At 65.0% G+C, this 57,671-nt stretch carries 46 protein-coding genes (1 of these 46 running past the window's edge); 34 read left to right on the forward strand and 12 right to left on the reverse strand.

Annotated elements, in window-relative coordinates:
- The first annotated feature begins 406 nt into the window (after positions 1 to 406).
- From KF886_22770 to thiF, 3 genes are all read left to right on the forward strand, one after another.
- Positions 407 to 1,405 (forward strand): DUF1080 domain-containing protein, encoded by a 999-nt coding sequence (locus KF886_22770; GenBank protein ID MBX3180182.1) that lies wholly within the window; start codon positions 407 to 409, stop codon positions 1,403 to 1,405.
- A gap of 87 nt (positions 1,406 to 1,492) precedes the next feature.
- Positions 1,493 to 2,263, forward strand: a complete 771-nt coding sequence (locus KF886_22775; protein MBX3180183.1) for a glycosyltransferase family 2 protein — start codon at positions 1,493 to 1,495, stop codon at positions 2,261 to 2,263.
- 10 nt (positions 2,264 to 2,273) lie between these two features.
- Positions 2,274 to 3,095: a sulfur carrier protein ThiS adenylyltransferase ThiF gene (gene thiF / locus KF886_22780; protein MBX3180184.1), complete on the forward strand. Its 822-nt coding sequence runs from the start codon at positions 2,274 to 2,276 to the stop codon at positions 3,093 to 3,095.
- Between the two features lie 10 nt (positions 3,096 to 3,105).
- Here the strand turns inward: thiF and KF886_22785 are convergent, their stop codons facing one another.
- Together KF886_22785 and KF886_22790 are read right to left on the reverse strand one after the other, a co-directional pair.
- Entirely contained in the window at positions 3,106 to 4,119 is a 1,014-nt protein-coding gene (locus tag KF886_22785) for a hypothetical protein (protein ID MBX3180185.1), read from the reverse strand.
- Positions 4,119 to 4,718, reverse strand: coding sequence for an RNA polymerase sigma factor (locus tag KF886_22790; protein MBX3180186.1), 600 nt, complete (start codon positions 4,716 to 4,718; stop codon positions 4,119 to 4,121). Before KF886_22790 ends, KF886_22785 begins: the two co-directional genes overlap by 1 nt.
- A 320-nt stretch (positions 4,719 to 5,038) precedes the next feature.
- On the opposite strand from KF886_22790, the gene KF886_22795 reads away from it, so the two are divergent.
- From KF886_22795 to queG, 4 genes are read left to right on the forward strand one after another with little or no spacing between them, the layout of a single operon-like run.
- Entirely contained in the window at positions 5,039 to 6,490 is a 1,452-nt protein-coding gene (locus KF886_22795; protein ID MBX3180187.1) for a DUF342 domain-containing protein, read from the forward strand.
- Between the two features lie 10 nt (positions 6,491 to 6,500).
- On the forward strand, positions 6,501 to 7,931 hold the full coding sequence (locus KF886_22800; GenBank protein ID MBX3180188.1) for a dicarboxylate/amino acid:cation symporter: 1,431 nt from the start codon (positions 6,501 to 6,503) through the stop codon (positions 7,929 to 7,931).
- Positions 7,932 to 7,944: 13 nt separating this feature from the next.
- Positions 7,945 to 8,673 (forward strand): SIS domain-containing protein, encoded by a 729-nt coding sequence (locus tag KF886_22805; protein ID MBX3180189.1) that lies wholly within the window; start codon positions 7,945 to 7,947, stop codon positions 8,671 to 8,673.
- Positions 8,670 to 9,611 (forward strand): tRNA epoxyqueuosine(34) reductase QueG, encoded by a 942-nt coding sequence (gene queG / locus KF886_22810; protein MBX3180190.1) that lies wholly within the window; start codon positions 8,670 to 8,672, stop codon positions 9,609 to 9,611. Before KF886_22805 ends, queG begins: the two co-directional genes overlap by 4 nt.
- Positions 9,612 to 9,633: 22 nt before the next feature.
- On the opposite strand, the gene KF886_22815 is transcribed toward queG, so the two are convergent.
- Positions 9,634 to 10,131 (reverse strand): hypothetical protein, encoded by a 498-nt coding sequence (locus tag KF886_22815; GenBank protein MBX3180191.1) that lies wholly within the window; start codon positions 10,129 to 10,131, stop codon positions 9,634 to 9,636.
- Positions 10,132 to 10,393: 262 nt separating this feature from the next.
- Here KF886_22815 and raiA point away from each other — a divergent pair, with 262 nt between their 5' ends.
- From raiA to KF886_22895, 16 genes are all read left to right on the forward strand, one after another.
- Positions 10,394 to 10,966 carry a ribosome-associated translation inhibitor RaiA gene (raiA, locus tag KF886_22820; protein MBX3180192.1) on the forward strand — a complete coding sequence of 191 codons (573 nt, stop codon included), beginning with the start codon at positions 10,394 to 10,396 and terminating at the stop codon, positions 10,964 to 10,966.
- A gap of 144 nt (positions 10,967 to 11,110) precedes the next feature.
- A complete protein-coding gene (gene hprK, locus KF886_22825) occupies positions 11,111 to 12,013 on the forward strand; it encodes an HPr(Ser) kinase/phosphatase (GenBank protein ID MBX3180193.1) in 903 nt (300 codons plus the stop codon).
- Between the two features lie 89 nt (positions 12,014 to 12,102).
- A complete protein-coding gene (locus KF886_22830) occupies positions 12,103 to 14,241 on the forward strand; it encodes a DUF1926 domain-containing protein (GenBank protein ID MBX3180194.1) in 2,139 nt (712 codons plus the stop codon).
- 61 nt (positions 14,242 to 14,302) lie between these two features.
- Positions 14,303 to 14,575: an HPr family phosphocarrier protein gene (locus KF886_22835; protein ID MBX3180195.1), complete on the forward strand. Its 273-nt coding sequence runs from the start codon at positions 14,303 to 14,305 to the stop codon at positions 14,573 to 14,575.
- A gap of 11 nt (positions 14,576 to 14,586) precedes the next feature.
- On the forward strand, positions 14,587 to 16,368 hold the full coding sequence (ptsP, locus tag KF886_22840; GenBank protein MBX3180196.1) for a phosphoenolpyruvate--protein phosphotransferase: 1,782 nt from the start codon (positions 14,587 to 14,589) through the stop codon (positions 16,366 to 16,368).
- Between the two features lie 2 nt (positions 16,369 to 16,370).
- A complete protein-coding gene (locus KF886_22845; protein MBX3180197.1) occupies positions 16,371 to 17,534 on the forward strand; it encodes a 1-deoxy-D-xylulose-5-phosphate reductoisomerase in 1,164 nt (387 codons plus the stop codon).
- Positions 17,535 to 17,538: 4 nt separating this feature from the next.
- The gene (gene rseP, locus KF886_22850) at positions 17,539 to 19,236 is read left to right on the forward strand and encodes an RIP metalloprotease RseP (GenBank protein MBX3180198.1); all 1,698 of its coding nucleotides are present in this window, start codon (positions 17,539 to 17,541) and stop codon (positions 19,234 to 19,236) included.
- Positions 19,237 to 19,333: 97 nt separating this feature from the next.
- Positions 19,334 to 20,644 (forward strand): aspartate kinase, encoded by a 1,311-nt coding sequence (locus tag KF886_22855; protein ID MBX3180199.1) that lies wholly within the window; start codon positions 19,334 to 19,336, stop codon positions 20,642 to 20,644.
- 3 nt (positions 20,645 to 20,647) lie between these two features.
- Positions 20,648 to 22,159, forward strand: a complete 1,512-nt coding sequence (gene pyk / locus KF886_22860; protein MBX3180200.1) for a pyruvate kinase — start codon at positions 20,648 to 20,650, stop codon at positions 22,157 to 22,159.
- A gap of 91 nt (positions 22,160 to 22,250) precedes the next feature.
- Entirely contained in the window at positions 22,251 to 23,000 is a 750-nt protein-coding gene (locus KF886_22865) for a class I SAM-dependent methyltransferase (GenBank protein MBX3180201.1), read from the forward strand.
- 2 nt (positions 23,001 to 23,002) lie between these two features.
- Entirely contained in the window at positions 23,003 to 24,562 is a 1,560-nt protein-coding gene (gene bshC / locus KF886_22870) for a bacillithiol biosynthesis cysteine-adding enzyme BshC (protein MBX3180202.1), read from the forward strand.
- A complete protein-coding gene (bshB1, locus tag KF886_22875) occupies positions 24,559 to 25,275 on the forward strand; it encodes a bacillithiol biosynthesis deacetylase BshB1 (GenBank protein ID MBX3180203.1) in 717 nt (238 codons plus the stop codon). The genes bshC and bshB1 overlap by 4 nt, the downstream gene beginning before the upstream one ends.
- The gene (bshA, locus tag KF886_22880) at positions 25,272 to 26,423 is read left to right on the forward strand and encodes an N-acetyl-alpha-D-glucosaminyl L-malate synthase BshA (GenBank protein ID MBX3180204.1); all 1,152 of its coding nucleotides are present in this window, start codon (positions 25,272 to 25,274) and stop codon (positions 26,421 to 26,423) included. The genes bshB1 and bshA overlap by 4 nt, the downstream gene beginning before the upstream one ends.
- Positions 26,424 to 26,469: 46 nt before the next feature.
- Positions 26,470 to 28,143, forward strand: a complete 1,674-nt coding sequence (locus tag KF886_22885) for a hypothetical protein (protein MBX3180205.1) — start codon at positions 26,470 to 26,472, stop codon at positions 28,141 to 28,143.
- Between the two features lie 6 nt (positions 28,144 to 28,149).
- Positions 28,150 to 29,742 carry a sulfatase gene (locus KF886_22890; protein ID MBX3180206.1) on the forward strand — a complete coding sequence of 531 codons (1,593 nt, stop codon included), beginning with the start codon at positions 28,150 to 28,152 and terminating at the stop codon, positions 29,740 to 29,742.
- Positions 29,743 to 30,203: 461 nt separating this feature from the next.
- Positions 30,204 to 31,565 (forward strand): HAD family phosphatase, encoded by a 1,362-nt coding sequence (locus tag KF886_22895; GenBank protein MBX3180207.1) that lies wholly within the window; start codon positions 30,204 to 30,206, stop codon positions 31,563 to 31,565.
- A 27-nt stretch (positions 31,566 to 31,592) separates the two neighbouring features.
- Here KF886_22895 and KF886_22900 read toward each other — a convergent pair whose 3' ends face one another.
- Positions 31,593 to 33,320 (reverse strand): right-handed parallel beta-helix repeat-containing protein, encoded by a 1,728-nt coding sequence (locus KF886_22900; GenBank protein MBX3180208.1) that lies wholly within the window; start codon positions 33,318 to 33,320, stop codon positions 31,593 to 31,595.
- A 169-nt stretch (positions 33,321 to 33,489) separates the two neighbouring features.
- Between KF886_22900 and KF886_22905 the strand changes: the two genes are divergently transcribed.
- The 3 genes from KF886_22905 (at position 33,490) to KF886_22915 (ending at position 36,928) form a co-directional block, all read left to right on the forward strand.
- On the forward strand, positions 33,490 to 34,866 hold the full coding sequence (locus KF886_22905; protein MBX3180209.1) for a glycoside hydrolase family 88 protein: 1,377 nt from the start codon (positions 33,490 to 33,492) through the stop codon (positions 34,864 to 34,866).
- A gap of 37 nt (positions 34,867 to 34,903) precedes the next feature.
- A complete protein-coding gene (locus tag KF886_22910; GenBank protein MBX3180210.1) occupies positions 34,904 to 36,049 on the forward strand; it encodes a Gfo/Idh/MocA family oxidoreductase in 1,146 nt (381 codons plus the stop codon).
- A 93-nt stretch (positions 36,050 to 36,142) separates the two neighbouring features.
- Complete coding sequence (locus KF886_22915; protein ID MBX3180211.1) at positions 36,143 to 36,928, forward strand: 3-ketoacyl-ACP reductase; 786 nt, start codon at positions 36,143 to 36,145, stop codon at positions 36,926 to 36,928.
- A gap of 54 nt (positions 36,929 to 36,982) precedes the next feature.
- Here KF886_22915 and KF886_22920 read toward each other — a convergent pair whose 3' ends face one another.
- The 8 genes from KF886_22920 to KF886_22955 all read right to left on the reverse strand — a co-directional run bounded on the left by KF886_22920 (position 36,983) and on the right by KF886_22955 (position 47,975).
- On the reverse strand, positions 36,983 to 39,226 hold the full coding sequence (locus tag KF886_22920) for a glycosyltransferase family 39 protein (GenBank protein ID MBX3180212.1): 2,244 nt from the start codon (positions 39,224 to 39,226) through the stop codon (positions 36,983 to 36,985).
- 50 nt (positions 39,227 to 39,276) lie between these two features.
- Entirely contained in the window at positions 39,277 to 40,278 is a 1,002-nt protein-coding gene (locus tag KF886_22925; protein ID MBX3180213.1) for a flippase-like domain-containing protein, read from the reverse strand.
- Positions 40,271 to 41,110, reverse strand: coding sequence for a sulfotransferase domain-containing protein (locus KF886_22930; GenBank protein ID MBX3180214.1), 840 nt, complete (start codon positions 41,108 to 41,110; stop codon positions 40,271 to 40,273). Before KF886_22930 ends, KF886_22925 begins: the two co-directional genes overlap by 8 nt.
- A gap of 5 nt (positions 41,111 to 41,115) precedes the next feature.
- Entirely contained in the window at positions 41,116 to 41,985 is an 870-nt protein-coding gene (locus tag KF886_22935; protein MBX3180215.1) for a class I SAM-dependent methyltransferase, read from the reverse strand.
- Positions 41,986 to 42,032: 47 nt separating this feature from the next.
- Positions 42,033 to 43,208 carry a glycosyltransferase gene (locus KF886_22940; GenBank protein MBX3180216.1) on the reverse strand — a complete coding sequence of 392 codons (1,176 nt, stop codon included), beginning with the start codon at positions 43,206 to 43,208 and terminating at the stop codon, positions 42,033 to 42,035.
- Between the two features lies 1 nt (position 43,209).
- Positions 43,210 to 44,463 carry a glycosyltransferase family 2 protein gene (locus tag KF886_22945; protein ID MBX3180217.1) on the reverse strand — a complete coding sequence of 418 codons (1,254 nt, stop codon included), beginning with the start codon at positions 44,461 to 44,463 and terminating at the stop codon, positions 43,210 to 43,212.
- A gap of 24 nt (positions 44,464 to 44,487) precedes the next feature.
- Positions 44,488 to 47,307, reverse strand: a complete 2,820-nt coding sequence (locus KF886_22950) for an ankyrin repeat domain-containing protein (GenBank protein MBX3180218.1) — start codon at positions 47,305 to 47,307, stop codon at positions 44,488 to 44,490.
- A gap of 107 nt (positions 47,308 to 47,414) precedes the next feature.
- Positions 47,415 to 47,975 (reverse strand): TlpA family protein disulfide reductase, encoded by a 561-nt coding sequence (locus KF886_22955; GenBank protein ID MBX3180219.1) that lies wholly within the window; start codon positions 47,973 to 47,975, stop codon positions 47,415 to 47,417.
- 805 nt (positions 47,976 to 48,780) lie between these two features.
- On the opposite strand from KF886_22955, the gene KF886_22960 reads away from it, so the two are divergent.
- From KF886_22960 to KF886_22995, 8 genes are all read left to right on the forward strand, one after another.
- A complete protein-coding gene (locus tag KF886_22960; GenBank protein MBX3180220.1) occupies positions 48,781 to 49,983 on the forward strand; it encodes a metallophosphoesterase family protein in 1,203 nt (400 codons plus the stop codon).
- 6 nt (positions 49,984 to 49,989) lie between these two features.
- Entirely contained in the window at positions 49,990 to 50,670 is a 681-nt protein-coding gene (gene yaaA / locus KF886_22965) for a peroxide stress protein YaaA (protein ID MBX3180221.1), read from the forward strand.
- Positions 50,671 to 50,822: 152 nt separating this feature from the next.
- Complete coding sequence (gene rplM / locus KF886_22970; protein ID MBX3180222.1) at positions 50,823 to 51,254, forward strand: 50S ribosomal protein L13; 432 nt, start codon at positions 50,823 to 50,825, stop codon at positions 51,252 to 51,254.
- 18 nt (positions 51,255 to 51,272) lie between these two features.
- Positions 51,273 to 51,674 carry a 30S ribosomal protein S9 gene (rpsI, locus tag KF886_22975; GenBank protein ID MBX3180223.1) on the forward strand — a complete coding sequence of 134 codons (402 nt, stop codon included), beginning with the start codon at positions 51,273 to 51,275 and terminating at the stop codon, positions 51,672 to 51,674.
- 289 nt (positions 51,675 to 51,963) lie between these two features.
- On the forward strand, positions 51,964 to 53,823 hold the full coding sequence (locus tag KF886_22980; protein MBX3180224.1) for a carboxypeptidase regulatory-like domain-containing protein: 1,860 nt from the start codon (positions 51,964 to 51,966) through the stop codon (positions 53,821 to 53,823).
- Positions 53,824 to 54,153: 330 nt separating this feature from the next.
- Positions 54,154 to 55,590 carry a hypothetical protein gene (locus KF886_22985; protein MBX3180225.1) on the forward strand — a complete coding sequence of 479 codons (1,437 nt, stop codon included), beginning with the start codon at positions 54,154 to 54,156 and terminating at the stop codon, positions 55,588 to 55,590.
- A gap of 31 nt (positions 55,591 to 55,621) precedes the next feature.
- On the forward strand, positions 55,622 to 56,710 hold the full coding sequence (locus tag KF886_22990) for an exo-alpha-sialidase (protein ID MBX3180226.1): 1,089 nt from the start codon (positions 55,622 to 55,624) through the stop codon (positions 56,708 to 56,710).
- A gap of 46 nt (positions 56,711 to 56,756) precedes the next feature.
- A protein-coding gene (locus KF886_22995; protein MBX3180227.1) for an exo-alpha-sialidase crosses the window boundary here: on the forward strand, positions 56,757 to 57,671 show its 5' portion. Its footprint extends 171 nt past the window's final position; only the first 915 of its 1,086 coding nucleotides appear in the window; its start codon is at positions 56,757 to 56,759; its stop codon lies beyond the right edge, outside the window.

Genomic DNA, 57,671 nt, shown 5'->3' on the forward strand with positions numbered 1-57,671 from the left:
TCCCCGTCAATCACCTACTTATAGGGATGGGGCGTTGCAGTTTTTGGGGAGGCTGGAGGCTTTAGGCTGGAGGCTTTAGGGCACGGTCAAGCTACCGCGCGGCTGGGGCCGCGCCGCTTGGCCGTGGCACCCGGAGGGGGGGGTAGTTGAGAGTTGAGAGTTGAGAGTTGACAGTTGACGGTTGACGGTTGACAGTTGACGGTTGACAGGGGGCTGGGGGCTGGGGGCAGCTGGGAGGGCAGGGACGGCAGGGGCTGCAAGCGTAGCGGGGGGATGTCGGGGAAAGCGATAGTGGCTTGCTTGCCCAACCCTGCAATTCCCAGTCACGATATGCCATACTTCCACCGAACCCGCCCACATGGGTGTGGGACGCGTTTCTTGGACCGTTTTCATGGGAGAACCCGAAATGAAGAAGACCGTTTTGTCATTGGCATTGGCCCTGGGCCTGGCGATGCCCGCCTTGGCCGCGAGCCAGGTGGAAATCGAACTTCAGGGCAACTTTGAGGGATCGGCGAAGTCGCCCTCGGGCGAGGTGATGCCGCTGGCGGCGCAGATTGTGGCGCTGGGCAGTGGAAAACATGTCGCGAAGATTCTGGTGGGCGACGCCAAGGTCGAAATCGAGGGCCGGAGCCGGGGCAAAATCGAAGACGGTATCATCGATTACAGCGGAACCATCGACCTGGGCAACGACCTCGGCGGCGAATACGCGATCACGGCCACCGTTCAGAACAAGGTGTTCTCGGGCGAGGCGAAGTCCGCCGAAGGCGTGCACACCTTTTCCTTGAACCGGGTCCAGAAGCCCTCCCCCACGCTCGGCCAGGCCCCTCCGGAGGGCGCGGTGGTGCTGATGGACGGCACGAGCATGGACGCGTGGGTGGTCAAGCCGCTGTGGCAGCTCATCGGCGACGGCGCGATGGGCATGCGGCGCGGTTCGATCACCACGAAGGAGGAATTCGGCAGCGCGCATTACCACGTGGAATTCAAGACCCCGTTGATGCCGCGCGAAGAGCCCGGCAGCCAGGGCCGCGGCAACAGCGGCGTCTACGTGATGGGCCGCTACGAGGTGCAGGTGCTCGACAGCTTCACGGACGAGGTGAAGGACAACCGCTGCGGCGGCATCTACCAGAAGGCGGTGCCGCGGGTGAACGCGAGCCTGCCGCCGGAAGAGTGGCAGACCTACGACATTACGATGCGCGCGCCGGAGTTTGACGCGAGCGGCAATAAGACGAAGGACGCCGTCATTACGGTGGTGCACAATGGGATCACGATCCACGACAACGTGGTGCTGCCGAGCGCCACGCCGGGCGGCGTAAGCGGCGAGGAGACCGCGAAGGGCGTGCTGATGCTCCAGGATCACGGCGACGACGTGAATTACCGAAACGTCTGGGTCAATCCACTCGACTAACGCATTCGAAGCGGGCCGCGCCAGCGCTGGCGGCGCGGCCCGCCTTTTTTCCCTGTCCGCCCGGCCAGCGCCCGCCCGGAGTTTCGCATGACGACCCGCACCCCCGCGAATACGCCGCCCGACCCGCACCCGCGCCTTTCCGTGGTCATTCCGGCGTATAACGAGGCCATGCGCATTGAGGCGACGCTGGTTCACCTCCAACGCTATCTGGATAAGCAGGATTATTCGTCTGAAATAATCGTGGTGGACGATGGCAGCACGGACGCCACCTTCGGCATCGTGCGGAACATGCGCACGCCGAGCCGGATCCCCGTCCGGATCCATCAGCTGCCGGAGAACCGGGGCAAAGGCGCGGCGGTGAAGGCCGGGATGGCCGGCCTGGCGCGGGGCGCGGTCCGGCTGTTCTACGACGCCGACGCCTCGACGCCCATTGAAGAGCTGGAAAAGGTGTGGCCGGCGCTCGAAGCGGGCGCGGATGTCGTGATCGGCTCGCGCGCCCTGCCCGACTCCCGCGTGGAGCTTCACCAGGCGCCCTACCGCGAATTCCTGGGCCGCGTGTTTAACCGGCTCCTGAAGCTGCTCCGCCTGACCGCTTTTCTCGATACGCAATGCGGATTCAAGGCCTTCACGGCGGAGGCGGCGGAGCAGGTGTTCCCCCGCCAGACCCTCGAGGGTTTCAGTTTCGATGTGGAGCTGTTGTTTATCGCCGCCCGCGCCGGACTGGACATCCGCGAGGTTCCCGTGCGCTGGATCAACAGCCCGGCCTCCCGCGTCAACCCGGTGACCGACTCAGCCCGTATGTTTCGGGACGTTTTCCTGATACACTACCGGAACTGGCAGGGGCGCTACAGCCAATAGAAGGATGCCAATGCCCGACACGATTACCATCACGCTGTCCGAACAAACGGTCCACGTGCCCGCCGGGATGACCCTGCACGATCTGCGCGAGGAGCACAAGCCCGGCGCGGACGTAGTCATTCTCAACGGGGCGCCGGCCGCGGAGGATAGCGTCCTGCGGGAGGGCGACGCGGTCGTGTTCATCCGCCGCGGCGAGGTTCCCCGCAAGCAGGAGCTCGAAGCGCTGATGGCGGCGCGGCACACCCCCGGGGTCCACGCGAGATTGAAGGCGGCCTCGGTTGGCATTGCGGGTGTGGGCGGCCTCGGTTCTTCCGTGGCGATCGCGCTCGCGCGGATCGGTATCGGGCGCCTGATCCTGGTCGACTTCGACGTCGTGGAACCGAGTAACCTGAACCGGCAGCAGTTTTTCGTGGATCAGATTGGCCTTCCCAAAGTGGATGCGATGTGCTTCAATCTCCAGCGCATCAATCCCTACGTCGACGTGCGGCCCCACCAGGTCCGGCTCGAGCCGGACAACATCGGCCAGTATTTCGCCGATGTGGATGTGCTGGTGGAAGCTTTCGACCGTGCGGACCAGAAGGCCATGCTCGCCGAGAGCTATGGGCGGCAGTTTCCGGGCAAGCCGCTTGTGGCCGCGAGCGGACTGGCGGGGCATATGCCCGCGAACACCGTCCAGACGCGCCGCATCGGGCGCGCGCTCATCCTCGTGGGCGACGGCGTAACGGCGGCGCAGCCCGGCACCGGGCTCATGGCGCCGCGCGTGGGCATTGCCGCCCACCACCAGGCCAATGCCGTGCTCCGGATCCTCCTGGGGGAAGACCCGGCGGGCTGAGGGGCGCGCCCTACTCCGGCGCGACCGTCTGAATTCCGCTCAGCGCGTCCAGGATCGCCGGCAGCACGGGAAACGTCCCGTAGGGCACAAACGCCACGTGGCCGTCCATGTACGATACGCTGGCGCCGTCATAGGAGGCAACCGAGTGCTTGTGCTTCCAACTCGCAATCTCCACCAGAACCGGGATCGTGGACTGTGCGGTCGCGGAAGCGCCGGGGTTGTTGATATCGGTGATGAGGAAGCGCTCGACCCCTTCGCGGAGGGGCGCAATCGCTTTGGCCAGTCCGGGCACGGCCAGCGATTCCGACCCATCCCCGAGCAGGCCGCCGTCACGCGCTTTCCGAAGCGCATCGAATTCCGCTTCGTTGCTCACGGTATATCCGAGGTAGCCGTAGCTCTCCCCCATCAGGCGCTCCACCTCGGAGAAATCGGATTCGGCATGGCGCCACGCCCGCTCGAGCTCTCTACGGAGCCTCGCCACGTCTGGATGTTGTTCCGACAGGAGCGGTTCCGGATTGACAAACCCAACCGCCCGCAAGGCGCCCAGATCCGGCGCCCACGCGTCCTCGTGCGGGGCCAGGCGCGGCCAACTCGACGACCCGCTCTGGTCCGCGTACATCTTGAACATCAGCGCGAGCTGCTTCATGTTGCCCTGGGTCGAAGCGCGCCGGGCGGATTCTTCGTAACGGCGCCAGATGGGCATAAGCACCGCAATCGCCACGACGGCAACCAGGAACGACGCAAACACAGGTCGAACCCACGGACGCCCGCTCCCGGCAAAAGGCGCGCGCGCGGCCTCGCGGAGCCGCGCCAGGGTACGATCGGCGAGGCCCGGCGGCGCGGCTTCCGGGGGAAGAACGTGGAGTTTGGCCATTCGAGCCCGGGTCTGCTCCAGGGCCTCGCGGCAGGCGGTGCACTCGCGCAAGTGCCTCTGGAGGCGCGCGCGGTGACGCTCGTCTATCGTGTCAAGGAGCAATTCCTCAAAGTGGCTCCGGGCCTGTTCGCAGTGGATTGGTCTGGCCATCACTCTATCGACTCCAGCGCGGCCATGAGCTGGCTCACGGCCTTGTTCATGCGCGATTTCACGGTACCCGCCGGAATACGCAACACCCGCGCTATCTCGGCATACGTAAGGCCCTCCTGATGGGCCATGAGAAAAACCGCGCGGTGTTTTAAACTGAGCGCCCCAAGCGCCTCCCGCATGCGCCGGCCGCGCTCCTCTCCCTCGGCGGCGGCGTCGGGCGCGATTCCCGCCGCCGGGGCCCGCGCGATCGGATCAAGCAACCCATCATCGGCCTCCGGCTGTATCTCGCGTCGCCGCGCACGGTAGCGCAACCGGTCTCTGCAGAGATTCGTCGCAATCCGGTAAAGCCACGGCCTGAACGGCGCGCCGCTCCAGAAGCGATTCCGGTGCAGAAAAACGCGCAGGAAGGCCTCCTGGAACACATCCTCGGCGTCCGCCGCGTTGCCCAGCATGCGGCGGGCGTACTGGAACAGCGGCTGTTCGTACCGGCGCACCAATAGCTCCAGGGCCCCGTCGTCACCGGACTTCACCCGGGCCATGAGGTCCTCGTCCGCTGGGTCGCTCTTTCCTTCCGGCGTATACGTCGAAGCGTCGTCCATGGTTCACCCCCTCCGCCACAACCATGGTAGCGAAAGGGAGCGCGCCGAATCCATGTGCGCGCTTCAAGTGCGGAAAGCCGGTCCACCGAACAGGTTCAACGTTCGTTAGAATACCGTCAGGGGATTGGAATCATTCCGGCGCCGGATGCTACGCTGTCGTTGCGCGCATTCCGCAGCAGGAATGCGCGGACATCACCCGCAGCGCCACCGCCGGAGGGGAGCCGGGGTCGTGCTGTTGTACAATGGCGACGCTGGTCGCGGAAACGCGGGTACGGGCAACGGCCCGGATCGCGTAACACGGCATGCGCGGGGATCAGGGAATGAGCCAGACAAACGAACCAGCCGCCGGCGCCCGGGCGCCCTCCGGACCGAAATTCGAACTCGGGCCGGCGGACGACTACATGGCGATTGTCCTCAGTTGCACGGTCCCCCCGCGCGACCCGGAATTGTTGACGCCGCGCATCCGGAACGAACTGGCGCGGATGGGCGTGGAGCAAGACGAACGCCTGGATGAGGCCGTCCGGCGCTACCGCGAAGCCGTACAGACACTGGGCAATCATCTGGAGGGCGTGGTGTTGCTGGAAGGTACGCCGCCGCTCCCGCCCGTGGACGAGTCGATCCGCTGGAACGGCAATTTTCACGCGAAGGGCTTCCAGGTCGACCCGGAAACCGGGCGGGCGGACTACCGGCGGCGTTTGGCGGACGTTTCGGTGGAGGAAAACCAGCTTCTGGCCGAAGTCCTGCCCGGACAGCTCGGGCAAAACGGCCAGGACGTGTTCGGGCGCGTGGTGCCGCCGCGCCCGCCGCGCCCCGCCCGGATCCGGGAGGGCCGCAACGTGCGGCACAATCCGGCGGAGCGCGCGTACTACGCCGAGACCAGCGGCCGTTTCCGCTTCGTGGCGGGTGTACTCGCCGTGGACGACGTGTTCCGGGTGGAGGGCGATGCCGGTCTCCGTACGGGCAATATCAACCACCCCGGCGCGCTGGTCGTCACGCGCGATATTCAGAGCGGCGCCGAGGTCATCGCCCAGGGGGATATCGACGTGGGCGAGAATATCGAAGACGCCACGGTGGAGTCGGGCGGCAGCGTGACGGTTCAGGGGGGCATTTCCTGCAAGGAACGCGGTTCGATCCGCGCGGCGGGGAACGTGCACGCGCGGTATCTTAGAAATGTGGATATTGAGGCCGGAGGCGATGTCTATGTCGACCGCGAGATCAACCAGTGCACGATTCGCACCCGGGGCGCGGTCATCGTCAAGCAGGGCCGGATCGTTGGCGGTTCGATAATCGCGCTGCGCGGCGTGGAAACGGGCGATCTGGGCAGCGACGCGTGCATTCCGTCCGAGATCGTGGCCGGCAAGGATTATACGAAGGAAAGCGTGCTGGCGGAGAAGCGGGCGGCGTTGGAGAATGCCCGCCAGCTCGTGATGCGGCTGCGCGAAAGCGTTGCGCCCTTGCGCGCGAAGCAGCACGCGCTGACCCCGGAGCTGAAGCTGCGCCTGGCGTCCTTGACCGGGGAATTGCAGAAGCGCGAGACCGTGTTCCAGGATGCCGAGCGCGATTTGAACGACCTGTTGCGGGCGGCGGCGGAAACGGCCAACTACCAGATCTATGTCCACGGCAAGATTTACCCGGACAATCTCGTCCAGGTGGGCGCGCAGATCAAGCGCATTCCGGAGCCGCTGGATGGCCCGTTGCGAATCGGGCTGAAAGATGGCAAACTGGCCTTTTTCCGGCTCAAGGGCAACGAAAGCCTGCAAGGTACGCTGTGACGGGGAGACCATGAAGAAGATCAGCCTGCACAACCAGATTTTCATCGCCATGATCATTGGCCTGCTCGCCGGCTTCGCATTGAATCTCGGGGCATCTCCCAAATCCGCCCTTTTCACGCACAGCGTATGGTGGATGGACCTGATCGGACGGGATCTATTCATCGGCGCCCTTAAAATGATCATCGCGCCGCTCATCCTGGCATCGATTATCACCGGCATCACCACGCTGCCCCGCGCGGAAGCTCTCGGCCAGATCGGCGGCAAGATCGCCCTCTACTACGCCGGCACGACCTGCGTGGCCGTCTTCATCGGCGTCACGCTCATTTCCCTTATCCAGCCGGGGCACACGGCGGCCTCCCGGGAAGTCCGCGCGGGCCGCGAGGCCGAACTCGCGCAATACAGAGCCGAGTTCGCACGAAATTCGGGCCGCGACCCGGTGTCGGAGGAACACCGCGGCGAGTACCTGGCCTTCCTGGCGGAGAAAGACGGGGCCGCGGCCGCCACGGGATCCTTCGGAGCAAGCTACCAGAACATGCGGGCGGCGGAAGACATTGGACCGCTGGACCTGATCCGGATGCAGCTCCTCTCCCCCATGCTGACCAATCCCTTCGAGTCGCTGGCGCGCGCAAACACGCTCGGAATCATCTTTTTCTCGGTACTGATCGGCCTGGCCTGCCTGGTGCTCGGGGAAACCGCCGCGCCGGTCGTGCGGCTCTTTTCGGCGATGAACGACATCATCATGAAAATCACCTTGTGGATCATGGAGTTTTCCCCCCTGGCGATCGGGTGCCTCATGGGATCCACCATGGCGACACTCGGATTCGACGCCCTCCAGAGCCTGGCCTGGTATTCCCTCACCATCGTCCTTGCGCTGGCCCTGCATTCCGTGTTCATTGTGGGTATCGTCTCGTACCTGGCCAGAATACGCCCGGCGTTCTTCCTCCGCGGCATCCGAGACGCGTGGATGGTGGCCTTTTCCACCGCGTCGTCCGCGGCCACGCTCCCCGTGACCATCCAATGCGTGACGAAGGAACTCGAAGTCTCCGAGGAAGTCGCGGACTTCACGCTTCCCGTCGGCGCGACCCTCAACATGGACGGTTCCGCCCTGCATGAGGCGGTGGCGATCATGTTCCTGCTGCAAGTCTACGGCGGCGTGGACGACGTGCCGGTGGTGTTGACGTGGGCCAACACGTTCGTCATCGCGATCACGGCGGTAATCGCCTCGGCGGGCGTGGCCGCGATCCCCAGCGCGGGACTCGTGGCCCTGGCCATCATCGCGCACGCGGTGGGCCTGCCCCTGCATTACATCTTCCTGGTGCTGGCCGTGGACCGGATCCTGGACATGTGCCGGACCGCCACCAACGTCATGGGCGACATGGCGGGCGCGACCGTCGTAAACTACTGGGAGAAGAAGCGGCGCGCCGCCGCCGCGGCGCCCTGAGGAGTAGTACGCCATGACCAGTTTTTTCGAAGCAGCCCGGCGCGTTCTTGACGCGGTGGAAACCAGCCAGCAGGAAAGCATCGCCCTCGCCACGCGCCTCATTGCGGACAGCCTGCTTTCCGGGGGCGTGTGGCACCTGTGCGGCACGGGCCACTCGCACATCATCAGCGAGGAAGTCTACTACCGCGCGGGAGGCCTGGCCCCGGTCAACGCGATTCTCTTTCCCGCCCTGATGCAGCACGAGGGCCCCGCAAGCAGCACGAAGCTGGAGCGGCTCTGCGGCCTCGCCAGGATCATCCTCGAGAAGCAGGACATGCGCCCGGGCGAAGTGCTGACCATCATTTCCAACAGCGGCAAGAACGCGGTTCCCATTGAAATGGCGCACCTGGCCCATGGCCACGGATTGAAGACCGTCGCCCTGACTTCGCTGGCGCAATCGAAAGCCGCGGAATTTGGCAAGGGCCAGGACCAAAAGCTCTTCGAGGTCTGCGATGTCGTCATCGACAACTGCGGAACGCCGGGAGACGCCGCGCTGCGCGTGCCCGGCGCCGACCTGTACACCGGCCCGACCTCGACGCTGGCGAATGTGGCGATCATCCAACAGATTGTCTACGGCGTCGCCTGCGCGTTTCACGAGGCCGGGCAGGAGCCGCCGCTGTTCAAGTCCGCCAACCTGCCGGGCGGCGACGCGTGGAACCAGGCGCTGATTGAACGCTACGGGGCGCGGGTAAACTTGCGATGACGGAGCTCCCGGGGGGCCGCGCGCGGGCCGTGAAAGCACGCGCCGCCGAGCTCGGTTTCGACGCGTGCGGGATTGCGGAGGCCGGGCCAGTGGACCCGGAGGACCGGCTGGGCCAGTGGCTTCGCGCGGGGTACCACGCCGACATGGACTGGATGGCCCGGACCCGCAACGTGCGGCAGGATCCCCGACACAAGATGCCCGGAGCGCGTTCGATCGTGGTTGTGGCGCGCAACTATTACCAGCCCGGGCCCGATCCCGCCCCCGGACGCGGCAAGGTCGCCCGATACGCCTGGGGCCGCGACTACCACAAGGTGCTGCGCAAGCCGCTTATCGCGCTGGCGCGTTTTCTCGACGCCTTTGGCGTCGAGACGCCCAGCTATGCCTCCGTGGACAGCGGGCCGGTGATGGAGCGCGCGTGGGCCGAGCGCGCGGGCGTCGGGTGGGTCGGGAAAAACAGCCTGGTCCTGCGGAGGGACATCGGATCGTGGTTTTTCCTGGGGACGGTCGTCACGGAAGTCTCCCTTGCGCCCGACGCGCCCGTGACGGAACACTGCGGGACCTGCCGCGCGTGCCTGGATGCGTGCCCGACGGGGGCGATTGTGGCCGACGGGGTGGTGGATTCGAACCGATGCATCTCCTACCAAACCATCGAAAACCGGGAAGAGATCCCATCGCAACTCCACAGCCAGCTGGCCGGCTGGGTGTTCGGTTGCGACATCTGCCAGGACGTATGCCCCTGGAACCGATTCGCCCGCCCCACCACGGAGCCCGGTTTTGCGGCCCGGTCAGGCCAGACCAGCCCGGATCTGGATGAACTCCTCAAGCTGGATGAGCGGCGGTTCGACGCGCGTTTCGCGGGGACGGCGATCCGGCGCGCAAAATGGCGCGGGATGGTACGAAATGCGCGCATAGCTCTGCGAAACGCCGGAAAGACCTGAACCTGCCGCCGTACGACCGGCCTTATTCGTCCGCGCCGTCCACCTCAGGCAGGCGCGGCATCTGCGACATGGCGCTCGTCAGGATGTCGATGATCAGCTGGGTCTGGGTCGTCTTTTCAGCGCGGGCCGCGAATTTCAACGCTTCGAGCAAATCATTTGGCAGCTTTAACGTAATTTTCGTGCTTTCGAAGAGGTCTTGGTGGTGCAGAAGGCTCTCCGGCACGCGCGGGGCCGACGGGTTCTCGTAAAAAAGATCGCACTGGCTCGGGGGCAGGACCGCGATATGTTCCAGTTCCTCGTCTGGATAGGCGCTCTGGAGAATGGTCCAGTTGTCGTTCCCGGCCTTGATCAGTTCCACGATTTGCCCTTTGCCTCCAAGTTTGCGCAGCAACCGGGCTACCCCGGCCACGGTGACGGCGAATCCGCTCTGGCGAACGAAGTCGACGGCGTCCTCGCCTTCGAGGCCCTGCCGTACGGCCTCGACGATGCGTTCCTGTTTCTGTTGAGCCTGGGTCGCCACGGAATTGGCATCCTCTCCTTCGGGGTAACAACCCACGCTGGGGCGCGTGCCTGCAGTATAGTAAATTCTTGACTAAATCACAAGAATTATCTTTTATCGCCCGGCACGGACCGTGCCCAATTCGCGCTCCGGGGCGGCGTATCACCCTGAAATACAGTATCTTGGAACGAATGCCCGCCCCACTTCTGTTTTGACAGGCTTTCGGCGGCAGTGCTATGATCAACCCATGCTTGGTAGTAGAGCGATGGAGGAAAACTACACAATGAACGTAACGGTGACCGGACGGCATATGGAAATGACCGATGCCTTGAAGGCCTATATTCAGAACGGGCTGGAAAAGGTGGCGTCACACTTCGACAAGACGTTCGATGCCGATGTGGTGCTGGATGTCGAGAAGCACCGACATATCGCCGAAGTCAATGTTCACGCGAACGGCGTGCGAATCCACAGCAAGGAAGCTTCGAATGACATGTACGCGTCGGTGGATGCGGCCATGGCGAAGCTTGAGAAGCAAATCCGGAAATTCAAGGACCGGATCAACCGGCACCAGCCGCGCACCGCGCGGGAGGCCCGGGATTATCACCACGCCATCCTCTCGGCGGCTCCGGACGGCCACGAGACCGAGCCCCAGCCGGAGGAAACCCACGATACCCACCGTGTTGTGCTTCGGGAGAAGCTCTCGATGAAGCCGATGAGCATCGACGAGGCGATGATGCAGCTCGAGCTGGTGGAAGACCAGCCCTTCCTCGTCTTTTCGAATGCGGACACGTCGGAAGTCAATGTACTTTATTCGCGCAATGACGGAACGTACGGATTGATTGAGCCGAAGTTCTAGCGGCCAGGTCGCGGGCCAGTGCCGTTGCATTGGCCCGTTTTTTTGTTTCAGCGCGCCCTGATACCCGGAAGGTTCTCCATGGACACACAGGATCTGCCACTCAACCGGAAGCGCAGCATCCCGGTGGCGCGTATCCTGGACCGGATGACCGACGACCTGGACATTGAGGTCATCGCGGGATACCAGGGAATCGGGCGTCCAGTATTCACCTCGGACATCAACCGGCCCGGCCTGGCGCTGAGCGGTTACCTGGAGTATTTCGCGAACGACCGCGTCCAGCTCCTGGGCAACACCGAGATCCATTTTATGGAAAAGCTGCCGCCGGCGCTGCTTCAACGGCGCCTGGCGGCAATGTTTTCTTTTGAAATCCCCATTTTCGTGCTTTCACGAAACCTTACGCCGCAGAATGTGTTCCTCGATCTCTGCAACCAGCGGGGGGTCCCGGTCCTCCGGACCTCCCGGTCGACGGACGAAGTCATCAGCCGCATCATCCTCTTCCTGGCGGAGGAATTCTCCCCGGAGACGGTGGTGCACGGGACCGCGGTGGACTGTTACGGGGTGGGCTGCCTCATCGTGGGGTCGCCCGGGGTGGGCAAGAGTGAAACCGCGCTGGAACTGGTCGAGCGCGGCCACCGCCTGATCGCGGACGATGTAGTCGCCCTCAAGCGGCTCCGCGAGGACAATTTGTACGCCGAGACCAATCCGGTCATCGAGCATCACATGGAAATCCGCGGGGTCGGCATCATCGATGTGAAAGCGGTGTTCGGCGTGGGTTGCGTGCGCAATATCAAGCGCATCGGCCTGATCGTGGAGTTGGAGGAATGGGATCAGTCCGCGGCCTATGACCGGACAGGCCTGGTGGAGGAGCATGTGGACATCCTGGGCGTGCGCATCCCGCATTTGCGCATCCCGGTGCGGCCGGGCCGGAACATGGCCATCATCATCGAGGTGGCGGCGCTGAACCACCGCCTCAAGGAGCTGGGCATGAACCCGGCCGAGCAGTTCAACAACCGCATTCTGGGTATCATCAACGATCGCAGCAGCTGAGGGGGCGCCGTGCGTTACGGCGGAACGAAGCAGTGCGGCCGGCGCGGGGACAAGCACCCGAGCAACCCTGTAACCGAAACGGGAACGTCATGAAGCGCATCAACCTGATTCTGGGCTGCCATTCACACCAGCCCGTGGGCAACTTCGATTTTGTGTTCCAGGACGCCTACGACATGGCCTATCTGCCCTTCGTAAATGTCCTGGAGCATTTTCCGGATGTGCGCGTCACGCTGCACTACACCGGCCCCCTCTGGGACTGGTTCCTGGCGCACCAGCCGGAGTATGTGACGCGCCTGCGGGGACTGGTGGAGCGCGGCCAGGTAGAGATCATGGGCGGGGCCTACTACGAGCCCATGCTTTGCGCGATTCCCGAGCGGGACGCGCTCGCCCAGATCGGGCGGATGCAGGCCTTCTGCCGCGAGCATTTCGGGACGGAACCCGAGGGTATGTGGCTGGCGGAACGGGTCTGGGAGCCGCATATGGCGCGTGTGCTGGCAGAGGCCGGGGTCAAGTATGCGGCATTGGACGACTCCCATTTTCTGTGTTCGGGGCTGGAGCCCGAGGACATGTACGGCTGCTACATGACCGAGGAGGAAGGCGCGGCCATCCGGGTCTTTCCCATTCTGGAACGCCTGCGATATCTGGTCCCCTTCCACCCGGTGGAGGAAACGATTGAATACCTCCGCGAGCGGGCGACGGAGGACGGATCGCGCTGCGCGGTGCTGCACGACGACGGGGAAAAATTCGGGACATGGCCGGGGACGCACCACAGCGTGTACGAGGAGGGCTGGCTGGAAGAGTTTTTCACGGCGCTGACGGAAAACAAGGAGTGGATCCAGAGCGTCACGTACTCGGAGTACATCAAGAAACACCGTCCGCTCGGACGCACCTACCTCACGTGCGCCTCCTACCAGGAAATGATGACGTGGGCCCTGCCCGCCTACCGGCAGCGCGGCCTGAAGACGGCGCGCGAATCCCTCGCCCGGATGCCCGAGCTGGACGCGCAGTGCGGCCCTTTCCTCCGGGGCGGTTTCTGGCGGAATTTCCTGACGAAGTACCCCGAGGCCAATACGATGCAGAAGCGCATGCTTCGGGTGAGCCGCCGCCTTTACGCGCTCCAGGGCAGCCATGCGGGCAGCCCGCACCTCGACGAAGCGGAGCGGCTGCTGCACCAGGGCCAGTGCAACTGCGCCTACTGGCACGGCCAATTCGGCGGCCTGTACCTGAACCACCTTCGTTCCGCGGTGTACGAAAAGCTCATCGCCGCGGATCGGGCGCTGGACGCGCTGGGCGGCCCGGCGGGTTCGGTGGTGGTGTCAACGCTGGATTTCGATGGGGACGGGCGCCCGGAACACGTGCTGGAGACGGACACCCTGGCGGCCTTTGTGAGCCCGCACGATGGCGGGACCTTGTTCGAACTCGATTTCAAGCCCGGCGCCTTCAACATTCTCAACACGCTGACGCGCCGGGAAGAACCGTACCACGACGAACTGCGGCTGGAGCGCGAGGAGGAGGGGGACGGGCGCGTCCGGAGTATCCACGACCACTTTCAATCGAAGGAACGCGGCCTGGATCAGATTCTCTTTTACGACGCGTACCGCCGCGCCAGCCTTCGGGATCACTTTTACGGGCGGGATCTGGACGTGGAAGCCCTGTACCGGAACGAAACCGCCGATCTGGGCAATTTTGCACAGGCGGACTACGCGTCCTCGTTTCGAGGCACCGAGCTTTCGTTGTGGGCCGACGGGGCCGTCGAATGCGACGGGCCTCAGCCGCTCCGCCTCCGGAAGACGGTGGCGCTTTCGCCCCGTGAATCCCGCGCCGAAATAGCGTATGATATATCGTATGATGGCGCGAGCGCCTTTTGCGGAATCTTCGGGGTTGAGTTTTCCGCAAACCTGTTGGCGGGCGGCGCGCCCGACCGATATTACTATACGCCGGAACGTGATCTGGGACGCCCGATGCTGGGCGCCCGCCTTCGGGAGGGCGATCTCCGGCAGTTTTCGCTCCGGGATGAGTGGCTTCGGCTGGAAGTGGGATGGAGACTATCCGAGCCCGGAAGTTTTCTCGCCTTCCCCCTGGAGACGGTGAGCCAGTCCGAGTGCGGGCAGGAGCGCGTGTATCAGGGCAGCGTGGTGACGGTGGCCTGGCCGGTGACGTTGAAGCCGGGCGCGCGCCTGTCGCGGGCGCTGGCATTTGAAGTGAATTGGCTCGCGCCCGCTGGCTGAGGCCGGACGCCCGGCGGCGAATTCAGGCGGAAATTGACAGCAATAGGATGGCTAGACGACGATGCAGGAATTTTCGGAAGAACTCCTGGTGATTAATAAACTCGGCATTCACGCGCGGCCGGCGGCCTCGCTGGTTCAATGCGTTCTTGCGTTTGAGAGCGACGTGTTCGTTCTATTCAATGGCAGCCGCGTGAACGCGAAGAGCATCATGGGGCTCCTGACCCTGGCCGCGACGCAGGGCAGCCGCCTCACCGTAACGTGCAAGGGCCCGGACGCCGAAGCGGCAATGAACGCGGTAAGATCGCTGTTTGCGGCGGGGTTCGGAGAAAACTAGGCGTGGAGACGGTGCTCCGAGGGATAGGCGTGTCGCCCGGCATCGCGATCGGGCCGGCGGCGGTATTCGGCGCGCAGCGTTTCGATATCCCGAAATACGAGATATCGGACGTGGCCGAGGAGCTGGCGCGGCTGGAGGATGCCATCGGGAAGACCCGATCCTATCTCAAGGGCCTGCACGCGAAGACGGCCGACGAACTCGGGGAGGGGCACGCCGACATATTCAAGGCGCACCTGCTGCTTCTCGAAGATGTCACGTTGCTGGAGGAGGTGAAGAGCCGCATCAGCAGCGAACAGTTGAACGTGGAGTACGTGCTCGATGATCTCCGGCGCCACTACACGGATGTGATGAACTCCGTGGAAGACGCCCGTTTCCGGGAGCGCGCGACCGATCTCCAGGATGTGGTCGATCGCCTCCAGCGCAACCTGCTCGACGACGAGCGCGGAACCCTGCGCGATCTCTTTGCGCCGGCGGTTGTTGTCTGCCACGAAATTTCGCCGTCGGATATCGTGACGATGGACAAGGAGCACGTGCTGGGCCTGGCGCTGGATTCGGGCAGCACCACCTCCCACACGGCCATCCTGGCGCGCGCGCTGGAGATTCCGGCCGTGATGGGGCTGCGCTACGCCACGGCGCACATCGACCAAAACGCCCAGGTCATCGTGGATGGCGGCGCGGGCATGTTCATCGCCAATCCGGGCCCGGACACCCTGGCGCACTATGAGTCCGAGCGCGAGCGCCAGATTGCCGCGCGGGACGCGCTGCGCGGGGCCCTCGATCTGGGCGAATCCCGGACGCGGGACGGGGTCGCGATCCCGGCGCTGGCCAACGTTGAATTGCCGGTCGAGCTGGACCAGGAACTGCGCCTGGCGGCGGAGGGCGTGGGGCTCTATCGCACGGAGTATCTCTTCCTGAACCGGAATACCCTGCCGACGGAAGAGGAGCAATACGCCTCTTACCGGCAGGCGGCGGAGTCCATGCACCCGGCCCCCGTGGTGCTCCGCACGATGGATATCGGCGGGGACAAGTTTGTGTCGCACCTGCAAATATCGAAGGAGGAGAACCCGCAGCTGGGGTGGCGCGCGGTCCGCTTTTGCCTGGAGCGCCAGGACATTTTCAAGGCGCAGTTGCGCGCGATGTTGCGCGCGTCGACGCTGGGCAACATTCAAATCATGTTCCCCATGATCAGCGGCGTGGAGGAATTGCGCAAGGTGAAGCAGGTGCTGCGCGAGGTGCAGGACGATCTGAAAGCCGAAGGGCTGGAGTATGATCCAGGCATAAAAATCGGCTCGATGATCGAGGTGCCCTCGGCGGTGGCGCTGACGGACCTCCTCTCACGCGAATGCGATTTCTTCAGCATCGGGACCAACGACTTGATCCAGTACTCGCTGGCGGTTGACCGGGTCAACGAAAAAATCGCGCATCTCTATGAACCAGCCCATCCGGCGGTGCTTCGAATGATTAAGTGGACGTGCAACGCCGCCTCAAAGGCGGGTATCCCGTGCAGCCTGTGCGGCGAAATGGCCGGGGATCCGCTGTATACGGAGGTCCTGATCGGCCTGGGCGTCACCGCGTTAAGCATGTCTTCCGTGTCGCTGCCGCTGGTGCGCGCAGAGATCGCGGAAATCGACTACCAGGAAGCGCGCGCGCTGGGCGAGAAGGTGTTGGAATTGGGCACCGCGGACGAAATCAAGGCCCTGTTGAAATCGCGCTACAGCGAGCGGCGCGCGGCGGAGCACTATATCTCGCGCGCGGCCCGGGCCGCCTCCGGCTCGGCTTCCGCGCAGGAATAACCGTGCCGGGACCGCCGAAAAACATAACCATTCTCGGGTCCACCGGTTCGATCGGCCGCAGCGCGCTCGATGTGGTGCGCCATTATCCCGGCCAGTTTAACGTGGTCGGCCTGGCCGCCGGCCGAAACACCGAACTGCTCGCGGAGCAAATTCGGGAGTTCAGGCCGCGCTACGCCGCGATGAGCGATCCGGACGCGGCGCGCGCCCTGGCCGCGATGGACCTGGGCGTCACGATAATCGATGCCCCTTCCCCGCTGGATGAGCTCGCCCGCATCCCGGCGGATACCGTGCTGTGCGCAATGGTCGGCGCGGTGGGGCTCCCCCCGCTGCTGGCGGCCATAGACGCCGGGAACCGGGTGGCTGTGGCGAACAAAGAGCCGTTTGTGATGGCGGGGAAGCTGGTGATGGAGCGCGCGGCGGCCCGGGGGGTGGCGGTGCTGCCGGTCGACAGCGAGCACAACGCGATTTTCCAGTGCACGATGGGGCACGCGCACGGGGACATCCGCTGCATACATTTAACGGCCTCCGGCGGGCCCTTCTACCGGCGCGATCGGGCCAGCCTGGCGGACGTAAAGCCGGCGGAGGCGACCCGGCATCCGACGTGGGACATGGGCGCCAAGATCAGCGTCGATTCCGCAACCTTGATGAACAAAGGGCTGGAAATTGTGGAGGCGATGTGGCTTTTTGACCTGGCGCCGGACCAGATCGACGTGGTGATCCACCCGCAGAGCATTATTCACAGCCTCGTGGAGTTCAAGGACGGTAATATTCTGGCCCATCTGGGCGTTACCGACATGCGCTTTCCCATTTTGTTCGCACTAACGCACCCTGAACGGGTAGAATTACCCATGGAACGGCTGAAACTGACCGCCTTGAAGGCGCTCACATTTGACGCGCCCGATTTCAGCGCGTTTCCGTGCCTGGCCTACGCGCGCAACGCAGCGGCCGCGGGCGGGACGGCGCCGGCCATACTGAACGCGGCCAATGAGGTGGCCGTGGAAGCCTTTTGCGGCCACCGCCTGGGCTTCCTCGACATCAGCGAAGTGGTGGGCCGGGTCTATACGGGCAGCACCATACACCAGGATTACAGCCTGGATGCGGTTCTTGCGGCCGATGCGGAGGCGCGGGCGCGCGCTTGCGAGGCCGTGAAACAATTAGGACATTAAATTCATGTCGAGTATCGTGATCTTTCTGCTCGTGCTGAGCTTTCTGGTGTTCGTCCACGAGTTGGGCCACTTTCTGGCGGCCAAAGCGTGCAACATCTACGTGGACCGCTTCAGTATCGGCATGCCGCCGCGGATCGCCGGCTTCAAGTGGGGCGAGACGGACTACTGCATCGGCGCACTTCCAATTGGCGGCTACGTGAAGATGGCGGGCCAGGAAGACGCGCCGCTAACCGAAGAAGAACGCGAAAAGGATTACGGGACGGTGCCGCCGGAGCGGTGGTTCAGCAATAAGCCGGTTTGGCAGCGCCTTGTGGTGCTGGTGGCGGGTCCGCTGGCGAATCTCGTGCTTGCGGTCGTGCTGTATGGGCTGCTTGCCGCGATCGGCGAGGAAGTGCCGAAATCGATGCTTGAGCCGCGGATCGGCAAGGTGGATTCCGCCTATCCCGCGGCATCCGCTGCGCTGTACGAAGTTCCGGAGGGCCAGGACACGGTGGCGCGGGAAGGCGAGCCGGACGCAGTAGGCTGGAAGACAGGCGATGTGATCCTGCGGATGAACGGGGCGCCGATCGAAAACATCATCCCGGATCTCGCCATGAACGCAACGCTTCACGGCGACGGGCGGGCGCACGAATTCCTGATCGAGCGGGCGCACGCGGACGGCACGTCGACGCGCTACTCCTGCGCGGTGACGCCAGCCCGGAATGAAGGCGACAAGTACCCCCGGTTTGGGGTGGAGCCGTTCTCCTCGGTACTTGTGGCGAATATCCTGGAGGACACGCCGGCGGCGGAGGCGGGGCTGCAGCCTGACGACATCGTGACGCGGGCCAATGGCGAGATCGTGGACCGGACGACGTTTATCGAATTGACCCAGGACTTTCCGGAGGGTGAATCGCTGGATCTGATGGTGGCGCGCGGCGGCGAAACCCTGCACCTTACGCTGACCCCGCGTACGGTGGGCAAGTTCAAGTCGATGGCGCTGAGTGCGCCCACACAGGACCCGGAACCCGAATCCTCGGCCCCGATGGTCGCCCTAATTGAGAAGTCGTTCAGCGAGAAAACCGGGTTGCAGCGCAAGGACCGGATCGTGTCGGTGAACGGGCGCCCGATGGGCTACGAAGCCCTGTCCGAACTCGTGATGGAGAGTCCGGGCGAAACGCTTCAGGTGGAAGTGGAGCGCCCGTCGATCCTGTTTGGCCTGCTCCAGCGGAGGGCGCAACTCACGCTCGATCTTCCGGTTGACGACGCGCGCGCGATAGGCATCGCGATCGCGCCGGAGTTTGTATTCCACCGCGTGCCCCCGTCCCAGGTGGTCCCCGAGGCGTTCCGGAAGAGCTACCAGGCCGTCCACACGACGCTGCTGACGATCAAGGGCCTGATAGTGCGCGACGTGAGCCCGAAGGACCTGGGCGGCCCGGTGATGATCTTTCAGGTGACGCGGGACGCCGCGCAGATGGGCTTCGGGCGCCTGGTTTTCTTCACGGCGCTCATCAGCATCAACCTGTTCGTGTTTAATCTGCTGCCGCTGCCGGTGCTCGATGGCGGACAGATTCTCATCAACGGACTGGAGGCCATCCGCCGCAAGCCGATCAGCATGGTGGTGCTGGAGCGCTACCAGACCGCCGGCCTGTTCCTGATCATCGGCCTCATGCTGTACGTCACGTGGAACGACGTTGGCCGGCTGATTTCCGACCTGTTGCCTTGATTCCCGCAGTACCCGAGTTCGTTTTCCGTTCCGAGCGGGCGTAACGCCGCACCGCGGACCTGCGCGCGCGCCCGCAGCCTCCTGGAGTACCCGACCCGTGAGAAAAGTAACATGCAAGTTCGGCGGCACCTCGCTGGCCGACGCCCAGAACATTCGCATTATGGCCTCCATCGTGCAGGAGGATCCCGCGCGCCGCTTTGTCGTGCCGTCGGCGCCGGGAAAGCGCTTTGATGGCGATAAGAAGGTGACGGACCTGTTGTACGCGTGGCACAGCATCGCCTCCCAGGGCCTGGACGCGTCGGAGCCCCGGCGCATCATTCAGGAGCGCTTCGAGACGCTGGCGAGCGAGCTGGGTGTGGAGTTTGACGTCGCCGCGCAGCTTGACGAGATAGCAGGCCACGCTGACAATGAAAATGGCGCGGATTATATGGCGTCTCGGGGTGAATACCTGAACGGGCGCCTGATCGCGCTGCTGCTGGACGCGGTGTTTATTGACCCGGCGGACTATATCCGCTTCACGAATAGCGGAGACTTCGACCCGGCGACCTACACGTTACTCGGGGAGCGCCTTTCCGGCGACGGCCTTTTCGTAATCCCCGGATTCTACGGCGCGCGCCCGGATGGCAAAATCAAGACCTTCTCCCGGGGCGGGAGCGACGTGACCGGATCGATCGTCGCGCGGGCGACCGGATCGGAACTTTACGAGAACTGGACGGATGTGCCGGGCTTCCTGATGGCGGACCCCCGCATCGTGGAGAAGCCCCGGCGGATTGACGAAGTAACCTACCAGGAGCTCCGCGAACTTTCGTACATGGGCGCGTCGGTGCTCCACGACGAAGCGATCTACCCCGTCCGCGAGCCGGGGATCCCTATCCAGATCCGGAGCACGCGGGAGCGCGAGAACCCGGGCACGCGGATTGTAGCGAAGCGCGTCAGCACGCACCCGCTCTGCGGTATTGCGGGGAAATCCGGCTTCAGCATGATCAGCATCGAGAAGGCGCTGATGAACCGGGAGCGCGGCTTCGGGCGGCGCGTCCTCACCGTGCTGGAAGAGTATGGGATCGGCTGGGAACACATGCCCACGGGCATTGACACGATGTCGCTGATCATCCGCGACGAAGAACTTGGCGAGGCCGGGGAGAAGCTGGTGGAGGATATCGAGCGCCGTTGCGTGCCGGACAGCATCTGCCTGACGAACGGGCTCGCGATTATCGCGACGGTGGGCCAGGGGATGAATCACCACGTGGGCGTGGCCGCCCGCCTTTTCACGGCGCTTGCGGAAGCGAATGTGAACGTCCGGGTAATTGATCAGGGGTCCTCGGAAATGAATATTATAGTGGGCGTGGAAGAAGAGGCCCTGGCGCCGGCCGTCCGGGCGATATACGACGCGTTTATAACCTGGGATTAGTGTATGTCAATGCACCGCCGCACCAAGATCGTGTGCACTATCGGGCCCGCCACGCGAACCCCCGAGATGATCGAGAAGCTGATTGACGCCGGCATGAACGTGGCGCGCCTGAACTTCTCCCACGGGTCGCACGAAATCCACCGGAAGCAGATTCACGTAATCCGCGAGGTGGCGGAGCGGAAGAACGCGAACATCGCGATTCTGATGGATTTGCAAGGCCCGAAGATCCGCACCGGGAAACTCGAGCCGCCGCACCGGATCACGCTGGAGCCGGGCGCGCCGTTTACGATCACCTCCACGGAGATCATTGGGAGCCGCGAACGGGTTTCCACGACCTACGAGAATCTCCCCAACGATGTGAAGGCCGGCGATCGGATCCTGCTTTCGGACGGGACGATGGAGCTCGCGGTGGAGTCCGTTGCGGGGAGCGATGTCCACTGCCGCGTGGTGCGCGGCGGCGAGCTTGGCGAAAGCAAGGGGATCAACCTGCCCGGCGTTCAAATCGCGGAGCCCTCGCTCACCGAGAAGGACCGGCTGGACGTGGCGTTGAGCATCGAGGAAGAGGCCGACTTCATCGCCCTTTCCTTCGTGCGTTCCGCGGACGACATTCGCGGGCTTCGCGCGCTGCTGGCGGAGTCCAACAGCCCGATCGGCATCGTGGCGAAAATCGAACGCCCGGAGGCATTGGAAGAGTTCGAAGAAATTGCCACACTGAGCGATGGTGTGATGGTCGCGCGCGGCGATCTCGGGGTCGAGGTGGATTTTGAAGAGGTCCCGTCGATACAGAAACGCCTGATTCAGACGTGTAATGAGCTTGGCGTGCCGGTGATTACGGCCACCCAGATGCTGGAATCGATGGTCGAGTGCGGCCGCCCGACCCGCGCGGAAGTCACCGATGTGGCCAACGCCATCTACGACGGCACGGACGCGGTGATGCTGTCGGCGGAAACGGCGTCGGGCCGCTATCCGATCGAGGCCTGCTCGGTGATGGCGCGGGTGGCGCGCAAGACCGATGACGAGATGCGGGATCGCGTGCAGGACCGGAGAATGCGCGATCTCCGCCGGGATGTCCTCGCGAAGCGCCGGAGAGGTCTTGCGGGCGTCCATCACAACTCATACGCGGACGCGATCGGCCAGGCGGTATACCGGATGTCCGAAAGCCTGGATATCAACCGGATCGTCTGCTTCACTTCGACGGGTTACACGGCCAGCGCGATTGCGCGCTTTCGCCCGGGAGTGCGCATAACCGCGATTACGAACAACCCGGTCACCTGCAGGAAGTGCGCCCTTTTCTGGGGCGTCTCCGGCGTGCTGACGAAGGATTTCGACCTGATCGAGGTGATGGTGCACGAGGTGGAGGAGCAGTTGCTCCGCCACGAGGCCGCGGAATGCGGGGACACCATTCTAATTGTCGCCGGCACGCCCCTGGCCGTCGGCGGCCGGACCAACATGTTGAAACTGCACACAATCGGCGACGAAACGGAAAACCCGGGAAACCGATGCGGCGGGGAATGAACTGGAAAAACGGTTTTCGCGAATGCACTCCGGAAGGGCGGGCGGCCCATTGAGTAACCCGAGTCCGCCGGAGGAGTATCTGAACCCAGCCATGCCACACACCACGGTCGACGAAGACTGGTATGCCTCCGCGTTTGACGCGCTGTACCCCGTCGTCTACGCGCACCGCACGGTGGAAGCCGCGACCGACGAGTCCGCATTCGCCATCGACCAGTTGCGGCTGTGCACGACTTGTTCGGTGCTGGACCTGTGCTGCGGCAACGGGCGGCACATGGTGCACCTGCTGAAGCATACCCCCCACGTGACCGGGCTCGACTACTCTCCCAGCCTGCTCCATCTTGCGCGCGGGCTTCTGGCCGGGGAGGGTTTTCTGGTGCGGGCGGATATGCGCGCCATCCCGTTTGCGGGCGCGTTCGACGCGGTAGCCAATTTCTTTACAAGCTTTGGTTATTTCACCCGCGACGAGGAGAACCAGGCGGTGGCGCGCGGGATCGCGTCGGCGCTGAAGCCCGGCGGGCGCTTTTTCATGGACTACCTGAATCCGGCGCACGTCACGGCGAACCTGGAGCCGGAAAGCCGGCGGCGCGCGGAGGACCTCGAGATTATCGAGCGTCGCTGGATCGATCCGGCAACCCGGCGCGTGAACAAGGCGATGCGGGTGCTGCGCGACGGCCACACCCTGAGCGAAACGTCCGAGTCGGTACGCCTGTACAGTCCCGACGAGCTGGTGCGCCTTCTGGGGCAGGCCGGGTTGCATGTCGAGGCCCTCTACGGCGACTACGGGGGGCATCCCGCCGGCGATGACCGGCCGCGCCTGATCGCGGTCGGGACGCGGTCCTGATCATGGCGGGGCTGCTCGATTCCTATCTTGCCGGAGCCCCCGAACTGCGCGCCGCGTATGCGGCGGGGCCGGAGTCAGTCGCGAGCCATCCGATTCCAGCGCGCCCGTGGGATGCGGCGCTTGTCGGGGAGATGCGGGCATACCAGGCGCGCATCGGCGGAACCGCGCAGGTCGAGGGCGGCGAGGGCGTGATTATCACCGGCCAGCAGCCGGGCATCTTCACGGGCCCACTTTACACGATCTACAAGGCAATCACCGCGATCCGCCTGGCGGAATCCCTACAGCGGGAGACGGGGACGCCATTCGTGCCCGTGTATTGGGTAGGCGGCGACGATCACGATTTTGACGAGATTCGCCGCGTGCATCTGCTGAGCAAGACACACACGGCGGTCCCGCTGGCGCTGGCCCCCCTGGCTAGCGCGGGTGCGCGCTCAATATTTCAGATCCCGGTCGATCCCGCGTTGCACGGGCTGGTGGACGAGGCCGCGCGCGTGGCTACCGGCTCGGAATTCACGGAGGAGGTACGCGCGTTTCTGCACAAGAGCCTGGAGGCCTCCGCGAATCTCTCGGAGTGGCACGCGCGGCTGATGGCGCGCCTGTTTCGCGACACGCCGCTGGTATTTTTCACGCCCGAACTCCCCGCCGCGCGCGCCGCCGCGCGCCCTGTTTTCCAGCGCGAGATCGAATCGCCGCTGGAGAGCACCGCCCGCGTCAACGAGGGCGGCGCGTTGCTGGACGCGGCCGGATATGGCGCGCAGGTGGTGAAAGCGGAGGACGCCTGCAATTTCTTCCTGGAGCACGGCGGACAGCGATGTCGGGTGCGGTATGTGGAAGGCCGTTTTCTGCTGCCGGACACGGGCGACGCGTTTACACCGGACACAATGCTGTCGCTTTTGGACGCAGCGCCAGATCGCTTCACGGCCAATGTGGCGCTGCGCTGTATCGTGCAGCAGCACCTCTTCCCGGCGCGCGCCTACGTGGCGGGCCCCGGGGAACTGGCCTACTGGGGGCAATTAAAGGGGCTCTTCGCGCACTTCGACGTGCCGATGCCCGTGGTGTACCCGCGTTCGCGGGCCGTGCTGACCACCCTGAAGACCAACAAGCTGCTGAAGAAGTACGGGTTCCGCCCGGACGATTTCCTGGAATCGCCCGGAGGGCGTGAAGAGCGCGCCCTCCGCGCCTCGGGCTCGGATCCCGCGCTTGAGGTGCTTACGCGCCACCGGGCGGCCCTGGAGGCGGAGTTGGATGCGATGGCGCGGGACTTCGGGGCGCTGGGGCGCGCGGGCAAAGCCGCGGGCGACCTGGCGGGGTCCTTTGGCGGCCAGGTGCGGCGGGGGCTGGATCACCTGGAGCGCACGCTGCTACGCGCGGACGAAAACCGTACGGCCTCGGTGCGCGCGCAGCTGGATCGCCTGTCGGCGGAACTGGCTCCGGAGCGGAAGCCGCAGGAACGCTGCTATACGATTTTCTCCTGGGTCTTCCAGCACGGCTGGGGCCTGGTTCCGCGCCTGATCCGGGAGCTCGATCCCGCGAATCACGGCGTGCAGGAGGTGGAATTATGACCGTGGACGTGCTCGCGATCGGGGCGCACCCGGACGACGCGGATCTGGGCGTCGGCGGGCTCCTGTGCAAGGTGGCGGCGACTGGTCGCCGCGCGGCGATTCTCGATCTCACGGCGGGCGAGTTGGGATCGCGCGGGACGGTGGAAGAGCGGGCCGCGGAGGCGGCGGAAGCCGCGCGATTACTGGGGGTCTGCGAGCGCCGGAACGCCGGCCTGCCGGATGGGGGCGTGGCCAACACGCCCGAGCAGCGGCTGGCCGTGATCCGGACAATCCGGGCGCTGCGCCCGAAGGTGTTGCTGGCGCCCATGACGCCGGACCGGCACCCGGACCACACGGCGGCGCACGACCTGGTGCGCGACGCGAACTTTTTTGCGGGGGTGCACGGCATCGAGACCGGGCAACCGGCGTACCGGGCCGGAACGATCTACTACTACCACGCCTACGAGGATTTCGGCCCCGAGCCCACCCGCGTGGTGGATATATCGCGGGTGTTCGCGCAAAAGCTGGAGGCGGTGCGGGCGTTTCGGTCGCAATTCTACAATCCGGACTATCCCGGCCCGGAGACCCTGGTCGCCTCGAAGGCCTTCTGGGAGCGTATCGCGGTGCGCGCAGCGTACTGGGGCGGCCGCATCGGGGTTTCGCATGGCGAGCCGCTTCATGGCACAATCCCTGTAGCGATGGACTTGCCGCCCGAACTGGAGAATATTCCATGAAGATAGGAATCACCTGCCATCCGAGCGCCGGCGGTAGCGGCATCATGGCGACCGAACTGGGCTTTGCCCTGGCCGAACGCGGCCACACGGTTCATTTTGTCACGTCGGAGCCGCCCTTCCGCATGAAGGAGTACCGGCAGAATCTCTTTTTCCACTATGTGGACTCCGTGAGCTACCCGCTGTTCCGCACGCCACCGTATTCCCTTGCGCTGGCGACCAAAATCAGCGACGTGGCCGAAGAATACGGCATTGACGTGTGGCACGCGCACTACGCCATCCCCAATGCGGCGGCGGCGATTTTCGCGAATGAAATGCTGCCTCCGGACAAGCAATTCGGCATTGTCACGACGCTCCACGGCACGGACATCACGCTGGTGGGTAGCGATCCGTCCTTCTTCCGCGTTACGAAGTTCGCTATGGAGCGGAGCTGCGCGGTTACGGCGGTGTCGCAATGGCTGAACGACGAAACGATGCGCGAATTCAAGCTGGATCGCCCGATCAAGACGATCTACAACTTTCTGGACCACAGCAAGTTTTCGACGACGCCGGTGAAGCGGTGCCAGCTCGGGTGTGGCGACGAGAAGATCATTATGCATATCTCGAACTTCCGCCCGGTGAAGCGCGTGACGGATGTGGTGCGCGTGTTCAAGCGCGTCCTGGACCGGATCGACGCGCGGCTGGTTATGGTGGGCGAAGGCCCGGAGCGCATGGCGGCGGTGGGCGTGGCGAAGCAGCTGGGCATATCCGATAAGATCAAGTACCTGGGCAACTACGAAAACATCGAATCGATCATTCCCTGCGCGGATCTCGTCATCCAGCCAAGCGAACACGAGAGCTTCGGGCTGGTGCCACTGGAGGCCATGGCCTGCGAGGTGCCGGTGATTGCGACCGCCAGCGGCGGCATTGTTGAAGTCATCGAGCACGGGGTGTCAGGCTATCTTTGTGAAGTGGGCGACATCGAGCAAATGACCCAGTGCGCGCTCGAGATCCTGACGGACGAGGCGAAGGCGAAGGAAATGGGCCGCCGGGGGCGGGAGCGGGCGCTGTCCGGGTTCCGCCGGGACGACATGGTGGCGCAGTACGAGGCGGTGTACGAGGAAGTGCTTGCGATGCGGCGGGGGAGTGCGCTGGCGGCGCGCACAGCCTGACGCCGCGACAAACGGGAACGGGGCTGGTCTGGAGGAAGGGCGCGGAATGGAGCGGGACCCCGGTCAATCGCATGCCTCTCCCCCACTTCGCGAGGCGGTCCGGCTCGCGTTGCTGTTCGGCGGGCTGAGCGCGGCCCTGTATTATCCGGCGCTTCTTTCCTGGTTTTCGAGCGACGACTTCCTGCATCTGGAGCGGGTCATTCGCGGCGGGATTCCGTTTACGCCGGATGGCGGCGCCGGCGGTTTTCTGCGGCCCGTGACCGGGGCGAGCCTGTGGCTGGAATACCAGCTCTGGGTTCTGTGGCCGCCGGGCTTTCATGCGGTGAATGTGCTGCTGCATACGGCCAATGCATTGCTGGTCTCGCTTCTGGCGTGGCTCCTGCTACCCGACCTTCGGGCGGAGCGGGGCTTCGTGGCGGTGATGTCGGGGCTGCTGTTTCTGACGCTGGGCTGCCATGCGGAGCCGGTGGCATGGATATCGGGACGGACCGACCTGCTGGGGACCTTCTTTACGCTGCTGGCGCTGGTGTGCTTTGAGCGCGGTTGCGCGGGGCGTTGCGGAATCACAGGCGGGACGCTTGAGCGGCCGGTCCCCGGTTGGATGGCGACCAGCCTCTTGTGCGCGATATTGGCCTACTTCAGCAAGGAATCGGCGATCGTACTGCCGCTGCTGGCGCTACTGGTGGCCTTGCGGCATGGGGAGAGCACCGGCGGCGTCCGGGGATTCCGGTCGGTGACCCATGGACCGTGGATCTGGATGGGGCTGCACGTTGCGCTTCTCGCCGCATACTTCATCGCGCGGCGCATCTGGATCGGGGAGTTTGTGGGCGGCTATGGATTGCACGGGCACCTTCGCGCCGCGCCGGACCTGATTGCGCAGGCCACGGCAGGGCACGTCTGGCGCACCTTTCTGCCGCCGGTGGGTGGCGCCGCCGCGCCCATTCCGCTGAGCGGCATGCCGGCGCGGGTCTGGCTTTTGTTGCTCGCGGCGGGCGCAGGGATGCTAGCCTGGTCCGCGCGGCGGCCGGGCTATGGACGCCTCGCCCTGTTTCTCTGCCTGGGCTACGCGATTGCGCTGCTGCCGGTGTTCAATATCCGGGTGTCGTGGACCACACCCGAGGGCGAGCGTTTTCTCTATCTGGCGTCAGTTTTCGCGGCCATGGGTCTCGCGTGCGCGCTGGCCGCGCTTTCCGGACGGAATTTGCGCCATACGCTCCTCGCACTGGTCCTTCTCAGCCAGGCGCTCCCGCTGCACCTGGCGGTTCGCCAGTGGCGCGAGGCGTCGCTGCTTGCGCGCACCGTGGTGCGCGATATCCAGGCCCAGCACACCGGTGGAGCGGTGATCCTCGTAAACAAACCGGACTCGATTCGCGGGGCACTCGTGTTTCGAACGGGATTGCCGGATGCGCTGCGACATTTTGGACCGCAACCCGCTCCGGAGGTGGAAACGCGCGCGCTGTACGCGACGGACCTGCTCGCCGCGGCGCACCCGTTTGACTTCCGCAGCGCGGGCGCGACCTTCATGATCGAAGCGGGTGACGGCGCCGCGCTACTGGCGGAGGAAGACCGGGCGGACGAAATTGAGACCCTGGACGCGGCGCCCGGGCGGGCCACGTTCCGCTTTCGCGATCCGGTGGCCTTCAACCGCGTGTTCGTTTATGATGCGGGGCGTGTGCGCGCGGTTGCGATTGAGGGCGCGCCGCCACCCGACCACGAATAGGACATCATGACGCAGCGTATTTTCCGGCCCATATTTTCGACCATCGCCATCCTGGTGCTCCTGAGCGGATGCCAGCCCGCGAGAAACACCCTCGCCTTTGAAACCGACCTGCCGGGCCGGGGGTTTAATGTGGCCATTTTGCTCGTGGACACACTGCGCCCCGACCACCTGGGCTGCTACGGCTACGAGAAGGCTTTCACGCCGCACATCGACGCCCTGGCCCAGGAAGGGGTCCTGTTTGAGAACGCCCGGAGCGCCTCCACCTACACGGGGGAGGCGGTGGCGTCGCTATTCACGGGACGGCCGCCGGCGATGGCACGGGATGGCCTCGGCTGGGGCGCGCGCCCGACCCCGACCGAGGAAAACCTGCCGCGCGTGCTGGAATCGGCCGGGTATCAGACGGCGATATTCTCGACGTCTTTCGTCATGCGTTTCCGGGGCTTCTACGACAGCTTCCAGAGCGCCACCCTGTTCCAGGATCTTCCGATTACGTCCGAGCTGGATCTGGAGCTCACGCAAGAAGCGCTGGACCACGCGCGGTCGCGCCCGGGCGATCGGCTCTTTCAATACCTGCACTACTACGCGCCGCACGCGCCGTATAACCCGCCGCAGGCGTGGCTGGATCGGGTCGGCGCGGGCCGCGCGACGGTAGATCCGTCGGACGAATTGCACCCGGCGGACCTGGCGAGCGCGGGAATGACACGAGACGAGCCCCGGCTGGCGGCGCTGCGCGCGCACTACGACGGCGAAATCGCGCTGATCGACGACGCGATCGGGGCGTTCTTGGCCGGTCTGCGCGAGCTGGGGCGCGACCGAAATACGGTTGTGGTGTTTATTTCGGATCACGGCGAGGAATTCCTGGAACACGGCTTCGCGGATCATGCGTGGAACCTCTTTGACGAGACGCTGCGCGTGCCGCTGATCGTGTGGGCGCCGGAGCTTTTCGCGCCCGGGCGGGTTTCGGATCCGGTGTCAAGCGTGGACGTCATGCCGACGCTTCTGGCGAGCCTCCAAATCCCCCACGCCCGCTTTGAACACGCCGCCAGTGGCCAGTACCTGTTCCGCCCAGGCCCGGCACGCTGGGAGTACGCGCCGCGCACGGGCCCCATTTACGCGAGCCTGTTCCCGGAGCCCCGGGCGCAATTACACGCGGTTCTGTTCGAAGGGCACAAGTACATAGCCGGACCGCGCTGGCTTGATGGGGCGGGGGCGGGCCGCTTCTGGCGTATTCAAGGCGCACTCACGCAATTGACGCGGCGCGCGGGCTACCTGCCGCTGGATCCGTGGGCGCCGGTCGCGCGCGAGGCGGTCTTCGACTTGAAGGCGGATCCGGGCGAAACGCGGGACATCGCGGCGGAGAATTCGGCCCTCCGGGATCGCGGCCGCGCGCTGCTGGAGGCCTACCGCGAAGCGGGCGCGCCCTACCGCCGGGATGCGGCGCCCACCACGATGGACGATCCGTTTCACGACGCGCTGGTTGAGGAACTGCTTCGCGGAGAAGCTTCACCGGAGGCCGGCGATCCGATGGAACCGGACGAGGGCGGCGGGCATTTGAGTCCCGAAATGATCGAGAGCCTGGAGACCATGGGCTATTTGTAGTGGGCCTTCGGCGGGTTGGGAGAGCGCATTCCAACGCGCGCCTTGAATCCCTTTCCGGAGCGGGGCTATGATCCACGCGGGCCGATTGACCCAGAATGAGCACCCGAGGGGTCTACTTGCTTGACACGAAGGCGCCGTCTTGCGGTTCGCCGGAAATCCACCATGATACGGGCCTTCAGCCCTGGCCGTAATCGTCGCATTTCTTCCTGGGCCTGCGGCCCAGGCTGGTATGATCGGCGCCTTCGGCGCGGTGCGGGCGGGCCGTCCACCACGGCGCATCTTCGACCCGCGCTCCCATTGGTCCGCACGTCCGTTGCGGCGCAGGTTTGTGTAGTAGAGGGTTCACGCCAACGTCAATCCGCCAAATTCTTACTTGGTCCCCCCTGTTTCCATAGACAGGGATGTCTGGGTCCCGCGCTTAAAGGCATTCAGCTTCAGTCCTCACTTTGGAATTGTTATCCATGACCGCTTCCCGCCCCAAGTTTGCCCCGCCGGAAACCGCCACGCGCCTGCTCGCCGCGCTGGGCGACGAGTTTGCCGTGGTCGAGAACCCCTCGCATGTGTTTCCGCCGTATGAATTGTATCCGCTGGCCCCGGCGCGCCGGACCGTCCGGGATACGCTTGCGGCGGCCGTGATGGACATGGACGGGACGACGACGACGACAGAGCCGTTGTGCATCAATGCGTTGCAAACGATGGTGGGGCGGATCAGCGGCCGGGACACGGACCCGGGGTGGCCGGGGCTCGATCCGGAACGGGATTATCCCCACATTATCGGCAACAGCACAACGCGCCATGTGGAGTACCTGCTCCGCGCGTATGCTTCGACCATCGACCCGGCGTGTTTCATGCGCGCGCTGGTGCACGCGGCGGCGTGGACGGTTGGGTTCTCGCGCGACGCCTCGCGGCGCCACGATCTGGACACGATGCTGACCGTGCTCGGCATAGCATCGTTGAAATCCGATCCCCGCTTTGTGGCGTTGTCGGAAGTAGAGCGGCACAACGGGCCGGACGCCCGGGCGGCGCTGTCGGCGCTGGCCGGCGAGCTTGCCGGGTATTATCCGGCGTCGGACTTCGCGCGGCTGACACGCGCGAGCGTGGAGATCTACTACCAGCGCTACCACGAATTGCTCGGCGCCGTGGCCGCGGCGGACGGCAAGCCCCTGCCCGCCTGGCTGAACCCGCCGGAAGGCGGCGTGCTGATCCAGCCCATGCCGGGCATTGGGGAATTCCTCGCGCTGATTACAGGCCTGCTCGGCGCGGAGGCGTCGCGCCTGGCGCCGCAGTTGCATGAAGCGCTGGGCGCCGGCGGGCTCACCGCCGACGCGCCCGACAAAACGTTGCGCCAACTTGGGGAGCATTTCGCGAAGCGCCCCGCGAAGGTGGCGCTCGTGACGTCGTCCATCGCGTACGAGGCCGGCATTGTGCTGCATGAAGTCTTTCGACAGCTCCATGCCGAATGCGCGTCCTGGGGTCTGAGCGACAACGTGACCGAACGGGTGCGCGCGCGGTTGGAAACCCCGGAGGTTTTCTACGACGCCATTGTCACGGCGTCGGATTCGTGCGAGATCCGCCTGAAGCCGCACCGCGATCTGTATTCGATCGCGCTCGGCCGTATTGGCCTGAATCCGGAGGAGTTTGGGAACGTGGCGGGATTCGAGGACAGCGAATCCGGCACGATCGCCATTCGCGCGGCGGGAATATCGGTGTGCTGTGCGCTGCCGTTTCACCTGACATCGGGGCATGGCTTTCAGGCCGCGAGCCATACGTGTCCCGGGGGTTTGCCGGAGGTTATGCTCCGGGAGCGCTGCTTCCTGCCGTAGCGGGCCGAAGTCCCCGCAATACCTGGATTATTCGGCGCCGATTCCGAATTGATTGGCTTCCCAGGTCATGTTCTCCTTGTTGGTCTGATTGAAGCGAATGGCGTCGCCGCTGGTGTCGTAGATCGTGTTCCGCTCGACGTGAAAGCCCTTGCTGCCCTGATCGAAGAAGATGCCGTTGTTCGGTGCGCCGCCGTGGGCGAAAGCGCTGCGGTGCACGCCGTGGAAGACGTTGCCGATGATGCGCGCGCCCGGCTGGAAGCCGAGGGTGTAGAGCGCGCCGCCGTCGGCGAGCATTTTCATGACGTCGTGCACGTGGTTGTGGGCTATCAGGGTCTCGCGCTGGCTGGTTTCCGTTTCGTTCCAGCGGAAACCGGAGGAGATGCCGGTGTAGGGCATGTCGCGAACCAGATTCTGGGTGATTTCGGTACGCTTGGCGAAGGCGTCGAAGATGCCAACGCAACCGTGATTCACGGCGCCGCACCGTTCGATCAGGTTCCCGGTGATGACGTTGTCCAGCGGCACGTCCTCGGGGCGGCTCCAGTCCGCCGAAAGATGGCGGTCTTCGTCCGGGGACTGCGGCGTCATGCTCCCGACGCCGCGCCATCCCACCATAATCCCGTTGCCACCGATGTCGGCCAGGGTGCATCGCTCCACGCGATTGCCGCGCGCGCCCGCGCCGAATGCGATCCCACCCGAGCCGGTATGGCGCACCGCGCAACGGTTTACCGTGCAGTCCTCCGCGTAGAGGAAAAGGATGGCCGCGGGCAGCACGAAGGTGGGCTCCTCAATGCGGGTGCCGTAGTGCCCCGCCTGGATGCCGAGGTATCCGAACTCCGGCAAGTCCCAGCGGCTGTGCTCAAACGTGATCCCCTCGAAGTGGAGGTTTCGCACCGGATTCTCCGGAGCCCCTTCGACGGCAATCAACTGATCCGAATACGGGGCGATGAATTCGCGGGTGTTGGGGTCTTCGCCCTCGGCGGCCTGGTAGGTTAAGAGACCCGAGGCGTAGTCGAGATACCACTCGCCGGGCGCGTCGACAAACGCGAGGGCATTTTCGAGGTATGCCGGCTTGTTGGTGCTGGCGCTGGTGTAATCCCCGTGCCCCACCCAGCCCATGGGGTTCGCCATTTTGAGGGTGCGGTCATTTGAGGACGCTACGATGACCCGGGAGATGGACCAATTCTGGTACATGACGAGCTCGGCGCTGGCGCCGGCCAGATTCTCGACGCCGGGCGACGTGTTCAGCACGATGCCGGTCAGATCCTCAGAAACGCCGGCCACGCGCATCAATTCAGGGTAGTTGGGAAAGCGCCCCCGGGAAAGGCGCTCGCCATCGGCGTACAAGTCGCGAAAACGCCATTCGCCCGCGACCGCCTCGGGCAGCGTCACGCTCCAACGGTTCCCCGCCTGTTTCTCCCAACCGGTGATGGCGCGCCCGCCCGAAAAAACGACCGACTCCCCCGGATACGCGCGGTAGGTGACGCGCCGCTTGTCCGTGCCACCATCTTCGGGACCGAAGCGCAGCGGTTCCGCGAGCGTGTAGGTTCCTTCGCGCAGGACAACCGTAACATTCTGGCGCGGGGCGTCCGCAATCCGCGCGCGCACGGCCTTTTGCACGGCTTCGAGCGTGGCGAAGGGCGCTTCGAGCGTGCCCGCATTGGCGTCGTCCCCTCCGGGCGAAACGGCGAAGTCGGCGTTCACTTCGGGATTCCCGCCAAGAAGCCCGACCGATACCAGGAGCAGAGAAAAAAACATACCGCAAACTCCGCAGCTGCCCCGCGCCGCTCCACCATGGCGGCGCCGGGGCGCTGCGGCTATGATAGCGGATCCGGCGGGCCGTTCGGAATTCGTGCGCGGGTGGATGCCGGAGGCGGCGGGACGCTACAATAGCGGTTTCTCCCGAACAATAACCTTGAGAGAATCCATGCAAATTGACAACAGCCTCTCTGCGGGCGATCTTTCCACGAAACTGAGCCAGTTTTTTGCCCTGGCCGGCCCGAAACTTATCGAACTGGACCAGAGCTGGGATCCGGCGGCGGGTTCTCCAGTGTTTACCGAAGCGGGCCGCTACACGAGCCGCGGCTGGACCGAGTGGACGCAGGGTTTCCAGTACGGCTGCCTGGTGCTGCAGTACGACGCGACGAATGACTCGCGCTATCTGGACCTCGCAATAAAACGCATTCACGACCACATGGCGCCGCACGTGAGCCACACGGGCGTGCACGATCACGGCTTCAACAACCTTTCGACCTACGGCAATGTGCTCCGCCTCGCGGACGAGGGGCGGATACCCCTGGACAGCGACGCGCGGGCGTTCTACGCGCTGGCGATCAAGGTCTCCGGGGCGGTGCAGGCGGCGCGCTGGTCGCGCATCGCGGACGGCACGGGATATATCCACAGCTTCAACGGCCCGCACTCCCTGTTCAGCGACACGATCCGTTCCTGCCGTATTCTCATGCGCGCGCACCAGCTCGGGCATGTGCTGATGGGCGAGGGCGACACGAAGATTTCGTTGTGCCGGCGCGCGCTGGAACACATCCAGAGCACACACCGCTACAACGTCTACTACGGGCAGGGGCGGGACCACTATGATGTCCGGGGGCGCGTCGTGCACGAGAGCATATTCAACATGAGCGACGGCCAGTACCGCTGCCCGAGCACGCAGCAGGGGTATTCGCCGTTCAGCACGTGGACGCGCGGCCTGGCGTGGGTGCTGCTGGGCGCGGCGGAGGAACTGGAGCTTCTCCCCCACCTCGACGACGCGGATCTCGACGGGCTCGGCGGCCGCGCGGCGGTGGAGGCGATGTTGCGGGAGATGGCGGCGGCGACGGTGGAATTCTACATTGCAAATACGACGCTCGACGGCATTCCGTTCTGGGACACGGGCGCGCCGGGGCTGGCGGAGATCCCGTCGTACCGGGACCAAGTCTCCAATCCGCACAACTCCCACGAGCCCGTGGACAGTTCAGCGGCGGCCATCTCGGCGCAGGGCCTGCTCCGGCTCGGGCGCGCGCTGGGCTTGGACTCCGAGCCGGGCCGGGCCTTCTGGCAGGCGGGGCTGACGGTGGCGCAAACGCTGCTGAGCGCGCCGTACCTCTCCGAAGACCCGGCGCACCAGGGGCTACTGCTGCATTCGGTGTATCACCGCCCGAACGGCTGGGACTATATTCCCCAGGGCCAGGTCGTTCCGTGCGGCGAGTCGTCCATGTGGGGCGATTACCACGCGATGGAGCTGGCGGTTTATCTCCAGCGCATCGTTGATGACGCGCCTTACCTGACCTTCTTCGGGCCGGTCGCATAGCCGGGCCGATCTCGGCTTTCAACGAACAGGATTTATCATGAATACGCACACCATCGGCATTATCATGAACGGCGTCACGGGACGCATGGGCACGAATCAGCACCTGGTGCGTTCCATACTCGCGATCCGCGAAGAGGGCGGGCTCAAGGTGGGCGACGACACCGTTATCCTGCCCGATCCCGTTCTCGTGGGGCGCAACGCGAACAAGCTCGCTGCACTGGCCGAGTCCTGCGGCGGGCTCCGCTGGTCGACCGATCTGGCGAGCCTGCTAACGGACGTGAATTATCCCCTCTATTTCGACGCGCAGGTCACCCAGCGGCGTTTTCCCGACGTGAAGGCGGCGATTGCGGCCGGCAAGCACGTCTATTGCGAGAAGCCGTGTGCGGAAAGCACGGCGCAGGCGCTCGAGCTTTTCCGGCTCGCGGAGGCGGCGGGCGTGAAGCACGGGGTCGTGCAGGACAAGCTGTGGCTGCCGGGCTTTCTGAAGTTGAAGCACCTGATCGACACGGGGTTCTTCGGGGAGATCCTCTCGGTGCGCGGCGAGTTCGGCTATTGGGTCTTCACCGGCGAAGACCAGCCCGCGCAGCGCCCCTCGTGGAACTACCGCAAGGAAGATGGCGGCGGAATTATCGTGGACATGCTCTGCCACTGGCGCTATCTGATCGACAACCTCTTCGGGAACGTAACGAGCGTATCGTGCCTGGGCGCGACACACATCCCCACGCGCTATGACGAGCAGGGCAAGCCCTACAACTGCACGTCGGACGACGCGGCCTACGCGACGTTTGTGACGGACCGCAACATCGTGTGCCACTTCAACTCCTCGTGGTGCGTTCGCGTCCGGCGCGACGACCTCGTGACGCTTCAGGTCGATGGCACGAAGGGCTCCGCCGTGGCGGGGCTGCGCGAGTGCGTCACGCAGCACGCGGCGAATACGCCCAAGCCCGTGTGGAACCCGGATATCGCCAACCCGATCGACTTCAACGCGGGGTGGACCCCGGTCCCGACGAACCGCATCTACGACAACGCGTTCAAGGCGCAGTGGGCGCTGTTCCTGCGGCACCTGGTGCTCGACGAGCCGTTCCCGTGGGGCCTGAAGGAAGGCGCGAAAGGCGTGCAGCTTGCGGAGCTGGGGCTGAAGAGTTGGGCGGAGCGGCGCTGGCTGGATGTGGAAGCGCTGTAGCGGAAGGGATGGCGGCGGCGCTGGCGCGCTCTCAGACAGAAATGTCTGAGTCCCTATTCAAGAGTAAGCAGTCTTTCTTAATCGGGTAGGCTCATGAAAAAAGTTGCTCTTATTACCGGCGCAAGCCGCGGGATTGGCCGGGGCATCGCGCTGACGCTTGCCCGGCACGGATACGACATTGCGGGCGTGGCCACGAACCCGGATCCGGCGGACACGACTTCGGGCCTCTACGAGGTGAAGGCGCGCGTCGAGGATCTGGGCCAGTCCCTCTGCCCGATCCGCGGGGACGTGGCGAATCTGGACGATCATCCCCGCATCCTGCGGGAGGCGCTGGACGCATTCGGGCAGTTGGACGTGCTGGTGAACAATGCGGGGGTCTCGTTGGCGAAACGATTCGACATCTTGGAGACGACGCCCGAGAGTTATGATCGCGTGATGGGCATCAACCTGCGGGGCGCCTTTTTCCTGACGCAGACGGTGGCCAACCACCTGGTGGCGCACCCGAATAAGGGCGCCGCGATCACGCCGGCGATTATTTTCATCACAAGCATCTCGGCGACGGCGGCGAGCGTGAACCGGGCCGAGTATTGCATCAGCAAGATGGGCGGGACGATGGCGGCGCAGCTGTATGCGGTCCGGCTCGCGGATCACGGGATCAACGTGTTTGAAATTCAGCCGGGCGTCATCCGATCGGACATGACGGCGGGGGTCACGGAGAAGTACGACAGCCTCATTGAAGGAGGTTTACTCCTTCAGAAGCGCTGGGGCACGCCGGAGGATGTGGGCAAAGCGGTGGCGGCGCTTGCCGAGGGGTATTTTGATTACGCGACGGGGTCGGTGATCGAGGTGGGCGGCGGCTTTGGCGTGCGGCGGCTGTAGGGCGCGGCGAGCGAGCGGGTGAGGCGGCCTGGTGGGGTGCGGGCCTGCGCCGGATCAGGCAGGACGCCCAGCCTCCCGGGGTATTGGGGGCAGGAGCGCGAGGGCGATGAGGAAGGCGGCGGCCAAAGTGAGGGGAAAGTGGTAGCGGGAGGCCTGGGAGATGGCGGCGAGGGCAATGGTGGCGGTGTTCACGAGAAAGGGTATATAGACGATGAGCCAGGCGGAGTTTCGGGTGCGAAGGGCGAGAACTGCGCACGCGATCAGGATGAGATAGAGGGGCAGGGCGGGCCGCCAGAAGAGCCATTGCCTGCCGGGGGCGGCGGTCCAGGCGAGGGCGGCTTCGAGTTGGTCCGGGATGTCGAGGAAAACCTGGAAGTTGGAGAGCCCGAGACCGTTGCGCGTTATGCCGAGGAAGTAGGTCTCCATGGGCACACTGGTGGTCCACGGAATACTGAGGTAGGCGCTTCGGTCCCAGAAGTACCGGGCCGCGGTGAGGGGGTTGCGTGCGACCAGCGACAGGTAATACCGGTCGAGTTGGCCGCGTAGCGATTTTGCCTCGGCGCGGTGGTAAACGCCATTTAGGAAGGGCATCGTGGTGGCGGCGACGCGGCGCTTGTCGTAGGCCCAGCGGTCTTCAAGGTCGCGGACACGGGCCAGGAACTCGTACTCCGCATTGGACATGGGGACGTCGCGATCGAGCAGGATGGCGGTGTGCGCGGCGAGGAGGTCGTGAAGGCCGCCGTCGGTTTCGGCGATGGGGATGCGGTTGAGGACGGCGACGCGCGCGAGCATGACGGTGGAGAGCATGACCGCAATGCAGATCAGGAGGCGGCGCCACTGCCGGTGCAGGAAAAGGGCGAGGAAAGGGAGCGTGCCGGCGGCCATGAGGGGGCCATTGTGGCGGAAGAGTGTGGCGGCGCCGAAGGCGAAGCCGAGCAGGGCCCAGGGCATCCATCGCGCGCGCCCGCCGCGGAGCGCGATCCAGGCGATACAGAGGCATCCGGCGAACATGCAGAGGGCGTAGGGCGTGTCCTTGATGAGCGCGATTATGCTGGTGAGGTTTTTCGGGGAGCAGGTCATGAGGGCCCAGGCGGCGAGCACGGCGGCGCGCGGGACCCCGGCCTGCCAGAGGAGGTTGGCGGCGAACGCGACGAGGCCGGCGCCGATGAACACCTGCGGCAACGCGACGGCGTCGGGGGAATCCCAGAGGTGGCGCGCGAGCCACATGAGCCAGGCGTAGAAGGGCGGGTGCTGCGGCTCAAACTGGAAGGTGGCGGACTGTTCCCACTGCTGGAGCGAATCGACGTTCAGCGTGCCGGGGTAGAAGGCCACGAGAAAGATAAACCAGACCAGGAAGGTCCCGCCCCAGAGCGCGGCGAGTCGGCGCCACGGGTAGGGGCCGGCCAGGTAATCGTGCTCCGTGCCCCGCGCGAGGGCGGCGAGCAGCTGGGGTCCGGATCGGTACAGCGCGCGGCCGGCGAATCCAAGCGCGACAAGCAGCGCAAAGATCACGGGAAACCAGTGCGCGGCGCGCGTCCCGGGGTAAGACGCGTCCGGCAGGGCGAGGCCGCCGGGCACGATATCCGGCTCCCAGGAACGCGTCACCAGTCCCACGGGCGCGCGGGGCGGTCCATCCGGGGTGAGGAAGGTATGGGGTGCGGGGCCGTTCACCACGAGGCGGCGGACATCCAGGGGCCCGCCATCGGGCGCCACGAATTGCAGGCTTGCGAGTGCGCGCGCGGGGATGCGTCCGCCGTAGCGTTGGAGGCGTTCCAGGGGCGCGAGCGGCGCGACCACCCTTCCGCGCCCCTCGGATTTGAGATCCAGGGTGCGGGACTCCCCGGATCCGTCGCGCACGAGCGCCGAGCCGGACATCAGGTCGGTTTCGAAGGAGAGGTAGGCGCGCGGCCCGATGCCCCAGCCGGAGAGGGCCAGGGTGGCGGGGCGCGCGGCGCCGGTGAGATAGAAGAAGGTGTGCACGGCGGCCCAGGCCTCGGGCGGGTCCAGCGCGACGGAATCGGGCGAGGCCATGGCGATTACCTGAAAGCCGCCGTCGAGTTCGCCGCCCGGTGGGGCGGTGACATCGGCGGCAAAACGGTGCGGCGCGTAGGCGGCATCAATGGCCTCCAGTGCGACCTCCCCCCCCTCCCACCGCGCGACGAGCCCCCCGCCATCGCGGGGGGCGATGTCGATACTGAGCTCAACCTGTACGGCGCGGGAAATCACCATGCTTGCAAAGGCCGCAAGTATGCCTGAAATAGCGACGATTCGCCCCGTTTTGCGACCGTTCTTATTCACAAGTGGTCCCTGCTGCGCGCTCCCGCTGCCGAAGCATTATCGAGACTTCACTACGAGTCACTTCGACGTCTAATCCAGGCGCAAAGGCCTCGGTAAATCGGTACGGCCAGGGCATTGGTCAAGTTTAAGGCCACAAGCGCCGCAACGACGATAAGGCGGCTGGCGATCGCGTACTGAAACGCGGCCGGAGCATCCGCGCCAAAGGCGGATAGTGTAGCTACCCACCCCCACTCTATCACGCCCAATGCTCCGGGTACGAATCCCAGGACTAGGGCGCAGGTGACCAGGGCGTAGCAGTACAGCATGACGTCCAGCCCGATATCGAGACCCACCGACCACGCGACGAGCCAGGCGCGCAGCACGAGGTTGAGGAATCGGGCGGCGGACAGGGCGTAGATCGCCGCGAGCGCGCGGGGTTCGTAGAGGCGGGCGAAACTGCCGCCGCCTCCGCCCGCCGGGGGGAGCAGGCGCGCCAGAACGGAAAGCGCCCGCGCGGCGCGTGGCAACATGGCTCCGCCCAATGCGGCGAACGCGATGCCCCCGGCAATGAGCAGGGCGAGCGAGGTTAGCGCGGCCCCGGCGCCGCCAATCTTTCCGAGGAAGTAGAGGAGCGCGGGTGGCAGTACAACCAGGGGAACGAGAATATCGAATGCCTGGTCGTGGAGGGCGCCGGCGGCGGCACGGCGGACCGGCACCCGGTGGTGAATGCGTAATGCGATACTTCGGCCGGCCATTACGGCGATCTGCACGGGCAGCACTTGCGCGAACAACGCGATAAGGGCCGTGTAGTGGTAGTAACCCAGGCCGAGATCCGCGCCGACAGCAGTGAGGCGCGTGACAAAACGCCACTTCCATGCGGTCAGCAGACAGTGGAGCGCGGTGGTGGCGAAAACGAGTACGAGCCCCCAGGGCTTAAGGGGGCGGAGGGTCTCCAACATTTCGGACCAGGGCACGGGCGAATGGTGGAAGAAGAACGCAAGCAAGACGGCGCCCAGCACGATCCCCGCCAGCGTGAATGCCGCCGAAGCCCGGCCGGGCGCGGGCCTACGCATACCACGCCTCCGGCAAAGTGCGATCCAGCAATTGCTCCAGATCGGCAAGTCCCGCCCGCAACTCCCGTACGAGATCATCGGGCAGGCGCGCTGGCGGCATCGCCACCGAATGCGCCCCCGGCGCGTACAGCACGCGGTTTATCAGGCGGTTGTGCTTGAGCCACCCAACCGCGTTCGCCAGGCCGGCCCGCCGCGCCGCCTGGGCCGCCCGGTAGACCAGCTGGGCCAGCGGTTCATGGCGGGCGGTGCGTGTCGGGTTCACGCGTTGAAATGTGCTCGGAGCGACAAACTCGGGGTCGACTTCAAGAAAAGTATACACCGATTTCGCAAAGGCGAGCGGGTCCGCGCGCAAGTCGTCGTAGAACAGCACCCGAATCTGCTCCCGTGGGAATCGGTCAAAAAACGCTTTCAGATTTCCGTAGTAATCCACCCGATGTATGGTGTCGGGTCGGGCGCAAAATTCCGCCAACGACACATCGGGTCCGATATGGGTCGTCCGGGAATACTGATAGTTCGACAACACGTACTCCCGGGGATCCCGCAAGCAGCAGATCAACTTCACCGCCGGGATCGCACCCGCGATCCGCCCGGCCACGAGAGGCGATTCGTAGTAATCGTGCGAGAGCTCCCCCACCGCCCGCGCGCCCGCCGCGCCGTCGAAAAATCCCCGGTACCAGTCGAGGCCCTTGTCGTAATGGCGGTCGAAGAAATAGATGTCTTTTGCCGCGGGCACGAAGATCTGCGGGTGTTCCCGCAGTATTTGGTAGAGCCAGGTCGAACCCGCCCGGGCGACCCCGATATACAGGAAGTTCGGAAGCCTTCCATGGCCCATGATCGTCACGCCTCCCGCTTCCGCGCCACGCAAACCAGCTGATCGCCGAGGCCAGTAATCCCGAGGAACACATTGGCCGCGCGTATTCCCGCCAGGGCGAGCGGCCCGGTCAGGCGCCGGTACCAGTGGAGATATCCTTCGCGATGCGCCACGCGGGCATCCGCGGGAACTTCGCCACGCGCGCTTCGCGGCAGGTAGCGGAGCCAATCTTTCAGATAGAGGTCACAGGTGGAGACCCATACCAACTCGAATCCCAATTGCGCCAGCATGCGCGCCAGTGAACGCCGGCTAAAATACGACAGGTGCTCGGGGGGAATCACGACGCCCGCGGACGCCCCAAAACAGCGTAGCGAAAGGCCCGCCACGTTGGGAACCGTGATAAGGAGACATCCACCCGGACGCAGGGCATTCCGGATGTAGGCCAGCAACGCGGCCGGGTCGCGGTCGTGCTCCAGCACATCCAGGAGCGCGGCCGCCGCGTAGGTATTGGCAGGCAGCGAAACATCGGACCAGGCGCCGCGGTGAATCGTCGCGCTCGACGCCTTCTCCGCCAGTGCGGCCGCCGTATCCGAGATCTCGATTCCCGTTACCGGGCCCCAGCCGGCGCGCTCCGCGACCTGAATAAACTGGCCAGCGCCACAGCCCACGTCCAGCAGCGGGCCGGGGCCGATCCGTTTCTCCGCCCGCCCCAGCATCGATTCCCAGAGCCCGATTTTGTGAACGGGCTCCACCTCCCAGGAACAGCAGGAGCTGAGCCCGGACGCCAGCGCACCGTAGTACTTCGACAATGCGCCGCCGGTTGGCGCGGGATACACGAAGCCGAATTGACAGGGGCCGCACCAGTAGAGCGTGTACCCCACTTTCTCCAGCCACATTTTGCAGTTTCCACCGTGGCAGACCGGGCATGAGGGTCCGGGGCCGCTCATCCGCGCGCCTCCCCCGCCACCCGCGTGTAAACGGCTTCATAGGCTTCCGCCGCCCGTGGAAAGTCGTACTGGCGCGCCCAGGCACGCCCCCGATCCTGTTCCGCGGCGTAGCGGCCCTCCGGAAGATCGAGAAAATGCTGAATCGCCTCGGCCAGTTCTTCTGGACTGTCCGCGCAAACCGCGCCGCAGCCCGATTCCCGAACGAGGTTGCGCGCGGCATTGTTGGGGGTGTCGATGGTAATTGGAACGGCGCCCGCCGCCGCCGCTTCAATGACGACAATACCGAATCCCTCGCGACGCGAAGGCAGCACCAGCAGGCGGGCGGCCTTCATGACGGCGATGACGTCATCATGGCAATCCAGGAACCCCGAAAATGTTACCGTCTCGCTCAGCCCAAGTTGCACCACGAGTGCTTCCAGGCGCGGGCGCTCCGGCCCGTCGCCCACGATGCGGCAGCGCAATCCGGGCCGATGCGCCGCCGCGAACGCAACAGCCTCGATCAGCAAATCCGCGCCCTTTGACTTGATTAGACGCCCGACAAACAAGACGTCGTACGATTCCCGGCCCGGTTGCGCGGACTGAATGGCGGGCCAGTCTAGCCACGGCGTGATGGTCGTCAGCCGCGCGGCGTCCACCCCCGCACGGGAAAGGGCCTCCGAGGTCTGTGGCGAAATGGAGACGATGTGCCGGGGCAGGCGCATGGCGTAGCGCTCCACGGCGCTGGCAACGCGCGCTTTGATCTCGGATCCCAGGTATTCCCGCCAGTGATCCCGCCCCCAGCACTCCAGCCATGTGGATACCAGCGCGGCCCCCGAAGCGCGGCATTGAAGGTGGGCCGCATAAAGGGGAAAGTAGGGAATGGACATACAGTCCACCACGTCAAACGGGCCCAGTTGCCGGAGGGCGCTGCAGGCCGAGCGCGCGAAGCGGAGCGCCTGGCGCACGCCGCGCGCGTCCCCGGCCTGGAGCGTGCCGGCCGCATCGGGCACGCAAATACCGTGAATCCGGACGCGGGGCGCGACCTCAATGACTTCCGGCCCGTCCCACATTTTCAAGCCGAGCACACTTACATCGTGGCGCTGCCCCAGATACCGCGCCAAGTCGTGAAAGAGCTTTTCGCCGCCCCCCACGGAGTACGGGTAGACGCCATCGTAGACCAACGCAATACGCACCCTAATTCGCCTCCGGATGGCCATGATCCGCGACCGGGGCCGCCCGACCAATGTGCTCCAGGGCGATAATACTCAGCACGAAGGAATTCAACACCACCTGCACCCCCAGTATGAGCGCGAAGGCGGAGGGAATCACCAGGGCGCGGGTGAGTTCGCGCGGAAACGTCTCAAATCCGGTTACCCCCCACCAGACGGTGGCGGCGGCGATGCCGATTGTTCCGAGGAGAAAGACGGCAATGCCCGCGGCGACTCCGCGCTCGAGCGTGAGCGCGCGCCGCAACCGGCCGAGATGCGCCTCTCGCGGCAGCAACCCTTCGCGCTCGGCGAAGGTCCGCACGAGCACCGAGAAAAAGATGGATTGCATCCCGATCATGGCGAGCGCGAGCGCGACAACGAACGTGTTCGTGCGGGGCGAGGACAGCAGCAGCATGAGCACCGCCACAATGCCGCCGCCCGCGACCATAACAAGACCCGGATAGAGAAAGAGCCAGCGCGGGCTGAAAATGAGCAGAAAGCGCAGGTGGCGCCAGCCGTCCCGCCATGATCGAAGGTGGGGCGGGCGGTCGCGTCCGTCGGGGCTGAGGGTTGTGGGGACTTCGGTGATGCGCATGGCGCCCAGGGCCGCCTTCACCACGATTTCGCTGGCGAACTCCATGCCGGTCGTGCGCAGATCCATGCGATCGAAGGCCGCCTTGCTGAAGCCGCGCAGGCCGCAGTGAAAATCGCGAATCGGGGTGCGAAACAGGAGCCGGCCGAGGTAGCTGAGGACCGGATTGCCGAGGTAGCGATGCAGCGGGGGCATGGCGCCCGGCGCGATGCCGCCGGCGAAGCGGTTTCCCATGACCAGGTCATGGCCTTCGCGCAGTTTGGCGATGAAGGGCTCCAGGTGGGCGAAATCGTAGCTGTCGTCGGAATCCCCCATGATGATGTAGGTTCCCCGGGCGGCCTCGATGCCCCCGCGCAGCGCGGCGCCATAGCCCTTCGCCTTCACGTCCACGACCCGGGCTCCGCACTCCCGCGCAATCTCGCGGGATCGGTCCGTGCTGCCGTTGTCGGCGATGATCACTTCGCCCGCGGCTCCGGCGGCCTCGAGCGAAGCCAGGGCCTTGCGCACACAGATCCCCACGGTCTTTTCCTCGTTGAGGCAGGGCATGACCACAGAGACTTCGACTGAATTCACGGCGCTGGGTTCCCGGACGTTGCTGGAAGATCCTGGGGCGGCATCCGGGGCCGCCCCAGACCTCTCCCGCGCCATGGTACGGGCGCGCGGGAACCGCGATCAACCCCCGGCTTCCGGCGCCGGCGTGAGCAGCTTTGCAATCTCTTCCAGGCCCAATTCCCGCGCGATATCCAGGGCAGTCTGACCACTGGCGCTCGCCGCGGCGGGTGAAACGCCCGCCTCCAGCAGCCAGCGCACAGTTTCGGCCTGCCCGCCGGCGGTCGCGAGGTGGAGCGGCGTGTAGCCGCCGCCGAATCCACCCGGCGCCTCCAACGAAACGCCAAACTCTTTGAGTTGCCGGAGCGCCCCGGTCTGGCCGTACTGCGCGGCCCAGTGCGCGGGCGCGCGACCCAGCGTCTCGGCCGCCACCAGATCGGGGTACATGGAAAACAGTTCCCGCAGCCCCGCCACGTCGCCGCGGGTAGCGGCGGCGAGGTATTCCTCGCAAACCACGGCGTCGAGCACGGCACGAACGCGCGCGGCGGCGGTTTCGCCATCCAGGTTTTCGCCGGCTTCATCCGCCGGGCTCATGGCGAGCATCGCGCGTGGGGTGAAGCCCTGGCTGTTGCGAATGCGGACGCTCGCGCCGCAGGCAATCAACTGGCGCACGGCGTCCACCGACCGGGCCGCGGCGGCGGCGTGCATGGGCGTGCTGCCGACGGCGTCCAGCAGATCCGGGCCTCCCCCCGCCGCACAGAGGAATTGGATGGCCGGGGCATTACCCGCGCGCGCGGCTTCGTGCAACGGCGTCTGCCCCGCCGAGTCCCGAACATCGGGCGCCGCGCCGGCTTCCACGAGCGCTTGCATGATCCTGGTGTTACCGCGCCGGGCCGCGTGGTGCAGTGGCGCGCAGCCCGCGGAATCGGACGCGTGGACGCTGGCGCCCGCCGTAATCAGGGCGCGCAGCGGCTCCAGGCCTCCCTGCGCCGCCGCGACGTGTAGCGGGGTAAGGCCCGAGTTATCTTTCGCGGTCGCATCGAGACCCAGCTCTATGAGCCAGGCGGCGGCTTCGCCTTCGGAGCGCGCGGCGGCCGCGAACAAGGGAGATCGCCCCTGTTCATCCGGCGCGCCGGCCGGCACGCCGCGGGCGTGCAGTTCCCGGGCGAGGGCCACGTGGCCGGCTTCCACGGCACGGTACAAAGCATTTTTCATCGCGGAATCCGCGGCATCAGGGGCCGCGCCCCGGTCAAGGAGGAGCAACGCTACCGCGTCCGCTCCCGCGCTTGCCGCAACAAGCAGCGGGGTCTGGCTGGCGGCATCCTTCGCGTCGGGGGGACACCCGGCATCCAGCAGCGCCGCCGCAATGTCCGCCGCGCCGGCCGCCGCTGCGCCGTGCAATGGCGTCCGGCCTTCGGCGTCGAGGCCATCGGCAGGCAGGCCCCGTTCCAGCAACCAGGAGACGGTCTCCGCACGCGCATTCGCGGCGGCGAGGTGGATAGGGGCTCGCCCCTCCGGGCCCGGCTGTTCGAGCACGCCCTCGCGCACTGCCATCACGTCCAGCAGCGGCGTAAGCCCGCGCCGGGCCGCCAGGAGTATGGGCGACCAGCCCTCGCTATTGGGCGCGGCGGGGTCGGCCCCGGCCTCGATCAAGATCGTCGCCTTTTCAGCGCTGTTGATGTCGACGGCCACGTGCAGGGGCGTCCTGCCGCCGGGATCGGCGAAGGCCGGATCCGCGCCGCGCTCGACCATGTGGGCCACGACCTCGGGCGAATTGGCGAGGACCGCCTCATTGAGCAGGGTGCGCTCGTGTCCCGCGTTGCGCGTGGCGTTCAAGTCGGCCCCGGCCTCAATAAGCCGGTCCGCGCAATCCAGGTGCGCCTGCCTCAGCGCCATGGCAAGGGGCGAATCTCCCTCCATATTGGTCAACTGGACCTGCGCGCCCTTTTCGAGCAAGAATTCAACCACCGCGACCTGGCCTGCGCGCACCGCGGCCATCAGGGGCGTGTTTTGCAGCGCATCCGGCAGATCAACCGCATCGGGCCTATCGTCAAGCGCCTCGCGCACGCCGGGGAGATCGCCGTAACCCGCCATGAGATGCAAGGGGAGCATCTGGCCGGCGCGCCGGAAGAATCGCGTCACCTCCCAATGCCCCTGCTGTGCGGCCAGGACCGCCGGTATCGAGAGTCTGTCGGGGTCGGCCAGGCTGTTCATGTCCGCGCCCAGGCGCACGAGGTGTTGCACGGCGAACAGTTCCCCGGCCTCGGCGGCTTCGTGCAGCGGGGTATAATTCCGGGCGTTGCGCGCTTCGAGCGAGCCGCCGCGGCTGGCCAGGTGTTCGAGTGTGTACACGTGGGTCGCTTTCGCGGCCAGGTGCAGCACCGAATTGCCCAGCGCGTCCTGTAGCGCGATATCCGCGCCCCGCCCAATCAGCGCTTCGGCGATGTGGGGCCGATTCTCCGCCGCAGCCACGTGGAGCGGGGTCTGGCCATCCGCGTTACGAACGTTTACATCGGCCCCGCCCGCGACGCGATCGATTACGGCATACAAGTCGGCGGCCGCGACGGCGTCGTGAAGTGAGGCATGGGGCGCCAGGCCCGCCACACGCCAGGCCCGGGGGGCCAGCGGGTGCGCCACGCCGCGCCTGAACAGGTCGAGCAGTGCGTCCAGCGTGGGTTTCGGTTCGAGATCCTCGGCGCGCACGGGCGGGCGGTAGGGTTTCGGATCGATCACCAGCGGCTTGCGTCCGGGAATGGGCTGGCCCGTAAATGGATCGAGGACGGCGTCGGGCGGCAGTTCAACCGGGGGCGGCGCCGGCGGGTTGGGGAGCGCCGCGCGCGTTGGCACGCCCTCGGAAGTCGGGGGCGCATCCTGCTTGCACGACAGGCCGGCCAGCGCGCCCAACAGAACGATGGGGGCCACGCGAATCCAATTGAGGTCCATGGCGCCGTTCCTCCTCTACCCTTGCGACTCCACGCGCGATCCGTATTTGGGACAGCGTACGGCCCTGTCCCCTCCTGCCGCAGTGTAGTGAAGGGGCTGGCAGCAGGTCAACCGGCGGGGTCTGCGGCCGTTTCCGTCGCGGCTCCGGCGGCGAGTGCGGCGTCGATGTCCGCGCGCATGGCGCTCTCGAATCCAAAGGGAGACACGCCGACGTGGATGGCGGAAATGGTTCCCGAGCGATCGATAATCACGGTCTGCGGGATGCCCGTTACGCCATAGCCGTCGGCGACGAGCCCTTTTTCGTCCAAGAGCACGGGGACGGATAGTTTGTTCTGCTCGAAGAAGTCCTTCACGAGCCGTGCGTCTTCGCGGATGTTCACGGCGTACACGGCGACGTTGCGATCCGCATACTCCCGGGCCAGGGCGTCGAGCACCGGCAGCCCCTTCCGGCACGGCGGGCACCACGAGGCCCAGAAATCCAGCACGACGACGTCCTTGCCGAGGTGGTCCGCCAACGCGACGGAATTGCCCTCCAGCCCGTTCAGGGTGAAGGGCGGCGCGGGCTGTCCGTTCAGGGGATGGGCGGGGGCCCAGGCGACCAGGTAGACGAGGAAGACGCCGGCCAGAACGATTGCGGCGGTTGTGCCATATTCCCGGATGTAACGCATATACACTTTCTCCAGCGGTGGGATCCCCGTGTAGCGAAGTCTATTCGCGGGAGGGCGAAAATCAAGCCAGCGAAGCCGCGATATGACATGCCGGGCGCTCCGGGATTAGAATACCACGAAGTAACGCACGGCAGCCTTGGCCGCAACCAGAGAAATGATCACCACGAAGGGCGCGGTGACGGCGGGTGGGGGATTAGATTTGGAGCCACAAAGAGCGCAAAGAATACGGGAGAGCCTCTGGCCGCAACAAAGGAATTTATCACCACGAGGGGCACAGGTCGGCCGTTGGCCGAAACCAAACAAAGTTGAACCGCGAATTAACGCAAATGGACACGAATAATGAAAAAAGGACCGTCTCGCTTTGGGAATCGGAGGCTGAGTTCACGGCGTCCATGGGCCGTTCGAACCCGGCGCTCACGCTGCCTCAGTCTGGAAGGCTAAGCCACGTTGGCGGGCGTTGAACGTGTGGGTCGATGACGGCTCTGCCGAAGTTAATTTGAAAAGTCTTGTCAGCAAAACTCGTTTAAGACGGATAGAATTACAAAGGCCACGACGGAAAGAAGCTGGAGTGGGATTGATATTCACGCGAAGGCGCTAAGAAGCTGGTGTAGGCTTCATGCGTTCCTGATGCGATTGAACCACGAATGCACACGAATTGACACGAATCGCTCGAAACTTTCTTTCGGGCCTGAGGGTTTTTCGTAATGCTTTTATTTCAATTATTTATGGATGATGTCTTTTCGTTTTCTTGCAAAAAGAACAAGAAAGTGACGGATAGTAGAGTACGCATTACCGGAGCCCCCCCATGAAACTCACCCACCTTTCAATTACACGACGGGCGTTCCTGGCAATTCTGCTCATCGGTCTCGCGGGCTGCGCCACCAATCCGAATCACGTCTATCTGACGTGGCAGGGCGACCCGAGCACGACGATGACAGTCAATTTCCACAGCACGGAAGCGGCGTCCGACCTCACCCTTCATTATGACACCGAGTCTCGCGGCGGTGAGCCCGGCGCGTATCGCTATGCGGCATCCGGGGCGTCCCGCCAGATACCGGGGCTGAAGGACGAGCGCCACATTCATCACGTAGAAGCTACGGAACTCGAACCCGGCGCCACCTATCACTTCGTGCTGGCGGACGGCTCGGACGTCTTGACGGAGGAATTGCGCTTTCGCCCGCTTCCCGGCGGAAACGCGCCGCTCCGCTTCATCTCGGGCGGAGATATGGCGATACTTCCGCGCTCCTATCAGATTGCGCGCCTGGCGGGCAGCTACGACCCGATGTTCGCCCTCATCGGCGGCGATATGGCCTACGCCGACGGGAAGCTTAAGAACGCCTGGATGTGGGACCGCTGGCTTGACATGTGGGAGGAGCACATGGTCACGGCGGATGGCGTGATGATCCCGATGGTGCTGGCGATCGGCAACCACGAGGTCAACAAATTGGAAGGCCCGCCGGAAGTGCGCGCCCCCTTTTACTACGGCTACTTCCCGCAGGGCGGGCGCTCGTATTTCACACTGCCGCTCCGGGACGACACGATCCTGATCGTGCTCGACTCCGGCCACGCGGTACCCCACGGTGGCGCCCAGGCCGAATGGCTGGACGAGGTGCTTGGCGCCAGCGCCGGCCTCCGCAACACCATCGCGGTCTACCACGCGCCGCTGTATCCCAGCCACCGGGATTACGAGGACGGGCGCGCGGTTGAGGGCCGGACCCACTGGCTGCCCATCTTCGACAAGCACGGGCTCCGGGTGGCTTTCGAGAACCACGACCATACCTTCAAGCGCACGAAGGTGTTGCGCGGGGGCGCGGTAGCGGAGTCCGGCACCGTTTACCTCGGCGATGGCAGCATGGGCGTCAACCCGCGGCCGGTCCAGGAGCGCTGGTACCTGGAAAAGGCCTCGGGAACGCCCCATTTCTGGCTGTGCGAGATCGACGACACGGGGATGCGCTTCCGCGCGATCAGCGCCGCGGAAGATCTGCTCGACGACCTGACGCTGAACTAGCCCGCCATGTATATCCTGCTTCCCCCGAGCGAGGGGAAATCCTCCCGCGCCGGTCGCGGTGTGTTGGGCGCGGACCCTGGCGTGAATCCGGACGATACGCGCGCGGTGCTGGACCATGTCAACCGGCTGCGGCCCGCCGAGCGCGCCCGGTTTTACGGCCTGAAAGATGCCGGCAAGTGCGCGGCGGCTCATGCCCTGAACACCGTCTGCTTCGAGGCATCCGCCCTGCCCGCGATCGAGCGCTATACCGGCGTGGTCTATGACCACATCGGCTACCCCACGCTGCGAAAGAAGGCTTCGGCGCGCAAACGGGTTCTGATCGTGTCCGCGCTGTTCGGACTGATTCCCGCGGGCGCGCCAATTCCGGACTACAAACTCTCGATGAACCCGTGGTTGGCCCGCTACTGGAAACCCATCAATTCGGCGCGCCTGGCGAACCTGGCTAGCGGCGAGCCGGTGCTGGATCTCTTGTCACAGAGCTACCGGAAGGCCGTGGAGCACCCCAACCTGATCACGGTGGATTTTCGCGTGGAGGGCGGCAAGAAGGCGGCCGGTCATTTCGGGAAGGCGATTAAGGGGCGTTTCGTGCGGTGGATTCTGGAAAACAACGTACAAAGCGCGGCGGATTTCGTGGATTTCACGGAAGAGGGCTACCGCTTCGACGGGTCGAATTTCGTGCAGTCCTGATTCGCCGTAAGCTTCCGCCAGCCGGGATTTTAGCGCGGCGCGCGGTTTGACACGCCATGCGGCATTTTGCTAGACTTTCGCTCCCGTTACATTTACGCGCGATCCCCCCCACAACGCGTGTAGCCATACGCTTATGTAAAAGGAGCGAGTCTGTGAAGACCTATGTCCCCAAAGAAGGGGAAGTGCAAAAGGATTGGCACATCATCGATGCCGAAGGCAAGGTGCTGGGCCGCGTTGCCGCCGAGGCCGCCAAGCTGATCCGCGGCAAGCACAAGCCCCAGTATACGCCGTACCTGGACTGCGGCGATCACGTCATCGTGATCAACGCGGCCAAGGCCAAGGTGACTGGTAACAAGATGGTGCAGAAGATGTACTACCGTCACTCGGGCTATCCGGGCGGCCTCTCGGAGATGAATTACGGCGAGATGCTCTCCCGTTTTCCCGAGCGCGCGATGGCGCTGGCCATCAAGGGCATGCTGCCGCACAACCGCCTGGGCCGGAAGTTGAGCACCAATTTCCGGGTCTATGCGGGCGCGGAGCACCCCCACGTGGCCCAGAACCCCAAGCCCTACGAAGTCAAGTAACGCTGGAGACTGCGAACCGTGATTGATAAGAAAACCAACGAGATTGTTGCTGTCGGTCGCCGCAAGCGGGCCAGCGCGCGGGTCCGGATTAAGCCGGGCACCGGCAAGTTCATCGTGAACGGCAAGGAAGTGAAGGACTACCTCGAGCGCGATGTGCTCGTGTCCCTCGCCAAGCAGCCGTTCGCGGCCACCGGCACCGTGGACCAGTTCGATGTGCGCGCCATCTGCGACGGCGGCGGCATTTCCGGGCAGGCGGGCGCGCTGCGCCTGGGTGTGGCCCGCGCCTTGATGGAAAACGACGCGAACCTGCGCACGACGCTGCGTACGGCCGGCCTGCTGACCCGCGACGCGCGCGAAGTCGAGCGCAAGAAGTACGGCCAGCCCGGCGCGCGCAAGCGCTTCCAGTTCTCGAAGCGCTGATTCCAGCCGCTCCGCATCCTACAGATTCCGCATCCCCCGAAGGTTTCCTCGGGGGATTTTTCTTTGCCATCTTGCACATGTTCCGGTGAAGCGACCTGCCCTGTGCTCTTGACGGCGCACGCATACTGGCAAGATTCGGTTCTATCCGGTATTCTGTAGGCGCTCACGCGAGGGGCGCCTCCCGCCGCGGGCGGCGTGGCGCCCCGGCGCCGTGACAAAGGGAGCGCGCGGCATGACGAAATCAAACCGGAGACTTGCTCAGGCACTGGGACCCGTATTGGCGCTGGGAATGCTCCTGTTTCTACGGCAGTTCTTCTTGCCGCCCGATCCGCCCTCGAAGGCGCCCGCGGATCCTGGCCCTGCCGCCGCCATCCCGAAAACGTCTCCGGGTAGCGCGGAGCGGTCGCCTGCCCCAGCGCCGCGGGGCTCTGGCGCGCCCGGCGCCGGCGAAGCGCTTTCGCTCGAAGCCGTCCTGGACGCGCTCCCGGCGAAACGCGCGGGCGGCGCGAGCATCACGGGTGTCGTGGTCGATAAGCGGGGAAAACCCTTGCCTGGTATGAAGGTTGTCGGCGCCGGGGATATGTTCGGTACCGACATCCCGCCCACGACGACCGAAGCGAATGGCGCATTCCACATCGCGGGGCTGGCACCGGGAGCATTCAAAATTATGGCGCTTCCCGCGGTGTCCGGTGGCCTGGGAATCGATTCGGGACTGCGCGAAGTCACCTTGGCGGAGGGGCAGCGGGTGACGGGCGTGCGGCTGGTGTATGAGGGGGCCAGCGAGCGCGCGGTTTCGGGGAGGGTGACGGATCGCCGCGGGCTTCCCATTTCCGGCGCCCGCGTGGAGGCCAACGATCCGACGTCGTCGATCATGTTTTCATCCCACACCGAGTCCGATGGCGACGGCTATTTCGTTCTTGAATCGCGCGAGGGCAAGCGCTTCTCGGCGTCGGTTTTCCACCCCGCGTATTCCACCGTTCATTTGCCACGCATCGAAGCAGGAACCAAAAATCTCAACGTTGTCATGGAAGGCCGGGGCGCTATCGTGGGACGTGTCGTGGAGGATCATACGGGCAACCCCGTCACCCGCTTCGAGGCAGGGGCCGGCGTGCGATTCTGGGACGCCACCCGTGGCGCCGAGAATCTTTTCGAAGATTCGGAGGGGCGCTTTGAACTGCCCTCCGTCGAAGCCGGCCTGGCGTATGTATACGTTCGCGCGGATGGATTCGCCCCGCTCCAAGTTCGGATTCCCCCGCTCCACAGCGACGAAACGAGGGATGTCGGCCTACTGCGGATGGCGCGCGGGGCGGCGCTTGATGGCGTCGTGGTGGACTGGACTGGAGTTCCGGTTTCCGGGGCCCTGGTAAGCGTCGGCGGCCCACAGTCCCACTCCCTGCAACCGGCAATGGTGCGCTCCAGTGAGGTCAATGGCAAGGCGTGCCACGCGATAACCGATGCCGAAGGGCGTTTTTCGTTGGAGTCACTTTCTCCGGTGCTCTCCGAGATTGTGGTGGAGCGCGCCGGCTACGCGCAAACGGTAAGCCCGCTGGCCCTGGCAACCGATCAGCGGACGGCGGTCCGGCTCGTCTTGACGGGATTCGCGGCGGTAGAAGGCGTGATACGGGCCAATGGGACGCCCGTTGCGCGCCAACACGTGAATATTGAATACGATCCGGCGAAGCCGCAGTTGTCCGGAAGAACCGACGAAAGTGGATATTATCATATTGAAGAGATTCCGGCGGGCGAGATCACGGTGCGCGCCGCAATCAATGCGGGTGGCGGCCGCCATTACGTGGAGGCCCGCGCGGAAACCGTGCCGGCGCACACCACGGTTGTGGACCTGGAGGCGCTGCATGGCGCGTCCGCGTTTACGGGAACCGTTTTTCGCGCGGGGGAAGGCGTCGCAAATCTCTCTGTCGCCGCCCGATCGCTCGCCGGTGATGAACAGGTGAGCGGGATGACGGCGGCCGGGGGAAAATTCCAAATCGGCGGGCTGCACGGTGGCGAGTACACGATCGTGGTGCTGGATCTCGCCTCGGGCGAACCCGAAGTCCTCGCTACACTTCAGGCGGCCGTTGACGAGGCGGAAACCGCGGTGCTGGATATCGATATCGACGTTCACGCCCCCGGCGCCGAGCCGGGATGGTAGGCGTCCCCAAAGCCGGAATGCAATGGGAACCGGGGTCTTTTCACAAGCGCAATGATCGCATGAAGTCTTGCGCTCCTCCCGCCACGGAATGTTCGCGATCCTTTGCGCCTGGCGGCGCGGTGGACAGCCGGGACGGCTATCCTACACTTGCGCCTTTCGGCGCTGAACACAGGCGGGACGCCCACCTCCGGCGCGTCATCGACCTGTGCCACTTTCCTTTCGGGGTGGTTTTGGCCGGGGGGCAGGGGAACGCCTGCCTCTTCCAATCCGGTTTTTCTTGTTTTTCCATCGCCGCCCTCTGCTACACTGCGCGCAGGAGGAGCAGAGCCCATGAAGCCGTCCACGCCTACCAACCCCGCTGTTTCCTGGTGGCAACCTGTACTCTTCGCCGCGATGGCGGGCGGCCTCGGCTGGGGGATACGTGGCCAATACGGCCACGAAACGGGCGCCATGATCGCCGGTGTCCTCGTGTCTCTTACTCTGGTGTTCCTTCTCTGTCCGGGGGTATCCACAATTCAGGCGATTCGGGCTGCGGCCCTGGGCACAATCGCCATGGGCGTCGGCGGCACGGAAACCTACGGCGTAACGCTGGGCCTGACGCACAATCCGGAGCTCGTGGGGAACTGGAGCGCGCTCCGCTGGGGGTTGCTGGGTTGCCTGGTCAAGGGCGCGCTTTGGATTGGTTTCGCGGGGCTCTTTTTCGGCATCGGCCTGGGCGGCAAACGATACCGCCCGCTCGAAATCCTGGGGCTGACGCTGGCCATGCTGGCGGTGTCCTTTGTGGGGTCGTGGCTCCTGAATTCGCCGTTCGACGTCGAAGAGCGCCGCCTGCCCGCCATACACTTCTCCAATCTCTGGCACTGGCTGCCGGAGTCCGATACGCGTCCCCGGCCGGAAGCCTGGGGCGGCCTGCTCTTCGCGCTGAGTCTCGCGCTGGCGTATGTCGCCCTCTGGAAAAAGGACACGCTCGCCCGCAATCTCGGCCTCTGGGGGCTTCTGGGCGGCGCGCTCGGATTCCCTATCGGACAGAGCCTCCAGGCCTATCACGCCTGGAATCCGGAGGTGTTTCAGCGCGGGATCTGGGTGCATCTCGATCCGCACATGAACTGGTGGAACACGATGGAGACCACCTTCGGCTGCATCATGGGCGCGGCCCTGGGGCTGGGCCTTTGGCTGAACCGGCGGCGGATTGACCTTGCGCCGGATCCCGAGGAACGCACGCTCCCGGCCGCTTTGGAGTGGGCGCTGCTCGGGGTGCACGCCGCCCTGCTCATTTATGTCCAGGCCGCTGGTGGTCGCTTCGCCGCCTTCTTCGACTCCGGCCTCGTCCTGATCGTCATTCCGCTATTTGTCGCGGTGCGCGGGCGGATTTGGCCGGTCTTCCAGATTCTGACCATCACCTTGCTGCCTATCACGATCAAGACGGTGCGCAACCTGGTGTACGAGGAAGCGGCCATCGGCCCCATCGCCGGCTGGATCCTCTACCTCGTGCTGCCGCTGGCCGCCGCCACCGCGCTCGCCGCGTGGTATCTGGCGCAGCCCCGCCGCACGGAGTCCAGCGGCGATTTCGTCGCCTGGGCGCTGCTGTTGAACCTGTGGCTCTACTTTGGCCTGAACTTCGCCTTCTTCCGCTATCCCTGGCCCTGGAGCGACTGGACCGGCCGCACGCCCAGCGGCATCGCGTTTACCGTGTTTGCCCTGAGCCTGACCGCGATGGTTTTGCTCCATCGCGATCGTGCGCAGTTGCTTCCCGCCTCCCGAAAATGACCCGTAACCGGTGCAAAAGGAGAATCCGCTCATGAAGAATCTGGTGTTGATTCTGTCGATCGTACTGGCGGCATTCGCACCCGCCCAGGATGCACTGCCCGATCTCGTGCACGGCGAAGTGCAGTTCGAAACCGGGCGCTACGGCGGCTGGCCGGCCAACGGCGGGATCTGGAATTGGGGCGACGAGATCGTAACCGTCTTCACCCTGGGGTACTACCGCGCGGACACCCGCGGCATGCATCCCATCGACCGGGAACGTCCCCGGGGCAAAATGCAGGCGCGCAGCACGGACGGCGGCGTGACCTGGTCCCTCGAAACGCCCACGTTCGTAACCAGCGATGGCGGCGACAAGCCGGTCTCCACGCTGGAAGCCGCGATGGATTTCAGCCACCCCGATTTCGCGCTGATGTTTATCACCGACAAGTTCGTCTATTCCACGGATCGTTGCAAGACGTGGCAGGGGCCCTTCGAACTCCCGAAATTCGGCCGCCCGGGCCTGCTCGCCCGCACGGACTACATCGTCAACGGACCGAAGGATCTCCTGGCCTTCATGGCCACGCAGAAGGACGATCAGGACGAGGGCTGGGTGGCGGCCATCCGCACGCGCGACGGTGGGCTCACCTGGACGCTCGAAGGCCTGGTGGGGGATCAGCCGAAGAAGGATGAATACTCGATCATGCCGTCGACGGTGCGCCTGAAGGACAACGCCCTGTTCTCCTGGATCCGGCATTGCCGCGTGCTGGGCGACGGCAGCGAGGTGCGCTTTGTGGACGCCTGGCGCTCGCCGGACGACGGCCAAACCTGGGAGCATCTGGCCCACCACCGGATCGACAATGCCGGCAACCCGCCGCATATGATCCGCCTGGCGGATGGCCGCCTGGCCGTGACCTACGGTGTGCGCAGCGAGCCGCTGGGCATTCGCGGCCGCATCAGCAGCGACGAAGGCGTCACCTGGGGCGACGAATTCATCATCCGCGGCGATGGCGGCGGTCGTGATCTGGGCTATCCCCGCACTGTACAGCGCGCGGACGGCAAGTGCGTGACGGTCTATTACTTCAACGACGGGAAACGCCCGGAACGCTTCATCGCCTATACGATCTGGACGCCGCCCGCGCCCTGAAAACACCGTTTTCACTAAACCACCAGCGAGGAAAGGAGTGAGAGTCATGCGATTGTTGCTTGTATCGGCCATCATCATGCTTGCCGGGGCCGCCGCGGCCCAGGAGCAGCTGCCCGGCGTGCAAAACGGGGAAGTGCAGTTCGGCGAGGGCCGCTTCGGCGGCTGGCCCGCCAATGGCGGCATCTGGAATTGGGGCGACGAGATTGTCACGGTCTTCACGCTCGGTTACTTCGACCCCGAAAGCCGATCGGGCCACCCCATCAAGCGCGACATGCCCTCGGGCAAGATGCAGGCGCGCAGCCTGGACGGCGGCGTCACCTGGACGCTTGAAACGCCGAGCTTCATCGTCAACGAAACCGAGGAGCGCCCACTGAGCAAGCTGGCCGAGCCCATGGACTTCAGCAATCCCGATTTCGCGCTGATGTTTCTCTATACCCGCTTCCTCTACTCCAACGATCGCTGCAAGACCTGGCACGGCCCCTTCGAACTGCCCACCTTCGGCCGTCCGGGGCTCCTCGCGCGCACGGACTACATCATAAACGGTCCCAGCGACGTGCTGGCGTTCATGGCCACGGAAAAGGACGACGGCAAGGAAGGCTGGCCCGCCGCCATCCGCACGCGCGACGGCGGCCTCACGTGGACCCTGGAAGGTATGGTCGGACATCAGCCCGCCGAGAATGAATACTCCATCATGCCGTCCACCCTGCGCCTGAAAAACGGCGCGCTGTACTCCTGGATACGCCACCGCCGTATCGTGGACGGCGACCGCATCTGGTTCATCGACGCCTGGCTCTCGCCCGACGACGGCAAGGCCTGGTACAAGCTGGACAATACTTTCACCAACAACGCCGGCAACCCGCCCCACATGCTCCGGCTCGCCGACGGGCGCCTGGCCGTGACCTACGGCCACCGCCTGCCCCCCTACGGCATCCGCGGGAAGATCAGCGGTGACGAAGGCCAG

Source organism: Candidatus Hydrogenedentota bacterium, assembly GCA_019637335.1.
Classification (GTDB): domain Bacteria; phylum Hydrogenedentota; class Hydrogenedentia; order Hydrogenedentales; family JAEUWI01; genus JAEUWI01.

Excerpts from the sequence above, each read along its gene's own strand:
- KF886_22830 (MBX3180194.1), top strand. The coding sequence starts at position 12,103 with ATGAAGCGCATCAACCTGATTCTGGGCTGCCATTCACACCAGCCCGTG.
- KF886_22915 (MBX3180211.1), top strand. The coding sequence starts at position 36,143 with ATGAAAAAAGTTGCTCTTATTACCGGCGCAAGCCGCGGGATTGGCCGG.
- KF886_22775 (MBX3180183.1), top strand. The coding sequence starts at position 1,493 with ATGACGACCCGCACCCCCGCGAATACGCCGCCCGACCCGCACCCGCGC.
- KF886_22935 (MBX3180215.1), bottom strand. The coding sequence starts at position 41,985 with ATGTGGCTGGAGAAAGTGGGGTACACGCTCTACTGGTGCGGCCCCTGT.
- KF886_22905 (MBX3180209.1), top strand. The coding sequence starts at position 33,490 with ATGCAAATTGACAACAGCCTCTCTGCGGGCGATCTTTCCACGAAACTG.
- KF886_22865 (MBX3180201.1), top strand. The coding sequence starts at position 22,251 with ATGCCACACACCACGGTCGACGAAGACTGGTATGCCTCCGCGTTTGAC.
- KF886_22980 (MBX3180224.1), top strand. The coding sequence starts at position 51,964 with ATGCTCCTGTTTCTACGGCAGTTCTTCTTGCCGCCCGATCCGCCCTCG.
- KF886_22835 (MBX3180195.1), top strand. The coding sequence starts at position 14,303 with ATGCAGGAATTTTCGGAAGAACTCCTGGTGATTAATAAACTCGGCATT.
- KF886_22800 (MBX3180188.1), top strand. The coding sequence starts at position 6,501 with ATGAAGAAGATCAGCCTGCACAACCAGATTTTCATCGCCATGATCATT.
- KF886_22770 (MBX3180182.1), top strand. The coding sequence starts at position 407 with ATGAAGAAGACCGTTTTGTCATTGGCATTGGCCCTGGGCCTGGCGATG.
- KF886_22955 (MBX3180219.1), bottom strand. The coding sequence starts at position 47,975 with ATGCGTTACATCCGGGAATATGGCACAACCGCCGCAATCGTTCTGGCC.
- pyk (MBX3180200.1), top strand. The coding sequence starts at position 20,648 with ATGTCAATGCACCGCCGCACCAAGATCGTGTGCACTATCGGGCCCGCC.
- KF886_22930 (MBX3180214.1), bottom strand. The coding sequence starts at position 41,110 with ATGGGCCATGGAAGGCTTCCGAACTTCCTGTATATCGGGGTCGCCCGG.
- KF886_22785 (MBX3180185.1), bottom strand. The coding sequence starts at position 4,119 with ATGGCCAGACCAATCCACTGCGAACAGGCCCGGAGCCACTTTGAGGAA.
- bshA (MBX3180204.1), top strand. The coding sequence starts at position 25,272 with ATGAAGATAGGAATCACCTGCCATCCGAGCGCCGGCGGTAGCGGCATC.
- KF886_22795 (MBX3180187.1), top strand. The coding sequence starts at position 5,039 with ATGAGCCAGACAAACGAACCAGCCGCCGGCGCCCGGGCGCCCTCCGGA.
- queG (MBX3180190.1), top strand. The coding sequence starts at position 8,670 with ATGACGGAGCTCCCGGGGGGCCGCGCGCGGGCCGTGAAAGCACGCGCC.
- KF886_22890 (MBX3180206.1), top strand. The coding sequence starts at position 28,150 with ATGACGCAGCGTATTTTCCGGCCCATATTTTCGACCATCGCCATCCTG.
- hprK (MBX3180193.1), top strand. The coding sequence starts at position 11,111 with ATGACCGACGACCTGGACATTGAGGTCATCGCGGGATACCAGGGAATC.
- KF886_22885 (MBX3180205.1), top strand. The coding sequence starts at position 26,470 with ATGGAGCGGGACCCCGGTCAATCGCATGCCTCTCCCCCACTTCGCGAG.
- thiF (MBX3180184.1), top strand. The coding sequence starts at position 2,274 with ATGCCCGACACGATTACCATCACGCTGTCCGAACAAACGGTCCACGTG.
- KF886_22805 (MBX3180189.1), top strand. The coding sequence starts at position 7,945 with ATGACCAGTTTTTTCGAAGCAGCCCGGCGCGTTCTTGACGCGGTGGAA.
- KF886_22945 (MBX3180217.1), bottom strand. The coding sequence starts at position 44,463 with ATGGCGCGGGAGAGGTCTGGGGCGGCCCCGGATGCCGCCCCAGGATCT.
- KF886_22910 (MBX3180210.1), top strand. The coding sequence starts at position 34,904 with ATGAATACGCACACCATCGGCATTATCATGAACGGCGTCACGGGACGC.
- KF886_22950 (MBX3180218.1), bottom strand. The coding sequence starts at position 47,307 with ATGGACCTCAATTGGATTCGCGTGGCCCCCATCGTTCTGTTGGGCGCG.
- KF886_22925 (MBX3180213.1), bottom strand. The coding sequence starts at position 40,278 with ATGCGTAGGCCCGCGCCCGGCCGGGCTTCGGCGGCATTCACGCTGGCG.
- KF886_22900 (MBX3180208.1), bottom strand. The coding sequence starts at position 33,320 with ATGTTTTTTTCTCTGCTCCTGGTATCGGTCGGGCTTCTTGGCGGGAAT.
- KF886_22960 (MBX3180220.1), top strand. The coding sequence starts at position 48,781 with ATGAAACTCACCCACCTTTCAATTACACGACGGGCGTTCCTGGCAATT.
- bshB1 (MBX3180203.1), top strand. The coding sequence starts at position 24,559 with ATGACCGTGGACGTGCTCGCGATCGGGGCGCACCCGGACGACGCGGAT.
- yaaA (MBX3180221.1), top strand. The coding sequence starts at position 49,990 with ATGTATATCCTGCTTCCCCCGAGCGAGGGGAAATCCTCCCGCGCCGGT.
- KF886_22985 (MBX3180225.1), top strand. The coding sequence starts at position 54,154 with ATGAAGCCGTCCACGCCTACCAACCCCGCTGTTTCCTGGTGGCAACCT.
- raiA (MBX3180192.1), top strand. The coding sequence starts at position 10,394 with ATGAACGTAACGGTGACCGGACGGCATATGGAAATGACCGATGCCTTG.
- bshC (MBX3180202.1), top strand. The coding sequence starts at position 23,003 with ATGGCGGGGCTGCTCGATTCCTATCTTGCCGGAGCCCCCGAACTGCGC.
- KF886_22990 (MBX3180226.1), top strand. The coding sequence starts at position 55,622 with ATGAAGAATCTGGTGTTGATTCTGTCGATCGTACTGGCGGCATTCGCA.
- rseP (MBX3180198.1), top strand. The coding sequence starts at position 17,539 with ATGTCGAGTATCGTGATCTTTCTGCTCGTGCTGAGCTTTCTGGTGTTC.
- KF886_22790 (MBX3180186.1), bottom strand. The coding sequence starts at position 4,718 with ATGGACGACGCTTCGACGTATACGCCGGAAGGAAAGAGCGACCCAGCG.
- KF886_22895 (MBX3180207.1), top strand. The coding sequence starts at position 30,204 with ATGACCGCTTCCCGCCCCAAGTTTGCCCCGCCGGAAACCGCCACGCGC.